The 47065-nt window shown below is 40.6% G+C and carries 37 protein-coding genes and 1 other annotated feature; of the genes, 25 read left to right on the forward strand and 12 right to left on the reverse strand.

Annotated features, from left to right (window positions below; all coding sequences use genetic code 11):
• Positions 1 to 201 precede the first annotated feature (201 nt).
• Complete coding sequence (locus tag FD50_RS00625) at positions 202 to 1143, reverse strand: NADP-dependent oxidoreductase (RefSeq protein ID WP_056959512.1); 942 nt, start codon at positions 1141 to 1143, stop codon at positions 202 to 204.
• 280 nt (positions 1144 to 1423) lie between these two features.
• Between FD50_RS00625 and FD50_RS00630 the strand changes: the two genes are divergently transcribed.
• Positions 1424 to 2293 carry a VOC family protein gene (locus FD50_RS00630; protein WP_056959515.1) on the forward strand — a complete coding sequence of 290 codons (870 nt, stop codon included), beginning with the start codon at positions 1424 to 1426 and terminating at the stop codon, positions 2291 to 2293.
• A gap of 218 nt (positions 2294 to 2511) precedes the next feature.
• Entirely contained in the window at positions 2512 to 3066 is a 555-nt protein-coding gene (locus FD50_RS00635; protein ID WP_056959517.1) for a DNA-3-methyladenine glycosylase I, read from the forward strand.
• A 274-nt stretch (positions 3067 to 3340) separates the two neighbouring features.
• On the opposite strand, the gene FD50_RS00640 is transcribed toward FD50_RS00635, so the two are convergent.
• From FD50_RS00640 to FD50_RS00655, 4 genes are all read right to left on the reverse strand, one after another.
• Positions 3341 to 3601, reverse strand: a complete 261-nt coding sequence (locus tag FD50_RS00640) for a hypothetical protein (protein WP_054757848.1) — start codon at positions 3599 to 3601, stop codon at positions 3341 to 3343.
• Positions 3602 to 3807: 206 nt separating this feature from the next.
• Positions 3808 to 4404, reverse strand: a complete 597-nt coding sequence (locus FD50_RS00645; RefSeq protein WP_054757849.1) for a TetR/AcrR family transcriptional regulator — start codon at positions 4402 to 4404, stop codon at positions 3808 to 3810.
• Between the two features lie 151 nt (positions 4405 to 4555).
• Positions 4556 to 4885 carry an ArsR/SmtB family transcription factor gene (locus FD50_RS00650; RefSeq protein WP_054757850.1) on the reverse strand — a complete coding sequence of 110 codons (330 nt, stop codon included), beginning with the start codon at positions 4883 to 4885 and terminating at the stop codon, positions 4556 to 4558.
• Positions 4886 to 5084: 199 nt separating this feature from the next.
• Positions 5085 to 6026, reverse strand: a complete 942-nt coding sequence (locus FD50_RS00655) for a nucleoside hydrolase (protein ID WP_056959519.1) — start codon at positions 6024 to 6026, stop codon at positions 5085 to 5087.
• Between the two features lie 237 nt (positions 6027 to 6263).
• Here FD50_RS00655 and FD50_RS00660 point away from each other — a divergent pair, with 237 nt between their 5' ends.
• The 5 genes from FD50_RS00660 (at position 6264) to FD50_RS00680 (ending at position 12186) form a co-directional block, all read left to right on the forward strand.
• Complete coding sequence (locus FD50_RS00660) at positions 6264 to 7286, forward strand: BMP family lipoprotein (RefSeq protein WP_056959521.1); 1023 nt, start codon at positions 6264 to 6266, stop codon at positions 7284 to 7286.
• A 116-nt stretch (positions 7287 to 7402) separates the two neighbouring features.
• Positions 7403 to 8926: an ABC transporter ATP-binding protein gene (locus tag FD50_RS00665; RefSeq protein WP_056959523.1), complete on the forward strand. Its 1524-nt coding sequence runs from the start codon at positions 7403 to 7405 to the stop codon at positions 8924 to 8926.
• Positions 8927 to 8940: 14 nt separating this feature from the next.
• Positions 8941 to 10023, forward strand: coding sequence for an ABC transporter permease (locus FD50_RS00670; RefSeq protein WP_056959525.1), 1083 nt, complete (start codon positions 8941 to 8943; stop codon positions 10021 to 10023).
• The gene (locus tag FD50_RS00675) at positions 10020 to 10979 is read left to right on the forward strand and encodes an ABC transporter permease (protein WP_056959527.1); all 960 of its coding nucleotides are present in this window, start codon (positions 10020 to 10022) and stop codon (positions 10977 to 10979) included. Before FD50_RS00670 ends, FD50_RS00675 begins: the two co-directional genes overlap by 4 nt.
• 379 nt (positions 10980 to 11358) lie before the next feature.
• Positions 11359 to 12186 carry an undecaprenyl-diphosphate phosphatase gene (locus FD50_RS00680; protein WP_056959530.1) on the forward strand — a complete coding sequence of 276 codons (828 nt, stop codon included), beginning with the start codon at positions 11359 to 11361 and terminating at the stop codon, positions 12184 to 12186.
• Between the two features lie 297 nt (positions 12187 to 12483).
• Here the strand turns inward: FD50_RS00680 and FD50_RS00685 are convergent, their stop codons facing one another.
• The 4 genes from FD50_RS00685 to treR form a co-directional block, all read right to left on the reverse strand.
• A complete protein-coding gene (locus FD50_RS00685) occupies positions 12484 to 13302 on the reverse strand; it encodes a 2-keto-4-pentenoate hydratase (protein WP_228888129.1) in 819 nt (272 codons plus the stop codon).
• 549 nt (positions 13303 to 13851) lie between these two features.
• On the reverse strand, positions 13852 to 15219 hold the full coding sequence (locus FD50_RS00690) for an NAD-dependent succinate-semialdehyde dehydrogenase (RefSeq protein ID WP_056959534.1): 1368 nt from the start codon (positions 15217 to 15219) through the stop codon (positions 13852 to 13854).
• 71 nt (positions 15220 to 15290) lie between these two features.
• On the reverse strand, positions 15291 to 16970 hold the full coding sequence (gene treC / locus FD50_RS00695; RefSeq protein WP_056959536.1) for an alpha,alpha-phosphotrehalase: 1680 nt from the start codon (positions 16968 to 16970) through the stop codon (positions 15291 to 15293).
• A complete protein-coding gene (gene treR / locus FD50_RS00700) occupies positions 16967 to 17716 on the reverse strand; it encodes a trehalose operon repressor (RefSeq protein ID WP_054757393.1) in 750 nt (249 codons plus the stop codon). Before treR ends, treC begins: the two co-directional genes overlap by 4 nt.
• Positions 17717 to 17999: 283 nt before the next feature.
• On the opposite strand from treR, the gene FD50_RS13055 reads away from it, so the two are divergent.
• The 16 genes from FD50_RS13055 to cydC all read left to right on the forward strand — a co-directional run bounded on the left by FD50_RS13055 (position 18000) and on the right by cydC (position 41322).
• On the forward strand, positions 18000 to 18497 hold the full coding sequence (locus tag FD50_RS13055; RefSeq protein ID WP_054757395.1) for a PTS sugar transporter subunit IIA: 498 nt from the start codon (positions 18000 to 18002) through the stop codon (positions 18495 to 18497).
• Between the two features lie 4 nt (positions 18498 to 18501).
• On the forward strand, positions 18502 to 19983 hold the full coding sequence (locus tag FD50_RS00710; RefSeq protein ID WP_082610382.1) for a PTS transporter subunit EIIC: 1482 nt from the start codon (positions 18502 to 18504) through the stop codon (positions 19981 to 19983).
• Between the two features lie 440 nt (positions 19984 to 20423).
• Positions 20424 to 22229, forward strand: a complete 1806-nt coding sequence (locus tag FD50_RS00720; RefSeq protein WP_056959538.1) for a PTS mannitol transporter subunit IIBC — start codon at positions 20424 to 20426, stop codon at positions 22227 to 22229.
• A 14-nt stretch (positions 22230 to 22243) separates the two neighbouring features.
• Positions 22244 to 24310 carry a BglG family transcription antiterminator gene (locus tag FD50_RS00725; protein WP_056959540.1) on the forward strand — a complete coding sequence of 689 codons (2067 nt, stop codon included), beginning with the start codon at positions 22244 to 22246 and terminating at the stop codon, positions 24308 to 24310.
• A 6-nt stretch (positions 24311 to 24316) separates the two neighbouring features.
• Entirely contained in the window at positions 24317 to 24760 is a 444-nt protein-coding gene (locus tag FD50_RS00730) for a PTS mannitol transporter subunit IIA (protein WP_054757403.1), read from the forward strand.
• A complete protein-coding gene (locus tag FD50_RS00735) occupies positions 24760 to 25923 on the forward strand; it encodes a mannitol-1-phosphate 5-dehydrogenase (protein ID WP_056959541.1) in 1164 nt (387 codons plus the stop codon). The genes FD50_RS00730 and FD50_RS00735 overlap by 1 nt, the downstream gene beginning before the upstream one ends.
• 65 nt (positions 25924 to 25988) lie before the next feature.
• Positions 25989 to 26243 (forward strand) — a binding site (T-box leader).
• A gap of 67 nt (positions 26244 to 26310) precedes the next feature.
• Complete coding sequence (gene brnQ, locus FD50_RS00740; protein ID WP_056959543.1) at positions 26311 to 27687, forward strand: branched-chain amino acid transport system II carrier protein; 1377 nt, start codon at positions 26311 to 26313, stop codon at positions 27685 to 27687.
• 259 nt (positions 27688 to 27946) lie between these two features.
• Positions 27947 to 29764 carry a glutamine--fructose-6-phosphate transaminase (isomerizing) gene (glmS, locus tag FD50_RS00745; protein ID WP_056959546.1) on the forward strand — a complete coding sequence of 606 codons (1818 nt, stop codon included), beginning with the start codon at positions 27947 to 27949 and terminating at the stop codon, positions 29762 to 29764.
• A 181-nt stretch (positions 29765 to 29945) separates the two neighbouring features.
• A complete protein-coding gene (locus FD50_RS00750) occupies positions 29946 to 30476 on the forward strand; it encodes a P-loop NTPase family protein (protein WP_054757406.1) in 531 nt (176 codons plus the stop codon).
• 556 nt (positions 30477 to 31032) lie between these two features.
• Complete coding sequence (locus tag FD50_RS00755; protein ID WP_056959587.1) at positions 31033 to 32703, forward strand: malolactic enzyme; 1671 nt, start codon at positions 31033 to 31035, stop codon at positions 32701 to 32703.
• Positions 32704 to 32707: 4 nt separating this feature from the next.
• On the forward strand, positions 32708 to 33691 hold the full coding sequence (locus tag FD50_RS00760) for an AEC family transporter (RefSeq protein WP_056959547.1): 984 nt from the start codon (positions 32708 to 32710) through the stop codon (positions 33689 to 33691).
• A gap of 329 nt (positions 33692 to 34020) precedes the next feature.
• On the forward strand, positions 34021 to 35103 hold the full coding sequence (locus FD50_RS00765; protein WP_056959549.1) for an Ldh family oxidoreductase: 1083 nt from the start codon (positions 34021 to 34023) through the stop codon (positions 35101 to 35103).
• Between the two features lie 322 nt (positions 35104 to 35425).
• On the forward strand, positions 35426 to 36844 hold the full coding sequence (locus FD50_RS00770) for a cytochrome ubiquinol oxidase subunit I (protein ID WP_056959551.1): 1419 nt from the start codon (positions 35426 to 35428) through the stop codon (positions 36842 to 36844).
• Positions 36844 to 37863 carry a cytochrome d ubiquinol oxidase subunit II gene (gene cydB, locus FD50_RS00775; RefSeq protein WP_056959553.1) on the forward strand — a complete coding sequence of 340 codons (1020 nt, stop codon included), beginning with the start codon at positions 36844 to 36846 and terminating at the stop codon, positions 37861 to 37863. Before FD50_RS00770 ends, cydB begins: the two co-directional genes overlap by 1 nt.
• The gene (gene cydD, locus FD50_RS00780; RefSeq protein WP_056959555.1) at positions 37860 to 39575 is read left to right on the forward strand and encodes a thiol reductant ABC exporter subunit CydD; all 1716 of its coding nucleotides are present in this window, start codon (positions 37860 to 37862) and stop codon (positions 39573 to 39575) included. Before cydB ends, cydD begins: the two co-directional genes overlap by 4 nt.
• Position 39576: 1 nt before the next feature.
• Positions 39577 to 41322, forward strand: coding sequence for a thiol reductant ABC exporter subunit CydC (gene cydC, locus FD50_RS00785; RefSeq protein WP_056959558.1), 1746 nt, complete (start codon positions 39577 to 39579; stop codon positions 41320 to 41322).
• A gap of 63 nt (positions 41323 to 41385) precedes the next feature.
• Here cydC and FD50_RS00790 read toward each other — a convergent pair whose 3' ends face one another.
• Positions 41386 to 42366 carry a polyprenyl synthetase family protein gene (locus FD50_RS00790; RefSeq protein WP_056959560.1) on the reverse strand — a complete coding sequence of 327 codons (981 nt, stop codon included), beginning with the start codon at positions 42364 to 42366 and terminating at the stop codon, positions 41386 to 41388.
• Between the two features lie 100 nt (positions 42367 to 42466).
• Between FD50_RS00790 and FD50_RS00795 the strand changes: the two genes are divergently transcribed.
• Both FD50_RS00795 and FD50_RS00800 read left to right on the forward strand, forming a co-directional pair.
• The gene (locus FD50_RS00795) at positions 42467 to 43372 is read left to right on the forward strand and encodes a prenyltransferase (protein ID WP_056959562.1); all 906 of its coding nucleotides are present in this window, start codon (positions 42467 to 42469) and stop codon (positions 43370 to 43372) included.
• A 29-nt stretch (positions 43373 to 43401) separates the two neighbouring features.
• On the forward strand, positions 43402 to 44613 hold the full coding sequence (locus FD50_RS00800) for an NAD(P)/FAD-dependent oxidoreductase (protein ID WP_056959564.1): 1212 nt from the start codon (positions 43402 to 43404) through the stop codon (positions 44611 to 44613).
• A gap of 391 nt (positions 44614 to 45004) precedes the next feature.
• Here the strand turns inward: FD50_RS00800 and FD50_RS00805 are convergent, their stop codons facing one another.
• Both FD50_RS00805 and FD50_RS00810 read right to left on the reverse strand, forming a co-directional pair.
• Positions 45005 to 45865, reverse strand: coding sequence for an NAD(P)-dependent oxidoreductase (locus tag FD50_RS00805; protein ID WP_056959566.1), 861 nt, complete (start codon positions 45863 to 45865; stop codon positions 45005 to 45007).
• Positions 45866 to 45887: 22 nt separating this feature from the next.
• The gene (locus tag FD50_RS00810) at positions 45888 to 46823 is read right to left on the reverse strand and encodes a DMT family transporter (protein WP_054757414.1); all 936 of its coding nucleotides are present in this window, start codon (positions 46821 to 46823) and stop codon (positions 45888 to 45890) included.
• Between the last annotated feature and the right edge of the window lie 242 nt (positions 46824 to 47065).

Raw genomic sequence — 47065 nt, forward strand, 5'->3', positions numbered from 1 at the left:
AGTACTCACGATGTTCGCAATTTCGAGTTAGCACTCAAATTTTCCCGACTTATGTCGCACTCTCAGTTTTTTTAGTATAAAGCAGATTTAAAATTAGAAATAAATTTATCGAAGAGTGAAGCTGTTAAGCCGGATTAGCAAATTGGAGCACCGTACCATCCTAATTGTGTATCAGTATCCTTAATGCCGTTTTTGCTGATTTTAGTTTTTTATTTGAACCACAATTTTTCCGCGTGCGTGATGAGTTTCGCTGCGTATGTGTGCCGCGCGCATGCCTGCAGTTGTGAATGGGAATGTTGAATCTAGCACAATTTTAATTTTTCGGTTGGCGATATAGTTTGCCAACGTTGTTAAATCTTGACTATTGGGAGCTACCCAGCCGCTCATAACAACTTTACCAGGACTATGCTGCTGCTCTTTTGAAAGTGAGGCGGCAATCGTTAAAAAGCGTCCGCCCTTTTTTAAAATTGAAATTCCACCAGCTACATCGCCGACGGTGTCTAAAACAGCATCAAAGTCAGTTAAAACATCTTGGATGTTATTTTTGTGATAGTCAATCACTTGATCAGCACCTAGACTGATAACGAAGTCATGGTTAGCTTGGCTGGCGGTCGTGACAACGTGGGCCCCAGCTTGTTTGGCTAATTGAATAGCGTACATGCCGACCCCGCCGGCCCCTGCTTGAATTAAGACTTTTTGACCGGATTTGATTTCAAGTTTGCGCAACATTTGCAATGCTGTTTGACCAGCTAAAGGGACGGCGGATGCAGCTGCATAGCTAATATTTTGGGGCTTCAAAGCTAATTTATCGGCTTTGACTGCTGTATATTCAGCATAACTACCATTTTTACCACGGGGGTCGATATCGGGACGTGCAAAAACTGCATCCCCCACTTTGAAATTCGTAACGGCGCTGCCAATGGCAACTACTTTTCCTGCCAGATCCCAGCCTAAGATAACTGGAAATTGCCATTTAAACAGATGCTGCATTAAACCTTGACGCGCCTTATAGTCAATTGGATTAATGCTGATGGCATAATTTTCGACGAGTACCTCATCTGCTTGAATGGTGGGAGTTGGAATATTAGCAACCACTTCTAATTGATCTGCAGTACCGTATTGCTGGATAATTGCGGCTTTCATAGGGTAACGCTCCTGTCTTTTGAATTTACACACTTTAAATAAGTTAATTATACTAAGTTGAGGGTGGTTTATTCAATTATTAAGTTTGGTTAAGCCAGTCTTCTTCGAAACATCCGCACTTTTATGCTAACAAAAAACTTGCAAATAGAGTGGCATTTTCCGGGGGAAACTTTTAACCGCTGTGTGAATTGGAGTAGCCAAGCCTAAAGACTTCGCTTATCTATAGTAAGTATATATAATAGCTAATATCAAATCTATTATCAGAAAATAGGAGAAAAAAATGACAGTTATTATTCCGGATTTTCAACTATCAGCTGCTACTCACCCTAGAACCGTGGTCTTGAAAGTCTCAAATCTTGCTAAAGTAACCGACTTTTATCAGCAAGTAATCGGATTAAGGTTATTGACACGTGGCGTAACACAAAGCTTCTTGGGGGTACCGGGGAATTCGCAACCATTGTTGATTTTAAAACAGATCAACGCATCTTTAACGGTCAGTCGAAAAACAGGATTATATCATGTTGCATTTCTTTTGCCGCAGCGTAAAGCTTTAGGCAATGCTTTATTGTTTTATTTGCAGCACAAAGCTCCTTTGATTGGTGCAAGTGATCATGGATATAGCGAGGCACTTTATTTAACTGATCCTGAAGGAAATGGCATTGAAGTTTATCGTGATAAACCGCGTAGTGAATGGGATATTCTTCCTGATGGAGAAATTCGAGGAACCACCGGTGAGCTGGATGCTACTGGAGTTATTGCAGCCGCTGATCAGAAATGGGTAGGTTTTCCGAATGCAACCCAGCTTGGTCATGTACATCTTAAAGTTGCAGATTTGGACAAAACAGAATTTTTTTATACAACGATCCTTGGGATGTCGCTTAAAAATAATTTTGGGCGGCAGGCGAAGTTTTTTGCCACTGGCGATTATCACCATCACGTGGGGACTAATATTTGGAATGGGCGCAACTTGCCTGCAATGGACGCAGGGGATGTGGGTTTGGACTATGTTAGTTTTACCGTAGAGAATCTAGCAGAACTTGAGCGGCTGGGTGCCCATTTGGAGGAAAATAATACGGCCTTTAAAACAATTGATTCTACGAGTGTAGCTTTGACGGATCCTAGCGGTATTAAGCTAAAATTTGAGGTGTAATTGGATTACGCTGGTCTTTTTTCAAGATGGAATGTGGTGTCTAGTGCTGTTTATGCTTAATGCACACCCCTTTTTGTTTCTGAGTATTTTTGTATTAGCTGTTTTTTGTGGAAAGTAGTCTAAAATTTAAAAAAGTGGTCCTTGTTGAGCTACAATGGACATTATGAGATATAAAGAAAATCATCAAGCTAATGATTTTTTAGGGAGGTTATTTATTAATGGAACGTTGTTCTTGGGCCAATACAGGTAATGAACTTCTAAAGGAATATCATGATCAAGAGTGGGGGATGCCCTGTCATGATGAGCACAAGTTATTTGAACTCCTGTCGCTTGAGATCATGCAAGCGGGTCTTAGTTGGCAAACTGTTTTAAATAAACGTGCAGCATTTAAAACTGCTTTTGCTGATTTTGATGTTAAACAAGTTCAAAATTTTCAAGCCAAGTTACCACAATTAATGGTTAATAAAGCTATTATCCGCAATCAGCGTAAATTGCTGGCAATCATTAATAATGCACAAGTTGTTGTTAAACTAGCTGCTGCTGGAACATGCTTTAATGATTACATGTGGCAATTTGTTGATTATCAGCCAATTGTGCATCAATATCAAACCCACACTGAAGTTCCTAGTACTAATGGTTTGGCTAAAAAGATTAGTCAGCAAATGAAACGTGATGGTTTTCAATTTGCCGGACCGGTGATTACCTATTCTTTTTTACAGGCAGCAGGGTTAATCAATGATCACGTGGTAACTTGTTTTCGGCATCAGCATTAAAAAAAGTGTGACATAAGTTGGCAACTTTTAAAGATTAACTGGAAATTGCTCAAAGCAAATGCAGAGGGATCACACTTTTTTAGAGTTAAATGTTGATCGTCACTGAAATTTCAGCAACTTTTAATAAAATATCTAGTGAAACTTGGCAATAGCCACTTAGCTTAATCAAACTTGAAAGCTCTAGGCAGGTTTTCTCGTTTTTTTTCCTGAGTTTAAACGTAATTATGCAAAAAGTATGGTATAAGGGTTTGGGACAAAAGTCGCGCACTTTCTTTTAAGCTGTCAATGTGTGCATTAATTTTTCCCAAAATATTCGTGTACTAAGTGGGACAGCATCAGAAAAAGCATAATCAACTTGAAATTTATGTTGACGGTCAAAGCAATAATAAAAAGTAATATCTGAAAGAAAAAAATCACCGGAAACACTTTGGATACAGCCAGCTTTTTCTTTTACAAAGTCATCTTTAAGTAATGAAACGATTTCTGCTTGAGTATAAAGCTTTGAATCGTTGTGATAGTAATATTTAATTACCATGTCCAACACCTCTTTTGTACAGCGTTAATTTTAACCATAGCTATAATACAAAAGTTGGTGTTAAAACGGTGTTAATCTTTGTATGCTGGTGTTAATTCAGCAGCTAAACGAGTTCTAGCGCAGATTTTACGTCTTTTGTAGGTCAGTTTCTAAACTGCTGCATGAGATTTAGCACAGTAGCAATCAAACTGAGATAATTTATTTTTTTAAACAACGGCTTGATAAACTGGCAGTAAAATATTATCAATCAGGATCGTGAGCTGGCGTGCTGTAAAATGTTCGTTTATAAATAAATGGTAGCGTAGCCAATTAAACGGCAACAATTTAACCTCAACTGGAAATGCTACGGTAGTTACCTCACCACGTTTTTTCGCGCGTTCCAAGACATGGTCAATTGCTTTAACATCAATTGCATTTCCTTCATTGATCAGTTTTTTTACAGTGCTATTTTGTTTCTGGTTTGCAGCACCTAATAACTCAACAATGTTAGAATCTTTAAAAGTCTGCATACTGACAATAAAACGCTGCAATAATTGTAATAAATCTGCGCGTAATGATTTTCCTGTTAGAATTAATTCGTCGGTGCGCCCGCTGTTTTCTGCGATGATCTTAGCTTGAATAGCTGAAATGGCTAAGGAAAATGGAGAATCCCATCTGCGGTAGATTACTGATTTGCTGGTTTGAGCTAAAGCTGCTACCTCTGAGAAGGACAAATTGGCGACACCCTTGGTTTTTAAAAGCTCCAAGGCTGCTTGGTAGATTGCCTGTTCAAGTTCTTCGCCGCGCCGACGTTTTTGTGTCATAGAAATAATCTCCTTTAAAGATAAGGTACTAAAAGCTTATTAGCGTATTTTATTGTTATTATAACAGGTACTCAATTAAGATACTAATTGTTCTTAAACAATAAAAAATCTCCAAAATTAAAGCGAAAGCTTTAATCGTGGAGATTTTTTGTTAACTGCGATGATAAGGATCTCTTTCTCTGACATGTTCTCTGACCTGTTCAAAGATCGTGATAATATGTTGATCAGACAGCTGATAATTTATTTTTTGACCAGCACGGATACCGCGGACCAGTTCAGTTTGCCGCAACAGTTTGAGCTGATGCGAAGTTGCAGATTGTGAAATGCCGATTTCTTCGGCAATTTCATTAACTGACAGCGATTTGTCAGCCAGCAGGAAAAGAATCTTGTAGCGTGTCTGATCCCCGAAAGCTTTGAAAAGCTGTACACTTTTTTCTAATTCAAAATTGCTTGGTAATTCATGCTCGTTTGCTTTTGTCATGACTGCCACCTTTGGATAAGCTCAAGTTCAAGAAAAAGGTTCCGTGACCGCATTTGTCTTACCCAGTGTCATTTTTGTGAAGATGCAAGAAGGTAAAATGCTCGGGTTTGGAATGTTCTTTTCTCATTATACCTAAAGTAGCAGTGTTTAAAAAGAGGTGTACTCCAAAATATGAAACTCAAGGCATTATAGCGATTCTTTAATCGACTTTACGCGCTAAGCGGTCAATTAGTGCAAAAAACTTTTCGTGAGAAACGTCATAGATTAATTTAGCAGGCCGTCCGTTAGGGTCTAGGTAAGTTCTGCCATCGCTGGGACTGGAAGTATTAACAGCACACGTAATTTCTTTGGTCTTTACAATATCAGCAGCAAAGAAGTAACAGGTTGTCAGCACGTCCCATAAATAATAGGTTGAATTTGTTTCAAACAATCTTAATTCAGGGACAAGTGCGTAACTGTTTCCAATGAAATCTAGTCCGGTGAAGCGCCGCTGGGCTGCCCAATGTTGGCGGATTTCTTGTGTGAGCGGGACATTATTGGTGCTTTCAAGGCTGACCAGTTCTAATGGAATTTGAGTGTCAAAAACGGTTTTTACTGCTGCCGGGTCCCAAAAAGCATTCCATTCTTGTGTTCCATCGGAATCAGGTTCGGCGACGTTTCCGCGCTCAAGGAAGGTCCCGCCCATCCACACAAGCCGCTTAATCTTCTTTTCAATTGTAGGATCAATTTGCAAGGCACGTGCCAGATCGGTTAAAGGTCCTGTGAAAACCAAGGAAAGTGGGGTAGTTGTCTGCTGCAGTTTATGGAGCAAGTCAAGATGGGCAGGCTCTGGGCTTATCGGAGTCATGATGGTACCTGCTTCATTCAAAATTGGGAGTGCATTTTCTGAATACGCAGCCAAACGCCATTCTTTAGGGAAAGAATGAACTGCACGTGAATCGGAAATTGCGACCGCCAGTTTTTGCGCGTGACCAAACCGATCAATAATTTTTCGGCTGGCTTCAGCTGCTGGACCGACGTAACTGTCTGCGTCGACTGCTCCGACACCAACAAGTTCGACATCTTCCATTTGAAGCAAGAGGAAAAGAGAAATTAAATCGTCAACGCCGCCATCGTGGTTAAAGTACACTTTTTCTGTCATAGTCAAGTAACTCCTTAATTATAGAAGTAATAGCAATAATTATTTAGATTATACCGAATATGTTAGTGTTCGTCAAAACATGGCTAACTTTAGGATATTTACTTTTTTAGGAACCTATCTTTTTAAAAAGGCGAACGATTAAAAAAATAATTTGCAAAACATATTGATTTTAGAGTATGACTACTGTATACTTTTTCATAGTTAAAGTTTAATTAAGAATTTGGGGGCTGTATTTCAGTGAAGAAAAAAGTAATGGCATTTTTGGCAGCAACAATGATGGTCGGGACTATCCTTGTTGGTTGTGGCAATAACGCGGCAACTAATAAAGGAACAAAACACTCAGCTGCTTTAGTGACAGATGGTGGTGGAATCGATGACAAGTCTTTCAATCAATCTGCATGGGAAGGCCTACAAAGCTGGGGTAAAAGCCACAATTTACAAAAGGGTCTTAACGGTTATAATTATGCACAGTCGAGCGATGACTCTGATTTTCTGCCAAACATCAACAAGTTGATAAAGGCTAAATACGCTACTATTTTCGGAATTGGCTACAAATTAGATAATGCGATCAGTTCAGCCGCAAAAGCAAACCCAAACACTAATTTTGCAATTATTGATTCAGTCGTGACCGGACACAAGAATGTTGCTTCTGTAACCTTCAAGACGGAGCAATCATCATTTTTAGCTGGTGTTGCGGCAGCTGAGACAACTAAAACAAATAAAGTTGGTTTTGTTGGTGGGATTCAAAGTGATGTTATTAAGACCTTCGAAGCCGGTTTTAAACAAGGTGTCAAAGCCGTTAACCCTAACATTCAGGTTGATGTGAAATACGCTGGTTCATTTACTAAAGCTGACGTAGGTCAGTCTTTAGCAACTGCAATGTTCAATAATAATGAAGATGTTATTTTCCATGCAGCAGGTGGAACTGGTGCAGGAGTCTTTACGGCTGCTAAAAACTCTGCCAAGAATGGCAAGAAGGTTTGGGTAATTGGTGTTGACCAAGACCAAAAGGCTGATGGTGCTTATAAAGGTGGCAATGTTACCTTAGCATCTGCTGTTAAGAAGGTTGGCACAGCTGTTAAAGATCTTTCAAATCAGGCAATGAAGAACAAATTCCCTGGCGGCAAGGTAGTCACATATGACCTTGAAGATAACGGTGTTGGGATTGTGAACGATAATATGTCTGCGAGTGCTTGGAAAGTTGTTCAGAGTTATCAGCAAAAGATTAAAGATGGGACAATTAAGGTCGCAGCTAAATAAAGAATATTAGGTATTATGATTGTTGCGCAGTTACAAATGGTGAAGCGTTGGAGATTACGACCAATACTTCACCATTTTACTGCATGTTGCTTAACTATTGACAAAAGGAGGACCGCATGGAAGACTACGTTGTTGAAATAAAGCATATCACCAAAAAGTTTGGGGACTACAAGGCCAACGACGATATCTCGTTGCAGCTGAAGAAGGGTGAGATCCTTGCCCTATTAGGAGAAAATGGAGCTGGAAAATCGACATTAATGGGGATGCTTTCAGGATTATTGACCCCGACGGCTGGGGAAATCTTGATTAATGGGAAAAAAGCGGTCATGAGCAATCCGCGAGATGCGAAAAAATTGGGGATTGGCATGGTTCATCAGCATTTTATGCTGATTCCTGCATTTTCAGTCCTTGAGAATATTATTTTAGGTGATGAACCGACTAAAGGGTCTTTTATCAACTATCAAAAGGCTGCCGCCACTATTCAAGCATTGGCGCAAAAATATCAGCTTGATATCGATTTAAAGGCTAAAGTACGCGATATTACAGTCGGAATGCAGCAGCGTGTTGAGATCATGAAGGCCCTTTACCGTCAGGCAAATGTTTTTATTTTCGATGAACCAACTGCCGCGTTAACGCCGCAAGAGATCGATCAGTTAATCAAAATTCTGCGGGCTTTAGCGGCTGAAGGAAAAGCAGTAATTTTTATTACCCATAAGCTAAAGGAGATCAAAGAGGTTGCTGATCGTTGCGTGGTTATTCGAATGGGGAAAGTCATTGCGACTGTTGAGGTTAGCGCGACCAAGGAAGAGGCACTTGCAGAAATGATGGTTGGGCGAAAGCTTAACTTTGCGCTTGATAAACAAAAAATGGCTCAGGAAAAACCAGTTCTTGAAGTTAAGGGACTTAACGTTGAAGCGCACAAACAGCTTAAAGTTGCAGGTGTGGATTTGACAGTCCATGAAGGTGAAATTGTGGGGGTTGCAGGTGTAGATGGTAATGGTCAAAGTGAATTAATTGAAGCTCTGACTGGTCTGCGCAGGGTAAAAAAAGGCAGTATCAAGGTTAACGGCAAACAACTGCAAAATGCCTCAGCAAGAAAAATTTCAGAAGAAGGCGTGGGCTGTATTCCAGAAGATCGCCAAAATGTTGGCTTGATCTTACCATTGACAATTGCGGAAAACCTGGCACTCAAAGACTATTATCATGCACCGGCTAGTAAACACGGTTTTTTGAATTATAAGCTGATTAATCAGACTGGCAAGCAGCTGATTAAGGATTTTGATATTCGTTCTCAGAGTGAAACCGAATTTGTAGGCGATCTTTCGGGTGGGAATCAGCAAAAAGTAATTGTCGCACGTGAAATCGCTAAAAATCCTGCATTGTTGATTGCAGCGAACCCAACACGTGGAGTCGATATTGGTGCGATTGAATATATTCATGAAAAGATCATTGAGCAGCGTAATGCCGGGCGGGCTGTGTTATTGGTCAGTTTTGAACTAGATGAAATCTTGAAATTGTCTGATCGAATTGTCGTTATGCATGAAGGACAGATTGTCGGAGAGATTGATCCGCAGCACACATCTAGCGAAGAATTAGGATTAATGATGGCTGGTAAGACACCAGTTTCGCAAAACAGATAGAGAGGTAATGAGGCGTGTTTAATAAATCATTTAAAGGATTATCCACGGCATTGATCTCGATTATCGCGGGTTTTATAGTCGGCGCGATTGCGATGTTGGTGTTTGGTTACGATCCACTACAGAATTATCAAAACTTGTTGGTTGGCTCACTAGGAGATATTTATTCCATTGGTGAGACACTCCGAAACATGATTCCGTTGATTCTGACAGGGCTGGGTTTTGCAGTTGCTAGCAAGGCAGGTTTCTTTAATATTGGTGGGCCAGGGCAATATCTAATGGGTTGGTTCGGTACAATTGCTTTTGCACTTCATTTTTCACAGCTACCAGGAATTATTTTGATTATAGGAGCTTTGCTTTGTGGCGCATTGGCTGGAGGAATCTGGTCGTTGATTGCCGGAGTCTTGCGGGCATATTTTGGGACAAGCGAAGTTATTACGACGATTATGTTGAACTATATTGCACTGTATTTTGTCAACTTTGCAGTTAAAAATTGGCTAGCTGCCAAGGGGAGCGATTCTTCCCCGAATATTGCACGTAAAGCAAGTTTGAATACGCATTTTTTGCAGGAATTGACACACAATTCAACTTTTAATTGGGGCTTTTTCATTGCATTAGTAATTGTGGGACTTGTCTGGATCTACTTTAACAAGACACGTTCTGGTTTTGAGATCAAAGCTGTCGGAATTAACGAAGCGGCCTCAAAATATGCTGGTGTGAATGTCAAAAGAACAATCGTGATTGCGATGCTGCTTTCAGGTGTGCTTGCCGGCTTAGGTGGCGCAATTGACGGTTTGGGCAATTTCCAGAATATCTCAGTTTCTAATAACCTGCCTAACGTCGGGTTTAATGGAATGGCGGTTGCATTGTTGGCGGCTGAAAATCCAATTGGAATTGTTTTTGCAGCGCTGCTTTTTTCAGCATTGCAAATTGGCGGTTTGAGCATTTCCGTTTACTCAAATACTCCTAGTGAAATTGTTGAAATCGTGATTGCTGCAATCATCTTCTTTGTTGCAATTAAGTATGTTTTTGAGCGCTTTTTAAAAAAGAGTTGGCTTACCAGGAAACAACAGGCTAAGAAAGAGGGTGCGGATAAATGAGTTTAACAACAATTTTAATGACGGTTTTTTCGACAACTTTAATATACGCAGCACCCTTGATTTTTACAGCGCTTGGTGGAACCTTTTCTGAACGCAGTGGAGTAGTGAACGTTGGGTTAGAAGGAATGATGATTGTAGGTGCTTTTAGCAGTACAGTTTTCAATCTTGCATTTGCAAATGTACTTGGAAGTGCAACTCCCTGGATTTCACTGTTGGTAGGTGCTGTTTTCGGACTGCTCTTTTCGATTTTGCATGCGGTCGCAACTATTAACTTTAGAGCGGATCATATTATTAGTGGGACTGTTTTGAACTTAATGGCACCCGCACTTTGCGTCTTTTTAACCCGTATTTTTTACAGTGGAAAGGGCCAGACGCCAGTGCTTGATCAAAGCATGGGAACCTTTACTTTTCCAGTGCTGTCGCAGATTCCTTTTATAGGAAAAGTCCTTTTCACCCGGACATCATTAGTGGCTTTTTTAGCAGTTCTTGTGGGGATTGCCAGCTGGTATTTCCTTTATCGGACAAACATAGGGTTAAGATTGCGCTCAGTTGGTGAAAATCCGACTGCAGCGGATACACTCGGAATTAATGTCGGGACCTATCGTTATTTAGGAGTTCTGCTGTCAGGCTTCTTAGGCGGGATTGGTGGAGCTGTAATGGCACAATCAATTACACTGAACTTTTCTGCAAGCACAATCTCTGGTCAAGGCTTTATGTCATTGGCCGCGATGATTTTTGGAAAATGGAATCCATTAGGTGCAACCGGTGCGGCAATCTTCTTTGGGCTAGCTCAAAGTCTGCCGATTATTGGGGGCTATATTCCAGTACTTTCGCACGTGAATTCAGTTTGGTTCCAGATTGCTCCTTATGCGATTACTGTAATCGTACTAGTCTTTTTCTTGGGTAAGGCAGTTGCCCCAGCAGCCGATGGACAGAATTATATAAAAGGTAAGTAATAATTAGTGGATAAGCGTTAGGACTATTTACAATGTCGCTGTTACTAAAAAGTTCTGAATATTAATGAGAGTGTGACATAAGTCGGGAAAATTTGAGTACTAACTCGAAATTACGAATATAGCGAGTACTTTGCTATGAGTAATTGGAAAGTCAGACGGAAGATTTTGACTTATGGAACACGTTTATCCGGAATAAAAGAGGGGCTGTGACAAAAGTTAAATTTTGTCACAGCCCCTAAGCTTTGTGTTGAAAAAACTCCATTTTTGTTCCTGTTTATTAATATTCCCCTTAAAGATCATGACGCAAATTGTCTATTGTTCACAAATGCAGTATTATGAAACAGTAAAACATTAATTGTTGATGAAGGAGAAAATTTTTATGCTTGACATTATTAAAGCGATTATCTTGGGAATCGTCGAAGGTGTGACTGAATTCCTGCCGATTAGTTCAACCGGGCATCTGGTACTTGTTGACGAATTCATTAAGTTGCAACAGTCCAAACAGTTTGTTGACATGTTCAATGTGGTTATTCAATTAGGAGCAATCATGGCTGTTGTTGTGATCTATTTCCACAAATTAAATCCATTGTCTCCGCGCAAGTCTGTAATTGAACGCAAGAAAACATGGACGTTATGGAAAAAAGTGATTATTGCGATTATTCCTTCGGTCATTGTTGGTTTTCCCCTGAACGACTGGATGGATGAGCATCTGATGAACTGGTTTGTTGTTTCGATGGCTTTGATCATTTATGGGGTTCTCTTCATCGTGATTGAAAATCGTAATAAAAATATTGCTCCTAAATATGATAATTTAGATACACTTACATATAAGACAGCAATTGCAATTGGACTTTTCCAAGTTCTGGCGCTAATTCCTGGAACCTCGCGTTCAGGGTCTACAATCTTAGGTGGAATTATGATTGGGACTTCCAGATTTGTTGCGACAGAGTTTTCATTTTTCTTGGCGATTCCGACAATGTTTGGAGCTTCACTCTTAAAGCTTTATAAGTACTTCAACCATGGCGGCTCTTTAGCAGGGTTACAAGGCGTTGTCTTGGCAGTTGGTGTGCTGGTTTCATTTGTGATCGCATATCTTTCAATCCGTTTCTTGTTGAACTACGTGAAGAAAAATGACTTTAAAGCTTTCGGCTGGTACCGAATTGTTTTAGGGGTGGTCGTTATCGGTTACTTTGCATTTTTCCATTAATTATTAAAAACCTTTATAAAAATGAGTTTATGGAACACGTTTATCCGGAATAAAAGGTGGGGCTGTGACAAAAGTTAACTTTTGTCACAGCCCCTTATTTAATGCAGCTAGTCATAGCCCAACTATCAAGCAATTTAACCTTAGTGCTCGAGGGCTCCCGAAAGTTGTCACATTTCTATTTTAACATGCTCCAACTATCAGCCCACTGCGCCTAACGCTAAATTGCAGCTAGTCACAGTCCGACTATCAAGCAATTTAACCTTAGTGCTCGAGAGCTCCCGAAAGTTGTCACATTTTTTATTTTGTCACCGTGACATCAACATTTCCTAAACCGTGATCAAATTTAGCACTCCACCTACCAGCCGTTAATTTAGGCGGCAACACAAACGTTCCAGTCGAAACAAGTTGCCCGACTGTGAGCGGGTGTCCTTGTTGCTCTAACTTAGTAACAAGCCAATGAAGTGAGTTCAAAGGATTATCTAGTACTTCAGCAGAAACGCCTTCTTTAAGTTTACGATCATTGCAGCGCAACTCACAATGCACTTGTGCTAGCTCTTCTGGGGTCTTAAAGACATCTGTAGTTGGTTTTTCTGTTCCATAAAGGACGAGTCCGCCGACTGCAGCATCAGACATTACCAGATATTTTGAGAGGGTCGGGAACCAGTCCTTAAAACGGGAATCAGGAACTTCAAGACCTGCTGCAACAGTTGTTTTTTCCATCAACTCAGTCAGCGAATCTGTACTCTTGAGTTCCTGAACGGCTCTAAACTCAAGTTCGACTTCAACTAAGGGTTCCATTAATTCTGAAAGACTAACTTCTGTTGGTGATTGGCGTAGCCGACTTGCAACCTGTGCGCCATAAAGCGGTGAAGTCGAAGCAAACATTTTTTGTGTCTCTGCGCTTGTCAGTGAGACTTTATAAGCCGCAACTTTTTCTTCTTTGAGTTGAGTTAGCCGCTCTTGGACGAGATAGGCGGTTGCTTCGTCTTGAACTGTGCCTTCCCAGTCTGCCATATTGAGCGGAGTGCGTGTTGAATAAGCTGTAAAAAGTTCTTGTGCAAATTTTGCTTGCTTAGTTGTCAAAGATGTAGCTGCTTTAGTTTGTGTTTGGTTCATAATTAACCCCTCCATTTTTTGAGAGCGGTTCCTAAATGTTTGCCCACACTAGTGAGGAACCGCCGCAATTGTACTTCAGCTTCGAAATCTGAATATTACCATCATCGTCTCTTTGAATACCACTTTCATCATCGTGCATGATTCCTCACTTCCTTTCTATTAATAAATTCAAATAAAAAACGCCCTTTGCATAGTTTGAACTAAGCAAAGGGCGTTAAGGACGCTGTACCACCTTTTATTTGCATTCTTTTTTAAAATAAAAAGCATGCCTCTTACAAACTCTTAAAGAATTTGTGTACTCAATAATGGGAGTACCCAGCAAAGGCTAATCTCTTTCGGATTTCGCTTTGCAGCTCATAGGTGATTTTCTTTTACGTTTGTTCGCTTACCTTCCCAGCAGCGGTAAGTCTCTTTTCCACAAGCATAAAGTACTGTCCTACTCGACGCAACTCATTTGAATTTAATTTGTTATCAGTATGCTAACGCGAATATTTAGGATAGTCAAGGGCCTTTTATGATTTTTCAGCAAAAAAATTTAATTTTTACTCATTATTTTAAGATAGTTTTAATGTTGGCGAATTCACGAATCCCCAGATCACTCAACTCACGACCATAACCGGACTTTTTAACGCCTCCAAACGGAAATTCCGGATGTGACGAAAGTGGTTGATTAATTGCAATTTGCCCAGTCTCAACTTGTGAGGCAAGCTGTTGTGCATGTTGAGCATCTTGTGAATAGATTGCGCCACCCAGCCCATAATTTGAGTGGTTGGCAATCTTAAGCATCTCTGCTTCAGTGTCGACTTTGTAGATTTGGGCAACTGGACCAAAAAGTTCAGTGTCATACATTGGATTATCAAAAGTCATGCCAGTGATGATCAAAGGATTGAAGAACGCTCCTGGACCTTCGACGGGTCTTGGATCTCCCCAGAGGACTTTAGAGCCGCCTGCAAGGACATTTGCAACTTGCTTTTGCAGATTCTGTTGTGCCTTTTTTGAAGAAAGGGGAGCAAGTGTTGTCTGCTCATCCAAAGGATCGCCTAATTTTTTTTGCTTAAACTCTGCAATGATACCTGCGAGAAACTTATCGTAAATTTTACTTTGAACAAGATAACGTTTGGCGGCAGTGCAGACTTGGCCTGCATTATTAAGCCGTGCAGAAACTGCCCCGGCAATTGCAGTCTCAAGCTCGGCATCATTTAAGACAATGCAGACATCCGTACCGCCCAGCTCCATAGTTGATTTTTTAAGGTTTTTACCCGCCTCAGCGGCAAGTGTTGCTCCGGCTTTTTCAGAACCTGTCAGGGCAACCCCTTGAACACGTGGGTCTGCAATAATTTTATTGACCTGATCATAGTCGACGAAGAGGTTTTTAAAAGCTCCGGCAGGCAATCCGGCTGCATGGCAAGCATCTTCGAAAGCCTGCGCACATTCCGGCACAATGCTGGCGTGTTTGAGCAAAACTGGATTACCAAGAATGAAGTTAGGGGCAAAGACACGCATGATTTGAGTATACGGGAAGTTCCAAGGTTCAACAGAAAGAATGGCACCAATTGAGCTAAACTCAAGTTGTGCGGTTTTTCCAGCAGCGTTTGAATAGGTCTGATTTTTTAAGGCCTTCTCACCAGCATGAACATAATAATTTGCAAAGGCCGCATTTTTTTTAACTTCGCTGCGTGCCTCATCAATTCGTTTTCCCATATTTGTGGTAAGGTAACGTGCATATTTTTCAAGATGGTCTGTAAATTCAGTTGCAAGACGTGCAAGTAACGCGGCTCTTTTGGAGATAGGTTCCTTTTTAGCCGTTTGGTAGAAAAGTTCCGCATTTTTTAAAGCAGCTTCAACTTCCTGATCAGAGGTTGCAGCAAACTCACGGATTAGTTCCCCATTGTAAGGATTGATTGCTTTATATGACATTCAAACTACTCCTTTCTGATACAGGTCTAATTATAAGAGTAATCGAGATAGGATGAAAATATAATGTTTGGCTACAAAATGAGCTTGAAAGCAAGAGCCTCATATGGGCGCAGTTTAATCTGCGCAGGAACTGCTGAATAACTTGGTATTGGATAATTTGCAAGTAGCAGCTTGAACGTACCGCGTAACGCTGGAGGTAGCTTAACAACGGTTTCTTTTCCATAAAAATTAGCGAGCACAATTAGTTGTTCTTCCTCTAAGAAACGCCGATAAGCAAAAACTTGGGGATGAGTGGCAAAGAGGGCTTCAAAGTGCCCACCGGCAATGATATCTTCTGTCTTACGCAGTTTGATTAACTTTTGGTAAAACGCAAAAATTTCTCCGTCTGCCAATTCGTGGGCGACATTTATGGTTGCTTGATTTGAAGGAAGCAACCAGGGCTTAACTTGTGAAAATCCCGCGTATTTAGCGGCAGTCCACTGCATTGGAGTACGGCTGTTATCGCGTGATTTTAATGAGACAGCTTTGAAAGCTTTTTGCGCAGGATAACCTGCTTGCAAAAGCTCATGATAAGCGTTGCGGGTCTCAATGTCATGATAAGAGGAAATCTTCGAGTATGTTGGGTCGGTCATCCCGAGTTCTTCTCCTTGATAAATAAAAGGGGTTCCACGCAGCAGATGAAGTGCTAACGCCAGCATCTCAGCTGATTTTTCACGATATTTATGGACATCACCGAACCGATTTAGCGCCCGCGGTTGATCATGGTTGTTCCAAAAAAGTGCGTTCCAGCCGCCATGCAAGTCAAGTTCATGCTGCCATTCAAAGAGTAACTTTTTTAATTTCATAAAATCAAATGGAACAGTTTGCCATTTATTGCCATTTTGATAATCGACTTTTAAGTGATGAAAGGTAAAAACCATCGACAATTCATGGTTCTGGGGCTGAGTGTATGCAATTGAATTGGCGACAGTTGTGGAAGACATTTCTCCAACCGTAACAATCTCAGGGTCTTGGCCAAAGCTTGCCTGGTTAAGTTCTTTTAAATAAGTATGGACAACAGGTGTGTCGGTATAGAGCTTTTTTTCCTGCAAAGGATCGGTGGAGTCGCGCAAGATAGTCTGCTTGCCGGTGACGTTGATTACGTCAAAACGGAAACCTTTAACTCCTTTCTTGCGCCAAAAATTAACAATCTTAGCAGCCTCTTGGCGCACATCCGGGTTATGCCAATCTAGATCTGCCTGAGTAGGGTCGTAAAGATGCAGGTAATAGTCGGAACTTGTTCCAAATTTTCCCCATGCAGATCCGCCAAATTTAGATTGCCAATTTGTAGGAGCGGTACCGTCTTGTTTAGGTGGTCTGATGTAAAAGTAGGCACGATATTTTGGATCGCCCGCCAGCGCCTTTTGGAACCACGGATGAGAAGTGGAGCAGTGATTGAAAACCATATCAAGCATAATTGAAATGTTAAGTGCACTCAGCTTTTGTGCCAATTCTTCAAAATCTGCCATTGTTCCGAAAAGAGGGTCAACTTGATAGTAGTCCGCAATATCATAACCATTATCATTTTGAGGGGAGACAAAGAATGGATTGAACCAGATCATATCAATATTCAACTTTTTGAGATAAGGAATTTTGGCAATAATTCCCTGCAGATCGCCAATGCCATCGCCATTGCTATCATAAAAAGACTTCGGATAGATTTGATAGATCACTTTGCGACCTAAATTTTGTTCTTGTGCTGTGATGCTCATAATTGCGGCTTCCTTTCTTTAGTGTGAGTTAAAATTCTTTTTCTACGGGCAAAATCAGTGAATTTGAATTTATCAGGCCGATGGTAAGAGGCGGTGATTTGAAAAAGAGAGGTGTCAGCCAAATAGGTGAGGCTCCTAACGAGTACCACTAAGCCCTCACCGCTCAAATTCAGTTTTTCTCTTACAGCTGCAGGTGCACTTTCAACGGTGATCTCTTTGGTAGCATAGGAGATTTTAAAGCCTAATTCTTCTTCAAGGTAGGCATAGATAGAGTCTTCGGCGGCCTGGTAGGGTAGTTTTTCAACTGGTGGTGAAAGGAGATAATCGCGATCAAGTACATCTGGTTCACCATCGATTAGACGTAATCTTTCAAGAAAAAAAGCAGGCTGTTCGTTGGACAAGCCAACAGCCAATGACGTGGGCACCATTGTTTTTTCAAGCTGCAAGACAACAGTTTTTGCATGCATCCCAAGAGTTTGGTTCAGCTCTTTGAAGCTGGTAATTCCTGAAATTGGAAAAGTAAAACGCTGAAGATTTAATACTAAAGAACCTCTACCCTTGATTTTTTGAATCAAGCCCAATTCATTAAGTTGTTCTAGTGATTTTCGAATTGTTTCCCGCGAAGTACCATATAATTCGCAAAGTTTATGTTCACTAGGCAAAAAAGTTTGTGGAGCGTATATCTTGTGCTTAATTTTAATTGCAATATCTTGGGCAATCATATTTTGCTTATTAATGAGACCCATGGCTACCACGTCCTTTAGAAATCGTTTTCTTGAAGATATTATAACATAGCTGTATATACAGGCAAGCAATGATTTGCCACCATGTTTATAGGTTGTTTTCTGCTGTATTTTTTGGCAATAATTTGCTTGTTTTTCGTATCTGCAGGTTATTAGATAGTCAAAGCTTAATTGTAAAATTGTCGAGGTTGCTAATTGTTGACATCTGTATATACAAGTTTTATGATAAACGTGAATTATTAATGAAAGCGATTTAATTTGAACTGGATTTATAGGAGGGGTTTTAATGTTTGGATTTGGAAAGAAAAAAGCAGTCACGACGCAGGTCCTTTCACCTGCAACTGGAGAAGTTGTTGCGTTAACGGAAGTTGCTGATGCTGTTTTTTCAAGCGGAAGTATGGGTGAAGGATTCGGACTTGAGCCAACTGAAGGCGAGATTATTGCACCAGTTGCAGGTAAAATCACAATGGTTGCTGAAACGAAACACGCATTTGGAATTGAAACCGCAAATGGACTGGAGGTTTTGGTACATCTAGGAATTGACACTGTCGAATTAAAAGGTAAGCCGTTTGAGATGAATGTGGCACGTGGACAAAAAGTTAGAGCAGGGCAAGCAGTTGCCAAAATGGACCTTGCACAAATTAACCAAGCGGGGTTTAAAACAACTATTATCGTTGTGGTTACTAATTCAGCTGACACAGTTGCCGATTTTGAGGTTGATGAAGGACACAGCGGTACGGCAGGTGAGGTTGTAGGAACGATCAGATTAAAGAAAGAAGGGTAAGCTTATGGCAAAGAAAGATTATACAGGGCTGGCTAAAACAATTATTAGCGATGTTGGTGGGCCGCAAAATATTGATAACTTAATCCATTGTATTACACGGTTGCGTTTTTACCTAAAAGATGAAAGCGCTGCTAAAGACCAAGATCTAAAAGCGACTGCAGGTGTCATTGATGTTATTAAAGCTTCGGGACAATACCAAGTTGTGATTGGAAACGAGGTGGAGAATGTTTATGATGCAGTTGTGCAGGAACTTGGGCCAGCCTTTGCAGCTAAGCTTGATGGCGGAAAAGATTCGACAGGTGAGGCTGCTACAAGCCAGCAAGCGGAGCAAGGACCGTTGAGTTGGATTAATAGGTTGATTGGCGTTATTACAGGTTCCATGACTCCGGTAATTGGTGTAATTGCGGCAGCCGGAATTATTAAAGGAATATTGGCATTATTAACGTTACCGCAGTTAGGGGCGTTGCTTGACGTAAAAAGCACTCTTTATTTAACAATCAGCGCCATGGCTGATTCAGCATTTTTCTTTCTGCCGATTTTAGTCGGTTTTTCCGCTGCGCGCTACATGAAAGGGGACCCTGTAATTACGGCGGTGATTGGAGGGGTTTTAACTTATCCGCAAATTATTACATGGGGAACTAAATTCAAAACAATGTTTTCCATCGGGGGCTTTGATTTTCAATTTTTAAACTACACATATTCAATTTTTCCAATGATTTTGGCAGCTTGGTTTGCCAAAGAGATTGGTGGTTGGCTTAAGAAAAATTTGCCTAGTTATCTTCAGATGATTTTTACACCATTAATCACAGTCCTTGTTGTCAGTGCATTAACACTTGTTATCACTGGACCAATCATTCAAGGCGCAGCTAATGGGATTGCTGATTTTATTAACTGGTTAGTTCATTCTTCTGGCTGGCTTGGCGGACTGGTAATCGGTGGTTTCTATCAAATCTTAGTAATTTTTGGACTTCATTGGGGTGTAGTTCCTTTGGTGGCACAACAAATTTCTGGGAGCGGCGAAAGTGCACTGAACGCAATTATTTCGGGTACCATGGTTTCCCAAGGTGCAGCTGTTTTGGCTGTGGCAATTAAGTCTAGAAAGGAAGACCTGAAGGGCTTGGGTTTTGCTGCAGCAATTTCAGCTTTCTGTGGGGTAACAGAGCCCGCAATTTATGGTGTTAATTTACGGTATCGAAAAGTTTTCATTTCTGGGTTGATCGGTTCAGCAGCTTCCGGTTTTATTACAGGTTTAATGCATGGTAACATGTTTGGATTTACGGGTTCTTTGATTGGATTTTCGTCCTTCTTTGATCCTAAGAATCCAACACAACTGACCAGTTTTTACGCCTTCTTACTTTCAAGCGTGGCCGCGATTGTCGTCAGCTTTTTAGTAACTTGGTTCTGGGGCTATAATGACAAGATGGTCATGAGTGAAAAGGTAGAAAAAAAGGAAAATCCTGCTAAGAAAGGTACTGTAAAGGCTTAGGATAATAAAGTATTAAAATGTTTCATGTGGAACAAGTTAGACAGGTTGCAGGCCGCCTTAAATTGAGTTAAATCCTGCAAACCAAACAAAGCTGGCTTTTTCTGAGCAGCATTGAAGCGACTTTTGGGTGCTTTGATGCTGCTCATTTTTTGATTTAAGAAAGTAAAAATTTCAAAGCCCAAGGGTTACTTTGTAATGCCGAACTTAGTCTTTGGGAGGCTAAACACAGGGTGTTGCACTTCTACTTAACTTATCCCGCAAAGCGCGTTACAGTGGAGACGCAAGAATCTGTACCTTTTAGCCGATAATGGTTCTCAAAATTGTGAATTGTTTCATTAACTTTGTCACTTACAGGTGTGCCGCAGTGTCAGTTAGTGTGTATTGTAAATGCTTACATTTAGATTTTATAATAAGAGTGTAGAAAAAAAGGAGGTACTCCAATGGAAGCAAAAGTCTCTAAGAAGAAAACACTTAAAACTCAGATTCAGAAGTTAGGAACGAGCCTAAGTGGAATGATCATGCCGAATATTGCCGCAATTATTGCTTGGGGCTTGGTTACAGCTATTTTTATGGCAGCTGGGTGGTTCCCGAATAAACAAATTGCAACTTTGATCACCCCGATGCTTAATTATATGATTCCCCTTTTAATTGCCTATGTCGGTGGTCGAATGGTCTATGAAGAACGTGGAGCAGTGGTAGGTGCAATTGCCGTAATGGGTGTAATTGTGGGTGCTAAGGTACCAATGTTCTTAGGCGCAATGATCATGGGCCCGCTGGGTGGCTGGTGCATCAAAAAGTTTGATCAGATGTTCCAAGATAAAATCAAGTCTGGTTTTGAGATGATTTACAACAACTTCTCAAGTGGAATCCTAGGAATGATTTTAGCAATCTTTGGTGTTTTTGTAATTAACCCATTGGTAACAGCTGGCAGTACGATAATGAGCAAGGGCGTTGATTGGATTATTTCAGTTCACATGTTGCCTTTGGCTAATATCCTGATTGAACCGGCTAAGGTCTTATTCTTAAATAATGCCATTGGAAATGGGATTCTAGTTCCGCTAGGAATTCAACAGGCTGCACAGTCAGGCAAATCAGTGCTCTTCTTGCTTGAATCAAACCCTGGTCCTGGACTGGGAATCTTGTTGGCATTTATGCTCTTTGGTAAAGGCGCTGCTAAGGCTTCTGCACCAGGTGCTGCCTTGATTGAATTCTTTGGTGGAATTCATGAAATTTATTTCCCGTATGTCTTGATGAAACCAGCTTTGATTTTTGCTGCAATTGCTGGTGGTGTTAGTGGGACATTTACCTTCTCCCTGTTGGACACAGGTGTTAAAGCAGCAGCTTCTCCAGGATCAATCATTGCAATCCTTTTAATGACACCAAAAGGCAACTATCTTAAGATCTTAGCTGGAGTTTTGGTTGCCGCAATTGTTTCATTTATCGTTGCTGCGCTTATTTTGAAAGCCGATAAGTCTGATGGCAAAGCTGAAGATGAATTAGCTGAAAAGCAAGCACAAATGAGCCAAATGAAAGCTGAATCTAAAGGTGCTGCTCCAGTAGCAGGTCAAAGTGCTGAAAAAGCAGTACAGGAATATGCAGATGTCAAAAGAATTATTTTTGCCTGTGATGCCGGCATGGGTTCTTCTGCAATGGGTGCATCTTTACTGCGAGACAAAGTTAAAAAAGCAGGTATCACAGATATCCCAGTTACGAACACCGCTATTAGCCGCCTGAAAGACGAAGATGGCTTGCTGGTAATTACTCAGGAAGAATTGGCGGATCGTGCGTTGCAAAAGACACCAAACGCAATGCATATTGCTGTGGATAATTTCTTGAGCAGTCCAAAGTACGATCAAGTTGTTTTGAATCTTAAAGCATTAACACAACTTAATCCGGAAAAACAAATTCAAAAAAAGAATGAAGAAAAACCAACTAAAAATCAACGGTTAGCTGAAATTGATTATGCAGCGGTTACGGAAGTCGACTTTATCCATCATGATCAACGAGAAGGATCCGCAACAATGGCAGCATCTTTGTTCAAAGATCGGCTGAAGAAAGTCGGTAAGCAAGTACCAGTCAAAAATCTTGGGATCAACGAACTTGAAGATAGCAAACAACATTTAGTAATTGTGACCCCTGAAGCGGAGAAAAATCTGAAATTACGTTATACTGAGGTCCAGGTAGTAACTGTTAAAAATCTGCTTGAAGCTGATGAATACAGTTATATTGTAGAACGTTTAGCGTAAAGAGGATGATTTAGTTGATCTTGTTATCGGACCGTCAAAAAAAGATCTTACGTGAGCTGTGGAATAATCCAGATGGCATTCAGATGAATACACTTGAAGATGCATTGAAGATCAGCCGCCGCACGGTTTATCGTGAATTTTCAGAGTTAAAGCTTTATCTGAGTGAGCATGGTTTGAAGATTGAAAATAATGCAGCCTTGTATTTTTTGGAAGGAACGGCGGCTGCTAAAACAAAGCTTGCTGCTGAGTTGAATACGCAAAAGGGAGATACAGCTTTAACGACTAAGCAACGACAGGCAGCGATTGTCTGTTTGCTGCTGCTCAATCACGAACCGGTTAAAATCTTTTCCTTAGCAGTTTCTCTCGGTGTCAGTGAAGGAACGATTCAACGCGATCTGAAAAGAGTCTCTAAGGCATTATCCAGTTATCAAATTAAATTAGATGCTAAAAAGGCAGTGGGTATTCAGGTCGTTGGCGAAGAAGCTCAAAGAAGACTAATTTTATGCGGAACACTAACAAATGAGATTAACGAATATGAATTCTTCGAATATTTAGACGCCAATAATCATAAGCAAACACAAAGCTTTTTCTTAAGGCTGCTCCCCAAAGATGTGCTGCAACGTTGTGTGGTGGCATTAGAGGAGGCACAGATTGCTTCGCGGGCAAGATCTGACATGCAAGAAGTCCAGTTGGTTTTAATGATCGCAATCTCGCTTATCAGAATGAAGAAGGTGGTTATCAAGAAATATGCCGCTGTAGATCAGGAAAAAATTTTTCAGTATCGACAACGTGCACTAGAGATATTCACAAAATTCAGCGCACAGATCAAAGAGAAAATTACAACCGGCGAAGTTGATTTCATCGCAGTTCAACTGCAAGGGTTAGACTATCATCTGGGTGTCAGTGGATGGGCTGATAACTACGACTTGCAAGTTTCCTACAATGTCAAACAACTCATTCAGCTGATTTCAGCTGAGATTCACTGGAACTTCGGATTGGATCAAGATTTATTTTCACGGTTGGTTAGGCATATGACCCTTTTGTTGCATAGTGATTCGGCACGGCTTCCCAACGCGCGTATTGAGATTTTGAATAGTGTCGGGCAGCAGTATCCGGAGTTGTACAACGCGGTCAAGAAAGGGTTACACGAAATTTTTTCTAAGTATTCGTTTTCGGAAACAGAGGCACAACTGATCTTATTGTATTTTGCCAATAGTTATTCTAGTGGTCAGACCAGACGACAGTTGCGGGCGCTGATTGTTTGTCCAAACGGAATCGGAACAGCAAGTATCCTAAAGGGAAGACTCCACAAGGAAATTCCGGCGATTGCAGCGATTCGGATTGCAAAAGTTTCACAGTTAAATGAGCTTGATCCTGCTGAATATGATTTGATTCTTTCAACACTTGATCTTCCTGGTTTTGACTGGAAATATTACATTGTCAGCCCGTTGTTACTGGATGATGAACTTGAACGAATTAAGGCACTGATTTCAAAATATACGGTAGGCCGGCAACACCAATTGAACGTTCAAAAGCAAAATACAGGTTTTGCACAAGGACAGCAGCGCTTAGATGAGATGTTCGCTAGATTGAAAGCAAGCAAGGAATTATTGAGTCGAATTAAAGTTACGCAGGTTGCTGCTGCACCAGAGTTAGAAACAGTTTTGGAATTGATTCTGGAAAAAATTCCAACTCAGATCATTACTGATCGGGTCAAAGTCAGGCATGAGATGATTGCACGCGCTGAACTTGCTCCTGTTGGAATCCCAGATACAGGAATTGCACTGGTGCATACTACAGATGAAAGTGTTAAACGCCCTTTCTTCTCGGTCTACCAGTTAGCGCGACCACTTGAAATGCTGGCAATGGACCAGACACCATTAGAGGTTGTCCGGGTGATGCTGATGGTTGGACCCGCCCCAATGAGCGATTTTCAAAATATTTTGATGGGTCTAATCAGTAGTGCAATTGTAATGAACAGTAACAATACTCACGTTTTTGAAGAAGGTACTGAAGAACAGATTAAAGACTTAATAGCAACTCAGTTTATGGATCAAATTGATTTTAAGAGAAAGAGATGATGTGTAATGGAACTGCAAAAAGATATGATTCTGCTCGGTCAACATGTAGCAACTAAGGAAGAAGCAATTAGATTAGCCGGAAAGCTACTGGTTGAAAATGGGTATGTTGAAGATGCATATATTGACTCGATGCTTGCACGTAACAATGATGTTTCAACGTATATGGGAAACTTTATTGCGATCCCACATGGTACAGAAGCAGGTAAAAAGTTCATCAAGAAAACCGGAATCTCGATTGTGCAGGTTCCAATGGGAGTTGACTTTTCCGAAGAAGCAGGTACTGAAAATATTGTGACGGTTGTTTTTGGAATTGCCGGACTTAATGGTGAGCATTTAAATATTTTGTCGCAAATTGCACTGTTTTGCAGTGATGTCAATAACGTGGTTAAGTTAGCAGACGCACAGTCCAAGGATGAGATCATTAATTTATTGAAAGAGGTTGGTAAATAATGAAAGCTGTACATTTTGGAGCAGGTAATATCGGTCGTGGATTTATTGGGGAAACTTTAGCTGAGAATGGATTTGAAATCAAATTTGTAGATGTTAATGAAACGATTATTGACGCTTTGAACGCAAGACACGGATACACGATTCAACTGGCAGATGAGTCGCAAAAAAAGATTCAAGTCGCACATGTCAGTGGAATTAATAACGGCAAGGATCCTGACAAGGTTGTTGCGGCATTGGAAGATGCTGATATTGTAACAACCGCAATTGGACCGAAAATTTTGAAGTTCATTGCGCCGCTGATTGCTGCAGGAATTCAATCCCGCAAGCAGCATCATAATGAAAAGAAAGTTGATGTGATCGCCTGTGAGAACATGATTGGCGGCAGCCAAGCGTTGAAAAAAGAGGTTTATGCTCATCTTGAACCTGCAGATCAAGAGTTTGCTGATCAAGTTATCGGCTTCCCCAATGCTGCAGTTGATCGGATTGTACCGCTGCAAAAACATGAAGACCCACTTTTTGTCTCAGTTGAACCTTTTAAAGAATGGGTTGTTGATGAAAGTCAGATGGCTGCGCCTGAATTGAAGTTGAAAAAGGTTCATTATGCACCAGACTTGGAACCATTCATCGAAAGAAAGCTCTTTTCAGTTAATACGGGACATGCAACTGTTGCTTATACTGGAAAGCACAAAGGATATGACAACATTGGAGATGCAATTGCTGACCCAGATGTCTTGCGCCAATTGAAACGGGTTTTGAAAGAAACTGGGGATCTTTTAATCGCTAAATGGGATTTTGATCGCAAAGAGCATGAAGCTTATCAAGAAAAAATTATTGGACGGTTTGAAAATAAATATCTTTCTGACGAAATTGCGCGTGTTGGCAGAACTCCAATTCGTAAGTTAGGTTATGACGAACGTTTTATTCGACCAATTCGTGAGGCTAAAGAACGTGGATTGGGGTACGCAGCACTCTTAGAAACTGTAGGTAAAATTTATACATTTAATGAACCGCAGGATGAAGAGAGTCAAAAATTGCAACAGATGCTCAAAGAAGAATCGTTGGAAGAAGTAATTCGTGAGACGACCGGCTTAAAAGATGAAGAGTTGTTACAGGCGATTGCTGCATCGTATAAAGAAGCTGCAGCAACCAAGCAAAATGCATAGGATTTGGCAACTAAGACAAAGTGGAGTTGACAAATAGCTGCTATTTTGGTTTAATAACCACTAAATACAAAGCGATGATTGGAAGAGTAACATTTAGCTGATTTTTTACAGGGAGCCGTGTTAAGTGGGAAGCGGTGAAATCATTGAGTGTGAAGGTAATCCATAAGCTGCAGTTGCGACAGAAAATGAAGTGACTGCTGGGAATGCGCCCATTATAGCAATGAAGTATCGTTATCAACGAGATAGCCGTACTTTATGAGCGTCAGCTATGCAAAGATAGCTGAAATTAAGGTGGTAACGCGTTTCAAAACGTCCTTTACTTGAATTTTTCAAGTAAAGGACGTTTTTTTATTTTTCAGCGCTGCGTTAATTTAGAGGAGGGGTTTTATGGGTAACAAAGAATTATCAAAAAAGCAGTATCTGATTTTGGCATCATTGTTGTTTGGACTTTTTTTCGGAGCAGGCAACTTGATATTTCCAATTCATCTAGGGCAATTAGCAGGTAAGGCGTGGTTTTTTGCCGCAATTGGGTTTTTGCTTTCAGCAATTTTAATGCCGCTGCTTTCGCTGTTAGCAATCAGTTTAACTAAAAGTAATAGTATGTATGATCTAGCGCTGCCAGCAGGCAAGTTTTTTTCATTATTTTTTCTGATTTTAACACATCTTTCTCTAGGGCTCTTGATTGCAGCTCCACGAACTGCCACTGTAACATTTTCGCTAGGCGTTCAACCTTTCTTACCCCAATCATGGGAGAAAATGGGTTTGTTAATTTTTTCGTTTTTGTTTTTTGGAGCTGTTTTTTTATTGGCCTACAAACAAAGTCAGATTACCAAGTATGTTGGTAAATTACTGAATCCATTGTTTGTAGTGCTGCTTGCATTTATTTTCTTGATTGCTTTTTTAATTAAGGGAGATTTGCAAGGGATAGCTTTAGGGACAACAAATAAGGCACCTGAATTAATTAATGGATTTTTGCAAGGATATAATACGATGGATGCACTGGCAGGTTTAGGTTTCGGGGTTACGATCATTTCAGCGCTTAAGTTGTTCGGTGTAAAAGAGAGCAAGGCACGTGCGCGTGCGGTAGCTAAGGTAGGTGTGATCACGATGGGATTTGAGGCAATCATTTACATTTTTTTGATTGCTTTAGGTGCCGCTAGTTTATCATATACCAAGCTGAGCAGCGAAGGTGGGACTGCGTTTTCTGAGATTATGAAGCACTATACCGGTATGGCAGGTGCTGCTTTGTTAGCAGCTCTTACATTGTTAGCTTGCTTAACGACTGCAATTGGGCTGATTACCTCTTTGTCGCAGGATTGGGGTCATCGTTTTCCTAAGCTTGGTTATCACTTCTTCTTGAGCGGTGCGACACTTGGATCATTTATGATTTCGAATTTTGGGCTAACACAGATTATTCTGTATTCTTCGCCTATTTTAAGCTTCCTTTATCCCTTGGCAATTGCATTGATTATCTTAGGCCTTTTGCAGCCCTACATTGGAAAAGAAAAGCTGATTTATAAAGCAACAATTTTGTTGACGTTGATTCCTGCAATTTTAGATTTAATTCATAACCTGCCTGCTCCTTTTTTAAAATTGCAGTTCCTGCACACAATTGACATCTGGGCGTCAGCTCATATTCCTTTATATGCAGTTGGATTAGATTTTTTACCGTTCATGATTCTAGGCTTTTTCTGTGGCATCCTGTTATTACGAATGACTAAGGGTGCTCGGACGGTTGCACCAGACAACGAATCGCAGCCTTAAAACGAGAGGACAAGTTGCTTTTCTATTGAGTAGTTTAGCGCTTAATTAGACCTAAATTTTAACCAGTGGACTAGTATTTTTATTTCAATTCCAAGTTTTTTATAATATGTATACCATTTATAGGATATTCAATTGACATGTCCTTTGTGGTGGCGTATATTTGTTGTTGGTTAAGGTATTAATTTTTATTTTTGATATAGACCAATTAAATAAAAACAAACAATAAATTAATAATAAATGCGGAAGGCTGGTTATCTTTATGTGTGGTATAGTTGGTGTTACGGGCAAACAAAATGCCGTTGAGATTCTCCTAAAGGGGTTGGAACGCCTCGAATATCGTGGTTATGATTCTGCTGGAATCTACGTAAATGACCAAGATGGCAAGGAGTATCTTGTTAAGGAAAAGGGTCGGATCTCAGAATTACGCAAAGAGGTTTCAGGCGACGTTCATGGTTCAACTGGAATTGGACATACACGTTGGGCAACTCATGGAGCACCTAGCAAGGCGAATGCACATCCGCATGTATCTGCTGACGGCCGCTATTACTTAGTACATAATGGTGTGATCGGCAACTTTGCACAATTGAAGGAAGAATACTTACAAGATGTGACCTTCAAAAGTGACACTGATACGGAAGTTGTTGTACAGCTGATCGCTAAATTTGCGCAACAAGGATTGGATACTAAGGCAGCCTTTAAAAAGGTGTTGAGTTTAATTGATGAAAGTTCTTCGTATTCTTTCTTACTGGTTGATCATAATGAACCAGATACACTTTACGTTGCGAAGAATAAGAGCCCCTTATTGATTGGTGTAGGGCAAGGCTTTAATGTTGTCTGCAGTGATGCACTGGCAATGCTTGACCAGACACATGACTTTATTGAACTGGTGGACGGCGAAATTGTAGTCGTTAAGCCAAACAGTGTGACGATTGAAGATCCACAAGGCAAAGTGATGGAACGCAAACCATTCCACGTCAGCACAGATGCTTCAGAAGCTGATAAGGGAGCTTATCCTTACTATATGTTGAAAGAAATTGATGAGCAGCCAGGTGTCATGCGTTCATTAATTAAACATTATGTGGCAGAAGATGGAAGCATTAAAATTGCTCCGGAATTACTTACGAAATTGAATAATGCAGATCGCTTGTATATTGTTGCTGCTGGTACAAGTTACCATGCTGGACTTGTGGGTCGGGAAATTTTTGAAGGATTGACCAAAATTCCTACTGAGGTGCATGTTGCTTCAGAATTTGCCTATAATCCACCGTTACTTTCTCAAAAACCGTTCTTTATTTTCTTGACTCAAAGTGGTGAGACCGCCGATAGTCGCCAAGTACTTTCATTAGTTAATCAATGGGGCTATCAGAGTTTAACAATCACTAACGTTGAGAACTCGACGCTTTCGCGTGAAGCTACACATACCTTGCTATTATATGCAGGACCAGAAATTGCAGTTGCTTCAACTAAAGCTTATACCGGACAAATTGCATTGGAAGCTTTGTTGGCAAAAGCAATGGGTGCACAAAAGGGTCTGACAACCGCTGCTAATTTTGAAGTTGCGCAGGAACTGACAAAAGTTGCTAACGGCATGCAGGAACTGGTTGATGAAAAGGCACAGATTGAGAAAATTGCGACTGCTGCTTTGGCAACGACGCGCAATGCATTTTATATTGGACGTGCAATTGATTATGATATCGCACAAGAAGCGGCACTTAAGCTTAAGGAAGTTTCGTATGTTCAAACAGAAGGATTCGCTTCAGGTGAGTTAAAACATGGGACGATTGCTTTGATTGAAAAAGATACGCCAGTTGTGGCAATCATCACAGATGCGAAGACCGCTAAACATACACGGAGCAACGCACAGGAAGTTCTGGCCCGTGGAGCAAACGTCATTTATATCGTAAGCCGTGCTTTAGCAGAAGAAGGCGATCAGATTGTATTGCCGGATGTTCATCCATTGTTGACACCGCTACTTGCGATTGTACCGTGCCAGTTGTTGGCATACTATACAAGTCTGCAGCGCGGTTACGATGTAGATAAGCCACGTAATTTGGCAAAGAGTGTTACGGTAGAATAAAATATGTTAGATGCATCAGTCAGTATAGTTCAAGCATTTAATTTGGGTAGGTTATGCTGCAGGTGTAAAAACGAAAAATTTGTTTTTTGAGCGGAGAAATCTGCTCTTTTTATTTACATTAAAAATGAATTATATCTGCTGAAAGTTATACTGGACATGATTTAAGTAAGAGGTGAGCAAGATGCACATTATTATTATTGGTAATTGTGGCAGTGGGAAGTCGACACTTGCTAAAAAGATAAACCAAAAGATGAACTATCCGCTTTTGCATCTCGATAGCCTATGGCATAGCACTGATTATTCTGCAGCTGCTAAGGGCTGGTTTAGTGAGCAGCAACGACGCTTTATGCAACAAAAAAATTGGATTATTGAGGGTAACTATTATGACACGCTCCCCTTGCGGCTGGCGGAAGCAGATTTTATTATTTGGTTGAAAGTGGGGCGCCTGACTGCTTTATGGCGGGTTATTAAACGGTCTTTAAAATTTCACTATGATAAAAAGAGTAGAACAGAGATGCCAAGTCAGTTTAGCGAACATTTCAACCGCGAGTATTGGGATTTTTTGCGTTTTGTATATTCCTATGATGAGCGCCAAACAGAGCAGTTGGTGCAAGAGAAGCGTCAAAAACACAGTGTAGTGCTGATTGTTAAAAGTCAAAGAGCAAAGGATCAATTACAAGAACGCCTTCTAAGGTTAAAAAGACTCCGATAACTAGCAGATTTTCAAAATTTTCTGGGGGTGTAAAAATACCATATATGAGAATTAAGTGGACTTGGAGAAGGCAAGGGCATAAGGGGGTTAAAATGACAACTTAAAGATTGCAGAATTGGTAATTGAATGTCACGTTGAAATTAAAAAATTTTATAGCTAGGTTAATTAACGAGGAGATTAGAAGCAAGTCATAAGCATGCGAAAAGTATTATAGTCTGAATGACCCTAACATTTTCTTTGATGAAAAGGTTGTTTTACCAGAATAAGTGGCTGCTATAAACCTACAATAAGTTTTTTAGAGATGCTACACTCAAAACCACGAGATTGTTAGTTATTTTTGAGAAAAACAGCATTTATAAGCATATAAATAGGGATATTTGCTGAATTTTAAGTCCTTTTATTTGCTAACTTTAAAATATTGAAATCTAAAATCACCATTTTATCAAGGCCTAAGCACTATTTATAAGTTTTATTTATTACAATTTACCGGTTTGACTATAAAATCCCTCTTGGCATAAAGTAGCGGAGTAAACATAAACTAGGAGGAGAGATAATGATGGAATATACACCGGAACAATTATTGCATAACCCATTCTTGAATAAGGGGACTGCTTTCACGCATGCAGAAAGAGATCAGTATGGTCTGAACGGGATTTTGCCACCTGCTGTACAAACATTGGAGCAACAGGCTAAACAAGCTTACGCACAGTACCAACGTAAAGCAACAGCTTTAGAAAAACGCATTTTCTTAATGGAAATTTTCAATGAGAATCACGTGCTTTTTTACAAACTGTTTTCACAGCATGTTTATGAATTTATGCCGATTGTTTATGATCCTACGATTGCAGATACAATTGAAAATTACAGTGCATTATTCACTAATCCACAAAATGCCACCTATTTGTCAATCGATGAACCTGAACATATTGAAGAGGCCCTAAAACAGAGTGCTGATGGTCGCGATATTCGTTTGATCGTTGTGACAGACGGAGAAGGCATTTTAGGAATTGGCGATTGGGGAACTCAAGGCGTGGATATTGCTGTCGGTAAATTAATGGTTTATACCGCAGCCGCTGGAATTGACCCCAGCCAAGTATTGCCGGTTGTTTTAGATGCAGGGACAAACAATCAAGAATTATTAAAAGATGATCTTTATCTTGGTGTGCGTCATGAACGCATTTATGGCGAACAATATCATCATTTTGTGGATCAATTTGTTGACACTGCCGAAAAATTATTCCCAGATCTTTATCTGCATTTTGAAGACTTCGGACGCAGTAATGCTGCTACTATTTTGAACCGTTATAAGGAAAAAGTTACGGTCTTTAATGATGATATCCAAGGAACTGGGATTATTGTGCTTGCCGGAATTTTAGGTGCATTGAACATCTCGCATGAAAAAATTGCTGATCAGGTTTATATGAGTTTTGGTGCTGGAACTGCCGGCGCTGGAATTGCAAGCCGCATTTGTGAGGAATTTGTGCAGCAGGGGATGTCACCAGAAGAAGCTAAAAAACACTTCTATCTTGTCGACAAACAAGGTCTTTTATTCGATGACATGGACGACCTGACACCAGAACAAAAGCCTTTCGCACGTAAACGCAGTGAGTTTGCTAATGCTGATGAGTTAACCAGCCTTGAAGCTGCAGTTAAGGCTGTTCATCCTACAATTTTAGTAGGAACATCCACAGTTCCAGGAACCTTTACTGAAAGCATTGTAAAAGAAATGGCTTCTGCAACTGCACGTCCAATTATTTTCCCATTGTCAAATCCTACGAAATTAGCAGAGGCTAAGGCTGAAGATTTGATTCGGTGGACAGATGGTCAAGCACTGGTAGCTACTGGGATTCCAGCAGAACCAGTTGAATATAAAGGTGTTTCCTACGAGATTGGGCAGGCTAATAATGCCTTAGTTTATCCTGGATTAGGGTTAGGTACAATTGCAGCGACTGCGCGGTTGCTGACAGATGGAATGATTTCAGCAGCTGCTCACAGTTTAGGTGGAATTGTAGATCCTGCACAACCAGGTGCAGCAGTCTTACCACCAGTTTCTAAGTTGAGTGAATTTAGCCAGACAGTTGCATTCGCGACTGCTAAAGAAGCTGTGGCTGAGAAACTTAATCGAACAGAAATTAAAGATGTTAAAAAAGCAATCGACGCAGTTAAGTGGGAACCAGAATATAGCCCGCTGGCGGATGATGTAAAAGTTGTAAAGAGGGGCGAATAACAGCATGGCAGCATTATTTACTTCGGTTCAGAGTATTTTAACAATTGTTTTGATTATCGCTTTAGGCTATATTTTGCGTAAACAAGGTTGGTTTGATGACAACTTTGGTGGAACTATTTCTAAATTGCTGATGAAGGTTGCTTTACCAGCATCGATTTTCACGAGTGTTTTAAAGCGGCTTACATTGAGCAAACTATTAGGACTGTCTTCTGGGTTAGTGTTTGGTTTTGGCGGAGTCTGCTTAGGCTATATTGTGGCTTTCATCCTTGTCAAATTGCTGAAAGTTCGTCCTGGACGCCGGGGCACATTCATCAATATGTTTGTGAACGCAAATACCATCTTTATTGGACTGCCGTTAAACTTGGCTTTGTTTGGTGATAAGGCCATGGCATATTTTCTGATGTATTATGTTGTTAATACAGTTTCAACTTGGACACTCGGAGCATTCCTGATGTCATGGGATGATCCCACTAAGACTGGGGCTCAAAGTGGTAAGAGTACCTTTAATTGGAAGAAACTTTTGCCGCCACCATTAGTTGGTTTCTTAGTAGCACTGGTCTTCTTATTCCTGCCTTTCCATGTAATGCAGGTCAGTTGGTTGGCTTTTTTGATTAATGCTTTGACCTATGTAGGCAGTTTGGTTACACCACTTTCCTTGATTTACATCGGGATTGTACTTTGCAATGCAGGGCTATCCTCGATTCGCTTCGACAAAGATACAATTTTTGCACTGATTGGTCGCTTTGTGATCGCACCAGCTTTGATTGCAATGCTGATTCTTGTGGGGATGCACCGCGGTTTCAACATTCCCAGCTTAGAAGCTCAAACTTTGATTGTGCAGGCTTCGGCACCAGGCTTAGCAGTTTTGCCAATTTTAGCTAATGAAGGTCACGGCGATGTTGAATATGCAACTAACGTCGTTACAACGTCCACCGTCCTTTTTGCAATTGTTTTGCCAGTTATTATGGTATTGATTCAGAACTTCTAAATTAGAAATTATTTATTTAAGAACATGCTTCGAAAAGGGGCTGTGACAAAAATTAAATTTTGTCACAGCCCCTTTTTGATCCGGATAAACGTGTTCCATAAGTCAAAATTCTCCGTCTAACTTCGAATTACTCATAGCAAAGTACTCGCTATGTTCGTAATTTCGAGTTAGCATTCAAATTTTCCCGACTTATGTCATACTCTCGTTTTTTTAGACCTAAGAAATAAGAGATTGACAAGGCAGGAAAGCGGGGCTTATAGTACGTGCAACCCTTCACGAGCAAGTCAACTTAACAATTGAAGGAGTAATTGATAGAAAGGAGAACTAAGATGAGAATTAGTTCAGCAGAAGAAAGAGAATTTTTAGAAGGAGTTTTTACCGCGTATTCATTTTCCAATGAGGACAGTGCCTTATTGGCAGATACACTAGTTGATGCTGATTTAAGAGGGATTGCTTCCCATGGTATTCAACGTTTAGCCTGGTATATCAGGATGATCAAAGAAGGAACAATTCAACCACAAAATAAGGTTAAGGTGCTCAAGGAGACACCGACTAGTTTGCTCGTCGATGCTAACAAGAATATGGGTCAAATTGCGTCGGCGTTTGCAATGAAAAACTTAATTAAAAAGACAAAACAGGTCGGTCTTTCAATGGCAGTTATTCGGAATTCTAATCATTTTGGAACTGCAGGATATTATTCACGGATGGCTGTTGCAGAGGGTCTGATTGGGATTGCAACCACTAATACACGTCCGTTAGTAGCCCCCACTAATGCAACCCAAGCATTTTTAGGGTCAAATGCTTTTGCTTTTACTTTCCCTGCAAGTCCACATCCCTTTGTCTTTGATGGGGCAACTTCAGTAGTTTCTGGCGGTAAAATTCAGGTACTTGCCAAAAATAATAAACCACTTCCGGGAGATTGGGCGATTGATGGTGAACGTAATGTGATTCATGATGCACAAGCTGCCGAAGATATTTTAGCCAAAGTAGCCTTTACGGAACATCAAACAGGTGGCGGCGTGCTGACGCTTGGAGGCAACTCTGAAAAGAATTCCAATTACAAAGGTTTTGGCAACTCACTGATAATTGAACTTCTGACTGGAATTCTTGCTCAAGGTTCAATCTCGGCTGATACCAACACGGGTGAACATGATTTTAGCCAGTTTTTCTTGACACTTGATCCAGCTGTTTTTGGTGATTTAGAAACGTTTGCCACGAATGCGACTGCAATGTTTACCCGCATTCGCGGACTAGAGCATACTCCTGGAACGCAAATTATGATTCCAGGGGATCGTGAATACAAAAACTACCATGAAAATCTTCAACAAGGAGTTTTACTTGACGAAAAAAGTGCTGCTGAAATAAAAGAAATTGCACAAGAATTGGAAATAACAGTCCCGAAATTTAAATAAGCAACGCGTTGGATTTTTATAAATAAGTTCTAAATAGCCGATTTTTTCTGCCTGACAGTGCATGGTTGCATGGCGAAAGAACAGCTATTTTTATTTTTTGTTAGCGCTAACAAAGATGTGCTGTTACTCAGTAATGTTCTGGGATGATTTTTATTAAAATCAGGTAAAAAAAAGACTAGAAATTAGGTTTTCTACAATGTTTTGCAGTCGGGTTAATTGATTTTAAGCGCTATAGTAGTATATTTGAATTGAATACGTTTTAAATTTTCTTGCTTGAATGCGAGTTGAAAAGTAACTTTAAATAACTAAGGGGGAGTTTTACATGAGTATCGTTTCATTAGCTCGCTTTCAATTTGCAATGACAACGATTTACCACTTTTTCTTTGTCCCATTCTCCATCGGATTGGCACTCGTCGTTGCAATTATGGAGACAGCATACATTGTGACTAAGAAAAAAGAATACCTCAAAATGACCAAGTTTTGGGGAAATATCTTTTTGCTGAGCTTTGCAGTCGGAGTTGTAACTGGTATTATTCAAGAATTCCAATTTGGGATGAACTGGTCGGATTACTCAAGGTTTGTGGGGGATATTTTTGGTGCCCCGCTTGCTTTGGAAGCTTTATTAGCTTTTTTTATGGAATCAACTTTCTTAGGTCTGTGGATCTTTACTTGGGACATGGTTAATCCAAAATTGCATGCTGTTTTCATTTGGCTAGTGACATTTGCATCAATGATTTCGGCATTGTGGATTTTAGCGGCTAATAGTTTTATGCAGCATCCAGTGGGATATTCCATTAAAAATGGGCATGCTGTGATGACAGATTTTAAAGCCTTGTTGACGAATCCGCAACTATGGTATGAATTTAGCCATGTGATTGCCGGAGCAATTGTCACGGGCGGAGCAGTTGTCGCCGGCTTGGCGGCTTTTAGATTGTTGAAGAAAAAAGTTGAGAGTCCAGCTTTTTACAAAAAGTCATTGAAAATCGGGTTGGTGGTGACACTCTTCGGTTCTATCGCAGTTTTGACAGCTGGTGATCTGCAGATGAAGGCACTTGTCCGTGAACAGCCGATGAAATTTGCAGCTACTGAAGGTCTTTATAAGGATACTGGTGATCCAGCAGCGTGGACATTGATCGCTTGGGCTAATGAAAATCAGCACAAACGTATCTGGGGAGTTGATCTTCCTTATGTACTGAGTATTCTGGCATACGACAAGCCATCTGGTGCCGTCCAAGGCTTAAATAGCGTTAACAAACAGTTAGTGAAGAAGTATGGTGCACGTAATTATTATCCGCCGGTCAATGCTGTTTTTTGGAGCTTTAGAATTATGGCTGGTTTTGGCACCTTGATGTTGTTAGTCTCCTTGCTAGGACTAATCCTTGCACGAAAGAAGAAACAACTATTGTATAAACAACGCTGGATGTTGTGGGTGCTAGGATTGTGTACGTTTGCCCCTTTTTTGGCGAATACTGCGGGTTGGTTGGTAACAGAGTTAGGCCGCTATCCATGGACAGTCTATGGCTTATTCACAATTAAACAGAGTGTTTCGCCGAATGTTTCAGTTGCCTCTTTGCTGACGTCAAACATTATTTACTTCCTGCTCTTTACGGGACTTGCGATTACAATGGTTTCGTTAATCGTACGAGAAATGCGTAAGGGACCTGATCACGATGAATCACTCAGTGAACAGGAAAAAAAGGATCAGCAGGTTGATCCTTTTGATAAGGGGGCGTTTGAATAATGAGTACTTTGCAAGTTCTATGGTTTGTTTTAATCGGAGTACTTTTTTCAGGTTTTTTCTTTCTGGAAGGTTTTGACTTTGGAGTTGGAATGTCTATCCAGACTCTTGCACACAATGAAAAGGAAAAGGATCAGTTAGTTGCAACGATTGGGCCGGTATGGGATGGTAACGAAGTCTGGTTGATCACTGCAGGAGGTGCGATGTTTGCCTCCTATCCGTTCTGGTACTCAACTCTTTTTAGTGGATACTATCTCATTTTGTTCATTATATTGGCTGGCCTGATTATACGGGGGGTCTCTTTTGAATTTAGAAGCAAGGTGCCTGAAGGGCAGAAACAATTGTGGAACTGGGCACTTTCGCTTGGCAGTCTGCTGGTACCTTTCTTTTTTGGAATCATGTTTATCAGTTTGATTCAAGGGATGCCCATAGATGCTAGTGGGGATATGCGGGCTAGGTTTGGCGATTACTTTAATCTTTTCTCTTTGGTTGGAGGAGTTGCCTTAACCCTAATGAGTTACCTGCATGGACTGAACTACATTGCTTTAAAAACAACTGGACCCGTGCGGCAAAGAGCTAAGAATTATGCGAAGTTTTTATATGGAATTTTTTATGTTGGCTTGCTGGCATTTGCAGCATTGCTTTACTTCAAAACAGACTTTTTTGCACGGCACCTAACGACTTCAGTAATTTTTGTATTACTAATTGTTGTTTTGACATTATGTGCTAATATTGCGGTATTCAAAGGTCACGAACTAGGCGCATTTCTTGCTAGTGGTGGGACTTTCATTGCATTAGTGGCACTTTTATTTACTGGTCTCTTTCCCCGGGTAATGATCAGTTCTGTAAATGCTAAATACGATCTATTGATTACAACTGCTTCCTCAAGTCCATATACACTTAAGATTATGACTTACATCGCGCTTTCATTTTTACCGTTTGTACTTGCATATATCGCTTGGACATATTACATCTTTAGGAAGCGGATCAAACACACTTCAGCACTGGAGAACAAGTATTGATTGATAAGCAATTACTTTCTTTGCCCGGGATCAAAAAAATACTTGGAATTTTGACAGGCCTGGCTTTTGTACAAGGGCTTGCAATTGTTGGACAGGCGTATTTTTTAGCAAAAACGATTGTTGGATTATGGAATGGCGGGAAGTTGGGCACACAGACAGGATGGATCATCCTGTTTTTGCTGTGTTTCGGCTTACGCCACTTCATGGTTTACGGCCGGGATAAATTACTCGATGCTTTTGCTGCTAAACAGGCTGCATGGTTGCGTAAAAGATTATTAGGCAAAATTTTTCGCGTCGGTCCACAGATCGTTCAAACCAATGGGACAGGCAATGTGACTACTATGGCACTTGAAGGCATGGATCAGGTAGAAAACTATTTCCACTTGATTTTGGCAAAGGTAATCGGGCTAATGGTTGTCCCATGGCTGATTCTGCTTGCAGTTTGGTACTTTGACTGGAAATCAGGTGCTTTTTTGTTAGCAATTTTCCCCTTGATTATTGTTTTTATGGTTGTGCTAGGATATGCAGCACAAGCCAAAGCTGATCGGCAGTACAAAACATATCAGATGCTTGCTAATCATTTTGTAGACTCTTTGCGTGGGATTGATACTTTGAAATTTTTTGGGCTTAGCAAACGCTATGCGCGCAGTATTTTTAAAACTAGTGAACGTTTTCGCAAAGCAACCATTAATACACTTAAAATTGCAATTTTATCGACCTTTGCTTTGGATTTTTTTACGACACTTTCAATTGCGGTCGTTGCAGTTTTGTTGGGACTCAGACTTTTAAATGGTCAAATTTCACTTTTTCCAGCTTTGACCGTACTAATTCTCAGTCCGGAATATTTTTTGCCAATCCGGGACTTTTCTGGGGACTATCATGCCACTTTGGACGGGAAAAATGCTTTGAGTGCACTCCAAAAAATTCTGACAATTACAGAGCCGCAAATTAAGCAAATCAGTATTGAGCAGTGGCAACCGACCAGCCGCTTGGAACTCAAAGAAGCAAATTTTGCTTATGAAAAGGGGCAGCCGGCTTTGGCAGCAATTTCGCTAGACACAGTTGGCTATCAAAAAGTTGGCATTATCGGGTTGAGTGGTTCCGGAAAATCAACATTGATTAATGTGCTGAGTGGCTTTTTGCAACCGCAAAAGGGACAGGTTTCTTTTGGAGGACATCAGACAAATTCCTTTGCTCAACGGGAGTGGCAAAAGCAGCTGCTTTATTTACCGCAGAATCCTTACATTTTTAAAGCAACGCTGCGGGAAAATATCGCATTTTACAATCCTGAAGCAACCCCAACACAAATTGGACAGGCACTTAAGGTTGTTGGACTTTCACAACTGGTTGCACAATTGCCTGAAGGGTTAGAGACTGTTATTGGCGAAGGTGCTAGAGAACTGAGCGGTGGTCAAAGCCAGCGAATAGCATTGGCACGTATTTTCCTTGATCAGACACGCAAAGTACTGTTATTTGATGAGCCCACAGCCCACTTGGATATTGAAACAGAGATTGAACTGAAGGAAAGAATGTTGCCGTTGATGGAGGATCACCTTGTCTTTTTTGCAACGCATCGATTGCACTGGATGCAGCAAATGGACCAAATAATTGTAATGGAAGATGGCAAAGTAGCTGAGATGGGAACTTTAGCTGATTTGCAACGAAAAAATGGTGCGTTTGTACGTTTGAGTCGTTCTTTGAGGAGGATTTGAGATGAAGATATTTAAACTTTTCAAAGAAGATACATGGGTTAGGCCTTTTTTGGGTAAATATCGCAAATCATTAGTTTTGGCTTTAGTTCTTGGCTTTTTTACCTTTTTTTGCGGTGGAGCGCTGATGTTTAATTCTGGTTATCTAATCAGTCGGTCGGCATCGCATCCTGAAAATATTTTGTTGGTTTACGTCCCAATTGTACTGACACGGGCTTTTGGTATTGGTAGGCCTGTTTTTCGCTACTTGGAGCGGTTGACAAGCCATAATTGGGTCTTAAAGTTGACCTCTGAATTAAGACTAAAGCTCTATCAAGTAATCGAAAAGGATGCTGTGTTCTTCAAAAGCAAGTACCAAACAGGGGATATCTTAGGCTTACTTTCAGAAGACATTGCGCATCTGCAAAATTTGTATCTCCAAACTGTTTTTCCGACTGTAATTGCATGGAGCCTATACTTCTTTATTATTCTAGGATTAGGCTATTTTTCTGTTTGGTTCGCGTTAGTCATGCTTTTATTGTTGGGAATTTTGGTTTTTGTTTTTCCACTGACAGCTGTTGTTGCTAATGGTGCCAGACAAGAAAGACAAAAATTTTTACGCAACAAACTCTATGCTGAATTAACTGATAATGTGCTAGGAGTTTCAGATTGGATCTTTAGTCAAAGAGGATCAGCATATAATCAATTGCATGCACCTGCACAAAATGAGTTGCAGCAAGTTAAGCAAGCAATCAGGAATAATGATCATAAACGCGACTTTTTGGTGCAATTGTTATTTGGGGTTTTAACGGTGGTTTTGGTTTGTTGGACCAGTGCAGCCTTTCCGGGCAATCATGGCGGAGCTGCTAATTGGATTGCTGCTTTTGTATTATCAGTCTTTCCGTTAATTGATGCCTTTGCGCCTTTAGGAGCTGCTGCACAGGAGACGAATGTTTATCAAGACTCATTGGTGCGCTTGAATTCCTTACCAACTGAAAAGCTTGTCGAAAAGCCTGCGGTGCCGGCTTTAAGTGCACCTTTTCAGCTTAAAATCAGCCATGTGGCTTTTCATTACGAAGATTCGCAAAATCTGGTACTAAATGAGCTTGATCTGACCATTCAAAATGGTGAACATATCGCGATTCTTGGCCGCAGCGGTTCAGGGAAAAGTACATTGGCAAGGCTTTTGCGGGGAGATCTGAGACCTACTAACGGGCGTGTAACTTTAAATGGAGTTGCGACAGCAGATTTTGGCGACAAAATTTGCCGGTATGTGGGTGTGCTTCATCAAGCGCCTTATCTGTTCAATACCACAATCAGTAATAATTTGCGGATGGGAGACGAAGATGCTACGGAAGCAGAGATGTGGACAGTGCTTGAACGAGTGGGACTAAAAAAATTAGTTGCTCAGCTGCCACAAGGACTCGAAACAATTGTGGATGAGGCTGGGTTGCGCTTTTCTGGAGGTGAGCGGCATCGGCTCGCGCTTGCTAGAATATTGTTACAAGATGTACCTCTAATTATTTTAGATGAGCCGACAGTCAGTCTTGATCCTGTGACAGAACAAGGCTTAATTGAGACGTTTATGAAACAGTTAAAAGGGAAGACGATTATTTGGATTACGCACCACTTACAGGGCCTTTCACTAATGGATAAAGTTGTCTTTATCGAGGACGGTTGTTTGGAAATGAGCGGTACCCCGCAAGAACTGGCACGTACAAATCAGCATTATCAAAAACTGTTAGCAGTTGACCACGGAGTATTGCATTAAAAAAGCCGTAACTTTTTAGCAGAAATAATTATGCTGCGCAGTTCAGCTTCTAATTTACACTCTCTAAAATTTACGTTTAAGCAAAGCGGAGGTGATTTTTTCGATTTGTGTGCGGGCGGGTGAAACAGGAAGTTCAGCAATTAAAGCGCTGGCTCTTTCAGTATAAGTACGTGCTAATTTCACGGCTGATTTAGTACCGCCGTATTTACGCACGAGTTGTCCAACCTGTTTGACCTCAGAAGTCGTAATCTTTTCTTCTTTTTGGAGTAGTGGTTCAAAACTATCAGGATGTTCGGCGTAAGCAAAAAGCAGCGGTGAAGTATAGACGCCTTCTGCGAGATCTTCAAGGACCGGTTTTTTGAGAGTACCTGCCGTTGAGGTGTAATCAAGAATGTCATCAAAAATTTGAAAAGCAATTCCGATATTTTCACCGATTTGTGCCGCTAGTTGTTGTACTTTTGGAGCGGCCTTTCCAAAGTGGGCACCTTCAAGGCAAGCTAGGCTGAAAAGTTCTGCAGTTTTGCCATTAATATTCTTCAGGTAGTCTGTGATTGTTTGGGTGCGCGAGTAACGTGTATTCATTTGTCCAAGTTCACCTAGCAGTAGTTTTTTCATTGCTGCGGCGTTACGCTGCATTAGAGTGGAACCGTTCATAGTTTCAATCAAGAGCTCAAAAAAGACGGTAAAAAGCAGGTCGCCAGCATAGACGGCAACATCTTTGCCATATTTTGACTGGATTGTGATTTCACCGTGTCGCAAGGGGGAATCATCAATAATGTCATCGTGAATTAAAGTCGCTTTATGTAATAATTCAAGCGTCGCTGCTACTTTGATAAGATGAGCTTCATCTTGGTGCTGGGTGTCCCCTAAGCCGGCAAATAGAAAGAATAAGCCTGGACGTAGCATTTTTCCTTGGTCGCTAGCGCATGCGGCTAATAAAGCTTGTAGATTGTCATTATCGCTATGCAGGCGGGCGTCAATTAAATGAGTTACTGCTTGAAGTTTGGGGACGATCGTTGGATAATGTTTCCATATCTCTAGCATACTAAATTCCTTTCTGGTAACCATTGAGCATAATATGTTCTACACTATATTAAACCATAAATTCCTGTTTAGCTATAAATAAAGAAACGAGGTGCTTAAATTGACAATTCCAGTTTTCTTAGAGCTGGTTGAAATAAAGGCCAAGACCGCCAGTGTGCTCCCCTTTATTCTTGGTGCTTGTTACAGTTGGTACAATTACCATACATTGAATCTGCTTGCGCTCATTGTCTTTTTTATTGCGATGTTTATTTTCAATATGGCAGTTGATATTCTTGATAATTATAATGATTACCACCATGCTAAAGCAGGACACGATTATAAGCGAAAAACTAATATTATTGGACGCGAGAATTTATCCGTGAAAGGTATTTTTTGGTTGTTGAGCGCAATGATTGCAGTGTCTGCTGTCATGGGGTTAGTCTTAGTGTATTATACAGGGTGGCCTTTACTAGTAATGGGTGTAATTTGTTATTTAGTGGGGATCTTTTATTCATCTGGACGGCATCCGTTATCAAGTTTACCGTTAGGAGAGGTTTTTTCTGGTCCGACAATGGGCTTTTTGATTACATTAATCTGTGTGTATGTTAATACTTATCAAGTTTTTACGTGGAATTTAATGTCGTTAGGCGGAGTTTTACTAATTTCGCTGCCTAATACACTCTGGATTTCAAATCTGATGCTGGCAAACAATATTTGTGATCTGGAAGAAGATGAAAAAAATGAACGTTATACCCTAGTACACTATCTCGGAAAGGGGCGTTCTGTAAGATTATTTGTTATAATGAATGTGGTGGCAGTGATCGCTCTCGTCTGTGCAGTGGGGGTTGGAATTGCCCCCTGGACAATCCTATTTTCTTTACTGGTTCTTCCTTTGATCATCAAGCAAAATAAGCTCTTTTTGGAAAAACAGGTTAAGAAGGAAACTTTTATTTGCGCGGTTAAGATTCTTGCGGTTGGAGCGGCAAGCCAGGCAGTGACATTTTTAATGTATATGCCGTTTAGTTAATTTAAAAATATTTTGAGGAGATGTAAGAATTGAAGGAGATTGTTATTTTAGGTGCAGGATATGCTGGTTTAAGAGCGTTACACTATTTGCAAGCAGGTCACGGCGATTATCATATTACGTTGATTGATCGTAATGATTATCACTATGAAGCAACAGATTTGCATGAAGTCGCTGCTGGCACACAACCTAAGGAAAAGATTACATATCCAATTAGAGATGTGATTAAAGAAAAGGTTACAACTTTTGTACAAGCAACTGTTACGAAGATCGATCGCGAACAACAACAAGTTTTACTTGAAGATGGTAACAAGTTATCTTACGATTACCTGATTGTTTCACTTGGTTTTCGTTCAGAATCATTTGGAATTCCAGGCGTAGAAGAAAATGCGCTTGAAATGGTTGATGTGCCAACTGCTGAGAAAGTTTATCAGCATATTATTGCCCAGATGAAAGACTATGCCCAGACGAAAAAGGCTGAGGACCTTAAAATTATTGTTTGTGGTGCAGGGTTCACTGGAGTTGAATTGCTGGGGGCACTTTCTGACAAACGTGCAGATTTTGCTCAATTTGCAGGTGTCGCTAAAGAAAAAATTGAAATTTTCTGTGTAGAAGCAGTCACACGTCTCTTGCCAATGTTTGATGAGAAACTTGCAGATTACGGGATTACTAGTCTTAAAAACTGGGGAGTTAAATTCCTGACAGGTAAACCAATCAAGGAAATCAAACCCGGTGTTGTAGTTTATCAAGATGATAAAGAAACTGGTGCCACTAAAGAATTAGCGGCCAATACGATTATCTGGACAACCGGCGTTAGCGGCAGTCGCGTAATGGATGCTTCTGGTTTTTCACAAAGACGTGGGCGTGTAATGGTTGCTGCTGATCTAACAGATCCAGAATACTCAAATGTCTCCATTTTGGGTGACGTTTCTGCGGTAATGAACAAAGAGAACAATCGTCCATATCCAACTACTGCTCAGATTGCACTTAAAATGGGCGAATATGCTGCCAAGAATATTTTAACAAAGATAAATGGCGGTGGTGAAATGGCTGACTTTACTTTCAAGTCACTGGGCACAGTTGCCTCAATCGGCAATACGCATGCCTTTGGCACGGTAGGACATTCTGCGGTTAAAGGTTTCCCGGCTTCATTCCTCAAGAAAGCGATCATGGATAAATCATTATTTGAAACTGGTGGTTTTAAGGAAGTCTTTGCCAAAGGACGCTTTGATCTTTACCATTAGTATTAAGATTTAAAATAATTATCAAAAGCTGCGGCAAATTTAATATTTTGTGGCGGCTTTTTAATTTGGCAATTTTTTGAATACTGCACTGTACTGCAATGTACATAAAAACCATATTACTATTTTGCTTAATAGTGAGCAAAATGTCAATCCCAAAAGAGAAATTCAAACTGTTAAAATTTAAAAAGCTTCTATAAATATATAAAAATCAGGAAATAAAAAACTTAAATTTTCAGTTTAATATTGTGCACAATTTAATTTGTGCTGCTGTTTTTTTAAAAAGACACATGCACAAAAATGAAGCGACGATAACAGGAGTTCAAATAAAACTAGGCGACATCTTATCGATTAAAGATCGACAAAAAGTCGCCTAGAAAAAGCTACTAAAGATTTACTTATAAATATTAATTAGTCCTTGAGTTCCCTGATTTCCCAGATGTTTAACATCTACCATAACTTCATATAAACGTTTGGCGGTTGCAGTTGCTCTTAAATCAAGTCCCATGCTGTCAGCTTCTTCTAATGCAATCCGTAAATCTTTAAGAAAGTGACGGGCAAAGAAACCAGGGGTAAAGTCATCTTTCAAGATTCGCGGCACATAATTCTCCATACTCCAGTTATCTGCACCACCAGCGGACAGTGTTGCCAGTACTTTTTGTTCATCGAGACCGGCTTGGCGCGCATAGAGAAGCATTTCGGTCAGTCCCGTCATAGTCCCGGCAATCATAATCTGGTTGACCATTTTAGCATGCTGTCCTTTACCAGCGGTGCCAAAATAATTTGTTTTTTTGGCGACTAAATCAAACAAGGGGGCCACCTTTTGATAAATACTTTCTTCCCCGCCTACCATGATAGTCAGTTGAGCATTTTGTGCGCCGACATCGCCGCCTGAAACGGGGGCATCCAGTGCATGGAATTTGTGAGCAGACGCATATTCAGCAATTTTAGCCGCAAGTCGCGGTCGACTAGTTGTCATATCGACAGTAATTCCAGCGGGAGCCAACCCTTTGAAAATACCATTGTCACCAAAATAAACTTCCGCTACATCTTGAGGAAACCCGACCATTGTAAAAACAATTTCACTTTTTTGTGCGACATCTTTGGGGGTGGGAGCCCAAGTTGCTCCCTGCGCCACTAGACTATCAGTCTTGCTTTTTGTACGATTGAAAACAGTTAGTGAGTGTCCAGCAGCAAGAAAATGGCCGGCAATTGCGGCTCCCATAACTCCAGTTCCGATAAAACCGATTTTCATATTTAAACTCCCCTTCTAAGAATTACTGAAGCAGCTTGATTAAGCTAACTCCAATGATCATAATAACGATTCCGAAGATCTGTGTAAATTCAAGCGGCCTGCGTGGTGATTCAAACAGACCAAAATGATCAACTACTAGGCTTCCAATAATCATTCCTAGTAAAACGATCAGGGTAACTACTCCGGTTCCAAGCAAAGGCACCAAGTATGAATTTCCAGCTACAAACGCGGCACCCAATAAGCCACCAGACCAAGCCCACCAAGGAAAACGAACGTTGAACAAGCGCGGCAGCGTCTTTTTGCTGCTACTGCCCAACACGATGCACCAAAGGCAAAGAGAACCGACGAAAAATGAAATAAAAGCAGCATTGAGCGCTGAGTGTAAGACAGATCCTAAGTGCCCATTGATAGCTGTTTGTGTTGCGCTGAGTGCACCGGTTAAGATCCCAAAAAAACGCCACAGCCAGATCTGATTTTCGTGGTGAAGACTACTTAATTTATTTTTATGCAGTATTTCAGGTAGGGCAATGGCAAAGAATACACCTAAGACAACGATTAAGGCTCCCAAGATCCGGGTCAGTGTCAACGGATGATGTTGTGAATAGAACAAACCGAAGTTGTCAATTGTGAGGCTAGCAATAATTTGTCCCAGAATCGGCATGATTACAGTTTGGACGCCGCCTAAATGTGGGAAAAGTAAAATGTTACCAGTTAGAAAAATTACACCTAAAAGGCCGCCGACCCACAACCAAACAGGTTGAGAACTAAATAAGGCAGGTGCCGGGATTAGTGACCCTTGACTTAAAGTAACCACGACAGCCAGACAAAGAGTCCCAGTTGTAAAGGAGATCGCTGAGGCAGCAAAAGATGACCGCACTACACTACGCAAACGTGAGTTGATCGCTGTTTGGAGCGGAAGAAAAATTCCAATGACGGTTGCTAAAGCAAATAAAAACATAATGCACTTCCTTTGTTAGAAAATTTATAAAAAAGCACCTGAATTTTCAAAATGCAAAGTATAGCTGAACGGGTGGCTTGATTTAAACTCAAATTTGCCAGATGGCACAGTTAACTATACATGCAAGGTTAAAAATCTACAAACCACACCTCCCACATTGTAAGCTAACAAGCTCAGGTGAAATTGATAGAGAGTGTGACATAAGTCGGGAAAATTTGAGTACTAACTCGAAATTACGAACA

Source organism: Liquorilactobacillus satsumensis DSM 16230 = JCM 12392 (assembly GCF_001435195.1).
GTDB lineage: Bacteria > Bacillota > Bacilli > Lactobacillales > Lactobacillaceae > Liquorilactobacillus > Liquorilactobacillus satsumensis.

Bases quoted from the DNA above. Each gene is read 5' to 3' on its own strand.
- FD50_RS00790 (WP_056959560.1), bottom strand. From the start codon at position 42,366: ATGCTAGAGATATGGAAACATTATCCAACGATCGTCCCCAAACTTCAA.
- brnQ (WP_056959543.1), top strand. From the start codon at position 26,311: ATGGGTAACAAAGAATTATCAAAAAAGCAGTATCTGATTTTGGCATCA.
- FD50_RS00655 (WP_056959519.1), bottom strand. From the start codon at position 6,026: ATGACAGAAAAAGTGTACTTTAACCACGATGGCGGCGTTGACGATTTA.
- FD50_RS00635 (WP_056959517.1), top strand. From the start codon at position 2,512: ATGGAACGTTGTTCTTGGGCCAATACAGGTAATGAACTTCTAAAGGAA.
- FD50_RS00770 (WP_056959551.1), top strand. From the start codon at position 35,426: ATGAGTATCGTTTCATTAGCTCGCTTTCAATTTGCAATGACAACGATT.
- FD50_RS00625 (WP_056959512.1), bottom strand. From the start codon at position 1,143: ATGAAAGCCGCAATTATCCAGCAATACGGTACTGCAGATCAATTAGAA.
- FD50_RS00810 (WP_054757414.1), bottom strand. From the start codon at position 46,823: ATGTTTTTATTTGCTTTAGCAACCGTCATTGGAATTTTTCTTCCGCTC.
- FD50_RS00730 (WP_054757403.1), top strand. From the start codon at position 24,317: ATGGAACTGCAAAAAGATATGATTCTGCTCGGTCAACATGTAGCAACT.
- FD50_RS00630 (WP_056959515.1), top strand. From the start codon at position 1,424: ATGACAGTTATTATTCCGGATTTTCAACTATCAGCTGCTACTCACCCT.
- FD50_RS00765 (WP_056959549.1), top strand. From the start codon at position 34,021: ATGAGAATTAGTTCAGCAGAAGAAAGAGAATTTTTAGAAGGAGTTTTT.
- FD50_RS00720 (WP_056959538.1), top strand. From the start codon at position 20,424: ATGGAAGCAAAAGTCTCTAAGAAGAAAACACTTAAAACTCAGATTCAG.
- FD50_RS00710 (WP_082610382.1), top strand. From the start codon at position 18,502: ATGGCAAAGAAAGATTATACAGGGCTGGCTAAAACAATTATTAGCGAT.
- FD50_RS00755 (WP_056959587.1), top strand. From the start codon at position 31,033: ATGGAATATACACCGGAACAATTATTGCATAACCCATTCTTGAATAAG.
- FD50_RS00680 (WP_056959530.1), top strand. From the start codon at position 11,359: ATGCTTGACATTATTAAAGCGATTATCTTGGGAATCGTCGAAGGTGTG.
- cydB (WP_056959553.1), top strand. From the start codon at position 36,844: ATGAGTACTTTGCAAGTTCTATGGTTTGTTTTAATCGGAGTACTTTTT.
- FD50_RS00750 (WP_054757406.1), top strand. From the start codon at position 29,946: ATGCACATTATTATTATTGGTAATTGTGGCAGTGGGAAGTCGACACTT.
- FD50_RS00690 (WP_056959534.1), bottom strand. From the start codon at position 15,219: ATGTCATATAAAGCAATCAATCCTTACAATGGGGAACTAATCCGTGAG.
- FD50_RS00735 (WP_056959541.1), top strand. From the start codon at position 24,760: ATGAAAGCTGTACATTTTGGAGCAGGTAATATCGGTCGTGGATTTATT.
- FD50_RS13055 (WP_054757395.1), top strand. From the start codon at position 18,000: ATGTTTGGATTTGGAAAGAAAAAAGCAGTCACGACGCAGGTCCTTTCA.
- FD50_RS00640 (WP_054757848.1), bottom strand. From the start codon at position 3,601: ATGGTAATTAAATATTACTATCACAACGATTCAAAGCTTTATACTCAA.
- treR (WP_054757393.1), bottom strand. From the start codon at position 17,716: ATGGGTCTCATTAATAAGCAAAATATGATTGCCCAAGATATTGCAATT.
- cydC (WP_056959558.1), top strand. From the start codon at position 39,577: ATGAAGATATTTAAACTTTTCAAAGAAGATACATGGGTTAGGCCTTTT.
- treC (WP_056959536.1), bottom strand. From the start codon at position 16,970: ATGAGCATCACAGCACAAGAACAAAATTTAGGTCGCAAAGTGATCTAT.
- FD50_RS00805 (WP_056959566.1), bottom strand. From the start codon at position 45,865: ATGAAAATCGGTTTTATCGGAACTGGAGTTATGGGAGCCGCAATTGCC.
- FD50_RS00675 (WP_056959527.1), top strand. From the start codon at position 10,020: ATGAGTTTAACAACAATTTTAATGACGGTTTTTTCGACAACTTTAATA.
- FD50_RS00650 (WP_054757850.1), bottom strand. From the start codon at position 4,885: ATGACAAAAGCAAACGAGCATGAATTACCAAGCAATTTTGAATTAGAA.
- FD50_RS00685 (WP_228888129.1), bottom strand. From the start codon at position 13,302: ATGAACCAAACACAAACTAAAGCAGCTACATCTTTGACAACTAAGCAA.
- FD50_RS00645 (WP_054757849.1), bottom strand. From the start codon at position 4,404: ATGACACAAAAACGTCGGCGCGGCGAAGAACTTGAACAGGCAATCTAC.
- FD50_RS00760 (WP_056959547.1), top strand. From the start codon at position 32,708: ATGGCAGCATTATTTACTTCGGTTCAGAGTATTTTAACAATTGTTTTG.
- glmS (WP_056959546.1), top strand. From the start codon at position 27,947: ATGTGTGGTATAGTTGGTGTTACGGGCAAACAAAATGCCGTTGAGATT.
- FD50_RS00665 (WP_056959523.1), top strand. From the start codon at position 7,403: ATGGAAGACTACGTTGTTGAAATAAAGCATATCACCAAAAAGTTTGGG.